We start from the raw sequence: 50,788 nt of genomic DNA on the forward strand, positions 1-50,788 counted from the left end.
TTCAGGGTGGAACGGGTTCAAAAATAAAGCAAGATTATTTTTCAATCACTTCGACACCCTTGTTTCAAACCAGTTCGATCATGCATTAGAAGAGACTAAGCCACGCATGACGAAACAAGCTTATTTCCATGATTTAGATGGGATTTTATGTGGAACGTTTACGATGGGAATTGCGCAATATTATTGCTTTCGATTGACTAATACGTCAGTACCCATTGGTACGATTTAAACTAAATCCGCCATGCTTATTGTTTCAACCGAAGAGCCCCTGAGACGTTTTGTCCATCGTCTAGGGCTAGAATTTCGGATGTTGGCCAATGCCGATTCTCCAAAAAGAAAAGCCGCACCCGAGGGTGCGGCTTTGATAGAAGCTGCGGAATGTGCAGTTCAGCGGATGGCTTGGCCATTGGCATCGAACCGATGCACCTTGCTGTCTTCAGGAGTAATGCAGACCACATCGCCTTCATTGTAGTGGTGTTCGCCGAAGAGCCGCACGGTTATCAGACCAGCGGCTTCGGTTTCCACATAAAGGATCGTATCAGCACCAAGATGTTCGGCATGGATGACCTTGCCTTTCCATTTGCCGCTGTCGCGGCTGACGGAAATATGCTCGGGACGAATACCAACCGTCTTCGCTCCGGTATCGCCGATGCGGGTGCCATCAACGAAATTCATCTGCGGCGAGCCGATAAAGCCCGCGACAAACAGATTGTCCGGCTTATTGTAGAGCTCCATCGGCGAACCGATCTGCTCGATGCGACCGGCATTCAGCACGACGATGCGGTCTGCAAGCGTCATGGCCTCGACCTGATCGTGCGTGACATAGATCATCGTTGCCTTCAGCTCGCGATGCAGCTTGGCGATCTCAAGCCGGGTCTGCACGCGAAGCGCCGCATCGAGGTTCGACAGCGGTTCATCGAACAGAAACAGTTCCGGTTCACGCACGAGTGCACGACCGATGGCGACGCGCTGGCGCTGGCCGCCCGACATTTCAGCGGGACGGCGACCCAGATAAGGATCCAGCCCCAGCATTGCTGAAGCCTTGGAGACACGTGTTTCGATTTCCGCCTTGGGCGTGCCTGCCTGCTTGAGGCCAAGTCCCATATTGTCCTTCACCGTCAAATGCGGGTAAAGCGCGTAGGACTGGAACACCATCGCGATGCCGCGCTTCGACGGCGGTGTGACGGTTACGTCCTCGCCATTGATCAGAACCTGACCGGAAGAGACATCCTCCAGTCCGGCGATGGAGCGCAGCAGCGTTGACTTACCGCAACCAGAAGGTCCGACGAAGATGATGAACTCACCGTCCTGCACTTCCAGATTGATATCTTTCAGAACTTCCTGAGCGCCGTAGCGCTTGTGTATCGATTTGAGTAGCAGCGATCCCACGTAACAAATTCCCTTAGAGCATTTCCAGCAAAAGTGCGAAGCGGTTTTGCGTAGGATAATGCGTGAAAACAAAGAGATAGAGCGGTTCCACGATTCCGTTTTAACTGGAACCGCTCTAAATCCTACCGGCTTACAGTTTGACAGGCTGGCCCGAGCGCACGCTTTCATCTGCCGCAAGGCAGATGCGCAGCGATTGCAGCGCGTCATCCATATGTCGGTTGAGATCGATATTCTCGCGAATTGCCTTCAGCATGTAGGCCTGCTCGCGTTCGCACAATTCCTGATGCCCCGGCTCGTCGGCCATCGAGAGGTCCGTGTCCGGCTTCAGGAACTTTCCATCCGACCCACGCTCGGCGCGGTGAACGCGAATGGTTGAAGTCTTGGTATGCGCATCCACATCGTCGGATTTGGTGACGGCTTCATTCATGACAATGGAAACGCAGCCATTCGGCGAAATCACATCCTTCACGAAGAAGGCCGTCTCCGACATCATCGGTCCCCAGCCCGCTTCGTACCAGCCGACCGTGCCGTCATCGAACAGCACCTGAAGGTGACCATAATTATACATATCCGGCTTAATCTCGTCGGAGAGCCGCAGCCCCATGCCGCGCACTTCCACCGGCTTGGCATCCGTGATCTGGCACATGACGTCTACATAATGTACGCCGCAATCAACGATGGGCGACGTGGTGTTCATCAGGTTCTTGTGCGTTTCCCAGGTTGCACCGCTGGACTGCTGGTTGAGATTCATGCGGAACACATAAGGTCCGCCAAGCTGGCGTGCTTCGGAGATAAGCCGCATCCATGAAGGATGGTGGCGCAGAATATAACCGATGACGAGCTTGCGCCCATTGGCCCGCGCGCAGTCAATCACCCGGCGCGCATCCTCAACTGTCGTTGCCAGCGGCTTTTCCACGAACACATGCGCGCCCTGCTCCATCGCTGCGACGGCATAATCGGCATGGCTTTCCGAATAGGTGGCGACGCAGGCGAGATCGGGCTTCAACTCCTTCAGCGCTTCATGGAAGGAGGGATGGATTTCATAACCTGCCAACTCATCCGGCACGGCAATCTTGGTGCGATTGACGAGGCCGATGACCTCAAAACCCGGATTGCGGTGATAGGCCAGTGCATGGCTGCGGCCCATATTGCCGAGGCCGGCAGAAAGAACACGGACAGGATTTTGCATTACAGAACTCATTTTACAGCTCCTGCGGTGATGCCGCGGATTAGCTGCCGCGAGAAGATGACATAAAGGACGAGGATCGGGAACATCGCCAGCGAAAGGGCCGAAAGAACGGCATTCCAGTTGGTGACGAACTGACCGATGAAGAGCTGCGAACCGAGCGTCACCGTCTTGGTGGCTTCACTTGGTGCAAGGATCAACGGGAACCAGAGATCGTTCCAGATCGGGATCATGGTGAAGACGGCAACCGTGGCCATGGCAGGCCGGATCAGCGGCAGCACAAGCTTGAAGAAGATGGCATATTCCGACATGCCGTCTATTCGCCCGGCATTCTTCAAATCATCGGACACGGTTCGCATGAACTCGGACAGGATGAAGATCGCAAGCGGCAGTCCTTGTGCAGTGTAGACGAGGATCAGCGCCGTCAGCGTATTCACCAGGCCAGCAGCCACCATGCCCTGCAGCAGCGCAACGGTGCCGAGCCGGATCGGGATCATGATGCCGATCGCGAGATAAAGCCCCATCAGCGTGTTGCCCTTGAAGCGATATTCGGCAAGCGCAAAGGCTGCCATCGCACCGAACAGGATCACGAGGAAAATGCTCGCCACGGTAACGATGGTGCTGTTCTGGAAATAGGTCAGGAATGAACCTTGTTTCAGAACGGTTTCATAACCGATGAGGCTGAAACTTTCCGGTGTCGGAAACTGGAGCGGCGTGCGGAAGATCGCGTTGCGATCCTTGAACGAATTGATCAGCGTCAGCGCCACGGGAAACACGGCGATCAACATGTAGAAGATCAGGGCCGCATGAACGAGAGTGGTGCGAATGGGCGATGTGCGTGCTTTCGACATGGTCTCGTCCTTCAGAACTGATAGCGGCGCATACGGCGCTGGATGCCGAACAGATAGAGCGACACGCCTGCCAGAATGATGAGGAACATCACGGCGGCGATGGTTGCGCCCATGGACGGATTGCCAAGCTGCAACTGGAAGCCGAAGAAGGTGCGATACAGGAACGTGCCCAGAATATCGGTCGACTTGTCCGGCCCGGCCAGCGCGCCCTGCATCGAGTAAACGAGGTCGAAGGCGTTGAAGTTGGCAACGAAGGTCATCACAGAGATCAGGCCGATGGATGGCAGGATCAGCGGAAGCTTGATCTTGAAGAACTGGCTCCAGCCGGTAATGCCGTCGCATTCGGCAGCTTCGACGATTTCATCGGGAATGTTCAAAAGCGCTGCATAAATCAGCATCATCGGAATGCCGACGAACTGCCAGACGGAGACAAGCGATACCGTTACCAGCGCTGACTCGGCTTTGCCCAGCCATGGTCCGAAAGCCCATTTCATCCCCACCAGATCCATCATCCACGGCGCGACGCCCCAGATTGGCGACAGGATCAGCTTCCAGATGAAGCCGACGATAACGAAGGACAACAGCGTCGGCAGAAAGATCGCGGTGCGGTAAAGCGCAGCAAACCGCAGCTTCGGCAGAGACAGCATGGCTGCCAGAAGAATGCCGATCGGGTTTTGAACAAGCATGTGAATACAAAAGAATATAACGTTGTTTTTCAACGCATTCCAGAAATCACGCGACCAGTTGGGGTCACCGAAAAGCACTTGGAAATTCGCGAACCCCACAAACGCGCGCTGTCCGTCGACGACATTGAAGAATGCCTGCCGCAATGTCTCGATCAGTGGCAACACCATCACTGCCGTGTAGATCAGGACGCAAGGCAGAAGAAATACAAGTATATGCCAACGCCGAGGGCGCTTGTGCACGATACCTGTCATGTCGGCAGATTGGCTCATATAGGCATTCGCTCTTCAAGAGCATTTCCGGCAAAGGTGTGAACCGTTTGCGTTCGGAAATGCGTAAAACCGATGGTTAACGTTCTCAATTGCGAGAATGCGTGCAAATCGGGAAATCCTGTTTCCCGTCCCTGCCCGCGCGCGTCACTTTTAAACTGACACGGAATACACCGATTGCAAAACAGCATGTCGATGCGACAGACGAAAAGATATGGGCGGCGCGCCCCCGCGATCGCCGCCCATATTGTCCCGCGTTTTTACTTCGCAGGCTTGTACCAGCTATCGAGACCTTCCTGGAGCTTCTTCGCAGCGTCTTCCGGCGTTACAGTGCCGTTGATGACGTTGGCCGACTGAACCCAGGTTTCATTTTCCAGGTTCGGCGTGCCGCGCGACAGGATCTGATAGGTCGAACGGATGGTCGGCTTGCACTTCTCACGCCAGGAAACGAATTCCTGAGCCAGCGGATCGCTCATCTTTACAGCCGTCGAATTCAGGCTGAAGAAGCCCGGCAGCGCATTGGCGTAGATTTCCGCGAATTCAGGCGATGAAACCCAGTTCAGGAACACCTTGGCCTGTTCGGCGTTCTTGCTGGAAGCATTGAGGCCAAGACCGATATCGTTGTGGTCGGAGATGTAGCAGGTATCGCCTGCATTCTTCACCGGCGGCGGAAAGGCGCCCATCTTGAACTGGGCCTGCGTGTTGAACAGACCGATTTCCCACGAACCTGCCGGATAGATGGCAGCACGACCGAGCGTGAACAGGTTCTGGCTGTCCGGATAGGTCTGTGCTTCGAAGCCGTCGCCCAGATAGTCCTTCCACTTGGCAAGCACTGCAAACGGCTCGACCCACTGCGGATCGGTCAGCTTTTCCGTGCCGGCGATCAGAGCCTTGCGGCCTTCTTCGCCCTTCCAGTAGGTCGGGCCGATATTCTGGTAGCCCATGGTTGCGGCTTCCCACATATCCTTCGTGCCCATGGCCATCGGGATGTAGTTGCCGTCAGCCTTGATCTTGTCGAGCATCGCAAAGAATTCGGCCTCGGTGGCCGGCGGCGTAATGCCAAGCTGGTCGAAGGCGTCCTTGTTGTAGATGAAGCCGTGAATAACCGAAGCCATCGGCACGCAGAAAGTCTTCGAACCGTCGTCGGTGGTCCATGCGGACTTGGCGACGTCCGAGAAGTTCTTCATGCCTTCGAGATCGGTAAGATCGGAGAGCTTGCCCTTGTTGAACAGTTCGAGCGAGGTGTCGAACGGACGGCACGAAATCAGGTCGCCGCCCGAACCAGCATCGAGCTTGGCGTTGAGAGCCGCATTATATTCAGTCGGCGCGCTTGGCGCGAAGTTGATCTTGATGCCAGGATTCTTGGCTTCAAAAGCCGGAATGATCTTTTCCTGCCAGATCTGCAGATCGTCGTTACGCCAGCTTTCGACCGTCAGCGTGACATCTTCGGCAAGCGCAGCCGATCCCGACGCCAGAAGCGTGGAACCCAGCAGCATGAGTTTCAACGTATTACGAACCATTTGACCTTCTCCCGTTTTTCTAGCGCGCCCGTTTTTTGGCGCGTATGCGCAAAAGAGGCGAAAGTACGCCAGACCGCCTTGGTAGGATCACTCCTCGCGTTACGGGAAAAGTACCGGCCCCCGCCGGTGGTCTCCATCCCAAATCCGCGTGATCCTCGCCCTCAGCGGCATTGCGCTCCCCTTCTGCTGAAATTAATGCCAAAAACGTACCAATTGTCCAGAGAAGTTTACGACTTTCGCGCAGAAAAATTGAAATCGGCCATTTTTCCCAAATTTTATCAACGAATTAATCAATTTTTTCACAAGCCGACAAATCTGCTTGGTTAATGGTATTTTTTTGGTATCTTCAGGCTGGAGGTATCTTCATGACTGAATTCTTCATTGGCGTTGATGGTGGCGGCACAGGATGCCGCGCCGTGGTCGCGAGTAGCGATGGTGCGATTCTGGGTTCGGGGCGCAGTGGCTCGGCCAATATCGTCACCGATCCGCAGACCTCGCTCACCAATGTGGTCGCGGCTATCGACAACGCTTTTGACAATGCCGGACTGGACAAGGCGCATTATGCGACCAGTCATGCGGTTCTTGGCCTGGCTGGTGGTAATGTCGAGGGCGCGGGTGTTCCGATAGAACGTGGCCTGCCCTTTGCGCATTCCAATGTAGAATTCGACGGCGTGATCGCCTTGCAGGGCGCACTTGGTGATAAGGACGGTATCGTCGCCATTCTTGGTACGGGCACGGCCTATATTACGCGCCAGAGCGGTCGTATTCGTTCAGTTGGCGGATGGGGATTTCCCTTGAGCGATCTCGGCAGCGGCGCACGGCTCGGCCAAAGCCTGCTGCAGGAGAGCCTGCTTGTCCACGACGGCATTCATGCGCGTACGCGCCTGACGACCGACCTCCTGAACGAGTTCGACAATAATCCGGACAATCTTGTCGAGTTCGCATGGACTGCAAAACCCGGTGATTTCGGCAAATATGCTCCCCGGATTTTCCAGTATGCGGCCGAGGGCGATGAAACGGCCCGCATGCTGCTGGAGCGCTCTGCGGGCTATGTCGGCGAAACACTCGACGTGCTGATCAGACAGGGCGCGGAACGCATCAGCCTGCTTGGCGGCATGGCACCGCTCTACGTGGAATGGCTACCGCCGCACCAGCAGAAACTTCTAGTCAAGCCTGCGGCTGATGCCTTGACCGGTGCCCTTCAGCTTGCCCTCAAGCGATATGGGCCGCAAAATGGAAAGGCGCGCGAATGAGCGGAAATTTCAGCGCTTTTCTGCCCAAGAACCTGCAGGGCTCCGCCCCCGCTTCCGGCGGCCCGCTCTATATGCAGCTACGTCAATCGCTGGAAACCGCGATCCGCGCGGGACAATTGGTTGACGGCGAAGCCCTTCCACCGGAACGCGACATAGCGGAATACGCCAATATCAGCCGTGTCACGGTGCGCAAGGCTGTAGATGATCTGGTGAAGGCTGGGCTTCTGGTGCGTCGCCACGGTTCAGGTACGTTCGTGGTGCGTCCGAGTGAACGCGTGCAGCAGTCACTCTCCATGCTGACCTCGTTTACAGAAGACATGGCGCGCCGCGGCATCACCACGCAATCCAGATGGCTGGAACGCGGCCTTTATTATCCTTCGCCTGAAGAGATGATGAAGCTGGGTGTCTCCTCGGAAACCCGCGTCGCCCGCCTCGGGCGTCTGCGTATAGCGAGCGACCTGCCGCTGGCGATCGAACGGGCGAGTCTCTCAAGTGAAATTCTGCCTGACCCGGATGCGGTGAAGGGCTCGCTTTATGCTGAACTGAGCCGTACAGGGTTTCGTCCCGTTCGCGCTGTCCAGCGTATAGCTGCCTGCAACATCAAGGATCCCGACGCACGCATTCTGGGCGTCAAGGAAGGCGATGCTGGGCTTTCGATCGAGCGGATCTCCTATCTGCCGTCCGGTCGCGTGGTTGAATTCACAAAGTCGCTCTATCGTGGCGACGCCTATGATTTCGTAGCGGAACTGACGATACCCCAGCCTTGAGCGACAGGTTCATCAAGGAAAACGGCCCGTGTCCGGGCCGTTTATTTTATATCAGTTTAGAGCATAATCTGACCGGAGTGAAACGAGGATCGATAAGATTATGCTTGAAATAGAAGAAGTTAGAGCACCGATCTGATTCAATCAGATCGAAACGCGCTCTAATGGTGTTTCGTGCCTTCGCGCGCCAGATCCGCCGTTGGATCGGCTGCAAGACGCTTGCGCGCCCGGTCGTCCATCAGCTCGTACCACATGGCGTTGAGCACGGCGAAAGCCGCAGCAAGCGGAAGCCCCAACAACCAGGAAAAATACCACATATCGCTTTCCTTTCTTCGGTTGGTTAGTAAGCGTGATTGCTGTCGTCTTCGATCATGTCCTTGTCGACCTTGCCCCACAGGACCTTATAGACCCAGGACGTGTAGATGACGATCAGCGGGAGGAAAATGAGCGTCACAACCAGCATGATGAACAGCGTCATATGGCTGGATGACGAATCCCATACCGTCAGGCTTGCACGAGGATCGATCGACGATGGCAGAATGAACGGGAACATCGACACGCCAACCGACGAAATGATGCCGAAGATCGACAGCTTTCCGAACAGCAGCGGCGCTAGTTCACGACGGCTACGCAGTGCGATGAAGACTGCGAGTGCTCCCAGAATGCCAAGCGCCGGAGCGATCAGCAGGACAGGATAGTTCACATAATTGGCGAACCATGCACCGTGATCCAGTTCGACGGTCTTGCGCAGCGGATTGGATGGCCCGTCGGTAACGATGGTGCTCGTAATCCGGTAGCCTGAAATCCAGAACCAGCTAACCACGCCGGCCAGAACATAGAGCGCGACCGTCAGAAGAGAGGCGATACTGCCATAGGACCGGGCGCGTGCCTGGATATCACCGGTCGTCTTCAGTACCAGCCAAGATGCGCCATGCATGCAGAGCATCGTTACCGAAAGCACCCCGCAAAGCAGTGCAAACGGATTGAGCAGACCGAAAAACGAACCTTCGTAGAAAATTTGCAGATCGTCGGCGAGACGGAAAGGAATGCCCTGCAAGACATTACCGACGGCAACGCCGAAGATGAGGGCAGGCACGAAACCGCCGATGAACAGCGCCCAGTCCCAGCCTCTCCTCCAGGCCACACTGTCACGCTTGGAGCGATATTTGAAACCGACCGGACGCAGGATGAGTGCGAACAGAATGAGAAACATCGCCAGATAGAAACCCGAGAAGGACACTGCATAGAGCGGCGGCCAGGCGGCGAAAATGGCGCCGCCGCCGAGAATCAGCCAGACCTGATTGCCTTCCCAGACCGGGCCGATCGTATTGATGATAATGCGTCGCTCGACATCGGTTTTGCCAACGGCGGGCATGAGTATGTCGACACCGAGATCGAAGCCGTCCATCGCGGCAAAGGCGATCAGCAATACACCGAGCAGTACCCACCAGATGATGCGCAGGGTTTCATAGTCCAACAAATCGCTGAGTATCATGATCCTTACTCCGCAGGTGCAATGCTGGCCGGGGCGAGTATTGCTTCCGGCTTGCTGTCAGGTTCAGGTCCAGCCTTGATAGCGCGGATCATCAGGCCCATCTCGATGATGAAGAGAACCGTATAGATCGCCACGAAACCAAGTATGGTCAGCAATACGGTGGATGCACCAAGATTGGAGACCCCGACCGCCGTCGGTAATATACCTTCGATGACCCAGGGCTGGCGGCCGAACTCCGCAACGATCCAGCCCATTTCCGCTGCGATCCACGGCAACGGTATCGCAAACACGGCGACCCGCAACAAGAACGGGTAACGGTCGAGTTTACGACGCGCAGACAGCACGAAGAACGTGCCCGTCAGCAGGATCAGGAAGAAGCCGATGCCGACCATGATGCGGAAGGCCCAGAACAGAGGCAGGACGCCAGGAACGGTATCGTTCGCCGCCTGCGTGATCTGTGCGTCTGTTGCCTGACGCGGATCGTCGACATAACGTTTCAGCAGAAGAGCATAGCCCATCCACTGGCTGTTATCGGCAAAAACGTCCTTGACCTCCTGCGGAACAGCATTCGTGTCGCCAGCCGCGCGGATTTTCTGCAAGGCGTCATAGGCGACGATACCGTTGCGGATATGGTTCTCGGCACTTTCAACAAGATCGTTGATGCCCTGGATAGGGGTTGTGAGAGAACGCGTACCGATGAGGCCCATGACCCATGGAATATGCACCGCGAAATGGGTTTCACGCGCTGCCTGGTCCGGGAAGCCGAATACGGTGAACGAAGCCGGAGCTGGTTCTGTTTCCCACATGGCTTCGATAGCAGCGATCTTCATCTTCTGGTGTTCATTGGCCAGATAGCCGCTTTCGTCACCAAGGACGACGACGGATAGCGAAGCGGCCAGACCGAAGGATGCCGCAATAGTCAGAGAGCGTTTGGCAAGCTCTACCGAACGGCCCTTGAGCAGATACCAGGCGGAAACACCGAGGACGAAAATGGATGCCGTGACATAACCGGCGGAAACCGTATGCACGAACTTAGCCTGTGCGACCGGGTTCATCAGCACGGCGAAGAAATCGGTGATTTCCATGCGCATGGTTTCAGGATTGAACGCTGATCCGACCGGGTTCTGCATCCAGCCATTGGCGATCAGAATCCACAGCGCCGAGAAATTGGAACCCGCCGCGACCGCGTAGGTCGCCATGAGGTGCCCAACTTTCGACAGGCGATCCCAGCCGAAAAAGAACAGACCTACGAAGGTCGCTTCAAGGAAAAACGCCATGAGGCCTTCAATGGCGAGCGGTGCGCCGAAGATGTCGCCGACATAATGGCTGTAATAGCTCCAGTTCATGCCGAACTGGAATTCCATCACGATCCCCGTTGCAACGCCCATGACAAAGTTGATGCCAAATAGCGTACCCCAAAATTTCGTCATCTGCCGCCAGATGAGTCGCCCCGTCATAACGTAAACGGTTTCCATGATGGCAAGCAGCACGGAAAGACCCAAGGTCAGAGGTACGAAGAGGAAGTGATAAAGTGCCGTGATTGCAAATTGCAATCGCGACAGGGAGACAATATCGAGTTCCATCTCTTTAAGCCGGTAACCCGGCCCTCCTGGTGTTATGAGCAGCGCTTCAACGCAGCCCCCTTTTGAACGCGGCGGCTTCTTGAAAACCGTACTCCGCCTCAATTTCAAATACCGGTCCAGATATGGACACAGACTTCAAATCATTCTCCATGTCCGCGCGGCTTATCTCATGGTCTCGAGGATTTCGCCAAAGCGCGGTGACACCCTACCTACGGACTCAACTAGAGCACCTTGATTTAAAACAATGATCCGTTCGCAAATTTGCGCTTCGCGACGGATATGCGTGGCAATCAGCAACGTGCGTGAATCTGCCTTGACCTTGAGGCGTTCAAGCACGTCCTGAGCTGTTGCGACGTCCAGACCTTCGGTCGGTTCATCCAGCAGCCAGAGCGGAACATCGGTCAGGAAAAGGCGCGCGAGGGCCAGACGACGCGCCTGCCCGCCCGACAACCCCAGGCCCCCCTCGCCCAGCATCGCGTCCAGCCCCGCAGGCAGCTCAGTGATAAATGCACCAAGGCCTGCGGCTTGCAACGCATCCATCAGTTCCTGATCGCTCGCGTCGGCTCGTGCCAGCCGGAGATTGTCGCGAAGACTATCCTGAAAAAGCTCTGTCCGTTGTGTGAGAAGACGTGCCGCTAGAACAGCCACATTGCCGTGGCCTGCTGGAATTTCTCCAGCAAGCAGATTGAACAGGGTCGATTTGCCAGCGCCGCTTGTTCCGACGATGGCAACCCGCTCGCCAACTGCAATATCGAGGTCGATGTTTTTCAATGCATCGTGATCAGCGCCATCGTGACGAACGCACACGTTTTCCAGATGAATTGCCGTTCCACTCAGAGGCGTTTGGGGTATCGCCAGTTCGGCATTATCCAGCAGTTGAGGTGCAACGCGCTTGGCGGCAAGTATCGTGCGCCCGAGCTCCATTGCACCACGCCGTAATGCCGAAAAAGGCTCCATCGCACCAAGAATGACGAGCATTCCGAGTGCTGCAACGGGCGCACCGATGGTGCCTGCCTGCATCAGCAATCCAACGGCGACAAGGCCGCCTGCAAGGAGTGCCGCGTGAACAATACCGAACCCGGCGCCTGTAACGATCTCGATGCGGTTCAACTTACGATCCGATGTGGCGACGTAGCCATCCGCGCGGGCGATTGCCAGTTGCTGGTTTTCGAGCCGCCCCGCCATAAGAAGTTCGGTTTGCCCGGCAACCAGATCGACCGTGCGGGCGCGTAGCGCTTCCGTACCTTTTGCGCGCTGGCGCATGGATTTTTCAGAACGTCTAGCCGCAGCCAGTGGAATGCCAAGCCCCGCAACAAGCAGGACAACCGCTACGAGCAGCCCGAAAAGCGGGCTCATCATACCGAGAGCGATACCGGCCACAAGCGCAGTGGCAAGCGCGGCACCGACAGGCACCACCACGCGCAGATAAAGAGAGTCGAGCGCATCTATATCTGCGGTCAGGCGAAACAGGAGACGCGCAGGGCGTTTCAGAAGTGTGTTTGCAGCGGTTGGGCGTGCCCAGCTACGGAACAGCTTTTCGCGGAGTGCCGCAAGGATGGCGAGCGTTGCATCATGGGTGACGAGCCGTTCGAGATAACGCGAGCCGGTGCGCAGGATAGCGAGCAGGCGAATACCGGCAGCGGGTGCAAATACATCAAATACAACTGCCGTTGCGATGCTCAAGCCCGCAATCGCGGTTGCCGTTATGAACCAGCCCGACAGGCCGACAAGCGCAATACCTGCAAGAACAGTTACGGTTGCTGTCGCGATACCGGCAAGTAGTGCCGTCCCCTTGGTCTGGAAGAAAAGCCGCAAAATCGGCTGCAATGACTGGAAACCGTTCATTCGGCTGCCCTCCTCTGCCAAACCGGATTGTTATCCACACTGCCATCCAGACGGACGATGCGATCCATTCTGCGGGCAAGGGTTTCGTCATGGGTTGCGACGATCAGAGTCTTGCCTTTGGCGAGCTTGAGAAGATTATCGGCAATGATCGTTGCCGTTTCCTGGTCAAGATGAGCAGTGGGTTCATCGGCCAGGATAATATCTGCATCCGGATCGACAGCCGCACGAGAAAGCGCCATCCGCAGGGCCTCGCCCCCCGAAATTCCGGCACCGTTCTCGCCAATCAAGCTGTTGCCGGTGACGCCGAGAACATGACCGAGCGCCATGTCATCGATGATAGCTGTTGTGATTTCCACCCCGGCTTGTCGACCAAGCGTGACGTTCTGCCGGGCCGAGCCGGCAAAAATGTGCGGCTTCTGGCCGATCCAGCTCATTCTTGTGCGAAGCGCGGCGGCCGTGTCATCGGTCAGCTCAACATCTCCTATTTCAATCTTGCCAGTTTGTGGAGCTGTCAGTCCGGCAATAAGCGCCAGAACAGTCGATTTGCCGTAGCCGCTTGGAGCCAGCAGCGCCACGTGTTCTCCCGCCGCGATATTGAGGCTGAAATTATTGAAAATCTTGGCTCCGGTCCCATAACCAAAGTTGATATTGCAAAGAGCAACTGTAGGAGCCCCGCCTTTTGTTGTTTGACTTCCCTCCTTCCCGATAACCGGCATCGAATGTTCAGCCAGTTTTTCGAGAGCATCAATGGAGGCTTCACCTGCTGCGCGGTCGTGCCAGACGGCTGAAAGATCGCGCAATGGTTCGAAGAATGCGGGAGACAGAAGCAGGACGAAAAGACCTTCCGCCAATGTCAGCTTGTGGCCCCATGCTCCGAAGTTGAGCTGCCCCAGCAGATGGAAGCCGATATAAACAGCGACCATGGCAACGCCGATGGCCGCGAAAAGCTCAAGCACTGCTGAAGATAGAAATGCGATGCGCAGTACAGACATCGTCTTTGAACGCAAGGTTTCCGCATTGTCGCGCAACCGGTTCGCCGTCGCGTCAACGGCATGGAATGTGCGGATGGTCGAAAGGCCACGTAGACGGTCGAGCAGAAAACCGTTCATGCCGCCAAGAGCGGTCAGTTGCTTTTCGCTGGCAGCCTTTGCACGCCAGCCGATCAGCGCCATGAAGATGGGTATCAACGGCGCAGCAACCATCAGGACAAGCGCCGCGGCCCACGAATACCAGAGAACAACCGCAAGTATTGCCATTGGCACCAGCATCAGGCGGATGCGCACCGGCACAAAGCGCGAAAGATAGGGAACGACCATCTCCGCCTGTTCGGCGAGAATGCTTGCGGCCTCGCCGGATGACGGGCGCGTCACGTCGAGCGGTGAACGTTGCGCAAGCGCTGAAACAGCATTGGTTCGAAGTCGGGAAAGTTCCTGTCGGGCAGCGTCGAAAGCTTTTGCCGCGCCCGCACTGTCAAGGAGGCTGCGCAGACAGCCGAGAGCGAATATGCCAGCCGCGCAGTAGTAGATAGAGCCATCAAAGCCGGTATCCGCCAGCCGTCCGATGGCGTAAGCGAGAATGCCCGCCTGCGGTAGCCAGAGGAGTGAGGCTAACGCCTGAAAATATGCCCCCCGCTTCAGCAAGGACGGAACAGGACGACGCTGCGAGCGGCGCGACTTTTGTTGATCGCCTACCGCTTCGCTGTCTTTTGCCGTCAATGTTTCCGTTCGGGGGACAACGGATGTCACTCTCGCTTAGGCTCCTTTTTGGCCGATGCTCGCCCGCGCCCGAGCGCCACGATCCTGTCCGTGGTTTCAAGGAAGCGGGTCACTTTGGCGCCCAGCGCCAGAAGACTGGTCAAACGGTCGGTATCGAGCCGCTTGACGTCGTCGTACCAGTTGGTCAGCCTTTCGATCAGGCCGTACATATCCTTCATGCGATCCTGCGCATAAAGATCGCTATCGCCTTCCGGTTGCTCCATCAGAATTTCGCGCAGAACGGTAAGCGTAGGATCGATCTCGCGCTTCTTGCGCTCCTCGGCGAGCGTACGCAGAATCTGCCACACGTCGTCGGGAGTCGTGAAAAAATCACGGCGATCGCCGGGAATGTGTTTCAGCAGCACCAGATTCCAGCCCTGCAATTCGCGAATACCCATGGATACGTTCGAACGCGAAACACCGAGCGCATCGACGATTTGGTCGGCGCAAAGAGGCTCGGGCGATATATAAAGCAGCGCATATATCTGTCCCACGGTGCGGTTGATGCCCCAACGGCTACCCATTTCGCCGAAGTGGAGCACGAACGACTGAACGATTGGCGACAATTCCAAAATTCTCTCTCCCGTAAATTCTGAATTTTCAGAAATTACTGAAATTCAGATAATTCAATTGGCCTCATCCTTCAATCCGCATGTCCCAGGCGAAAGCCCGAATGGACAATTGGCCGCAGCCCTTGGACACTCCTCCAAATGCCCGAAAACAAGACAGGCCGCCGCTTCCACTCCGCAGTCGGTGGGCAGTCAGGCCAGGGATTCGGCAAATGGCAGATAGTGTTTCCGATCGGCAGGATAGCCGGTCTTGAAGCGAACTCCAAAACAGGACTCCGGGCAGACCGGACGCGACAGCCGCCACTTCCATTACGGAGTGACGAATTTCCCCATTTGGTGCGACGGAAAGTGTAAGTTTTCCGCCCTCTCCGCACCCTCAAGCATGATACCTACAGACCTATAGCGGGTCGGAAGATGAAGGCAGCTCCTTGCTGTCCTGCGTTCTGTCGCGATGGATCACGGCGCGGCTGAGCAGCATGAGCGTTACCGGCGTTGTGACAACCACAAAGACGGTAATGAGCACTTCATGCAGAATCGGCTTCGATTGCAAGATGGAGAAAAATATGATCGATGCGATCAAGATTCCACCGGCCCCAAACGATGAGCCAAGCGTGGGGGCATGAACGCGTTCGTAAAAGCTTTTGAAGCGGACAAGCCCGATGCATCCGACGAGCGTGAGGAAAGCGCCGGCGACTAGAAAAAAAGCAATGACAATAGCTGCCCATACGGGAAGTTCGCCAGCGTTGTTCATTCGATCACCTCCCCGCGCATGAGGAATTTGGACAGCGCCACGGTGGCGACGAAACCCAGAAGAGCGATAATCAGCGCCGCTTCAAAATAGATGATGCTGCCTGTGCGTATGCCGAACGTGATCAGAAGCAGGAGTGCGTTGAGATAAAGCGCATCGGTTGCGAGAATCCGATCCTGCGCGCGCGGACCGATTAGAAGCCTGTAGACTGCGCAACCCATGGCGCCGAGAAGCATCAGTTGAGCGGCAAGCAGGGACCAGAAGATGATGACTGCGCTCATGCGGATTTCTCCTCTTCCACGATATCTGCGGCTCCGAATATCTTGATCAGCGGCTGCTCATATCTTTCCTTGATCGTATCGCGCCACGCCTGCGCGTCATCCAGATCGAGCACATGGATGGTCAGTTCATGCCTGGCAGCATTGTAATCTACCCAGGCCGTACCTGGCGTCGCGGTGATTATACAGGCCAGGACAGCAAGCGCAGTCCGGTTCTCGAGATCGAGTTGAATAACGACAAAGCCCGGACGCCGCTTGCGTTTGCGTGACAGAATGATGCTCGCAACCGTGATATTCGATTGCAGGATGTCGTAGCTCATGGTTGCAAATAGCTTGAGCATCGTGGGAATTGAGCGAATATGGTTCTTCTGCGGTTGCAGGGCCGTCATGATCAGACATGCAATGAGAGCGATAATTGCGCCAAGCAGGAGTTGCGCCGGCGTAAAGCCATTCAAAAGCAGCCAGAACATGAGTAGCGAGACGAAAAGAAGCGGATAAGGCAGGATTCTCTTCACTGTGCCCCCTCCGTTTCGGTGCCTGCTCGTGGCGCGTTGAGTACGCTGCTGATATAGGACGCCGGATTGTGCAGCGACCGCGCCGTTTCATCCATATAACGCATCGCCGGACCAGCCGCGATCGTCAAGGCCAGACAAATCGCCAGAAGACCTGCAATCGGCACCACTTCCCGCACCAGAACACGCGGCACGTTACCTTCGAGCGAAGCCCAGAATGTGCGAATGCCAGTACGCGTCATCGCGATCAGCGCGGAAAGACCGGACAGGAGAAGAAGCGCGACCAATGCCCAGCTTGCCGGGCTGACAGGCATTGCAAGCTGCGGCGTCGGGCCGTCGCCGTTGAAAACGGCTGCAAGGATCAGGAACTTGGCAATGAAACCTGAAAATGGCGGCAAACCTATCAGCAATATCGCACAAATGGCGAAACATGTGCCCAGGACCGCAAGGGTCGCGGGTAGCACCGCGCCGATCTCGTCTTCTTCCTCTTCCTCCTCATCGTCACCATAAGCTTCCATGGTAACAGCAAGAACGTTGGCAGCCGCGTCCTGACCACGTTCGATCAATTCGATCAACAGGAAAAACGCCGCGATGGTGAGCGTCGAGCTGACCATATAAAAGAGTGCAGCACCGGTCATGGCGATATTGCCGCTGCCGATGGCAGCCAGCAGAGTGCCGGACGACACAAGAATACTGTAACTTGCCAACCGTCCCATCGCCTGCGAGGCCACGACCCCGATCAGACCGAAACCCAGCGTGACCATTCCGCCGAAATAGAGCCAGTCATTGCCGAAGCCATAGGAAGAGCCGGCACCGATCCCAAACATCAGCGGAGACAGGCGCAGCAAGACATAGATGCCGACCTTGCTCATGATGGCGAATATCGCCGCCACTGGTGCCGCCGCCGCCGTATAGGTCGGCGCGAGCCAGAAATTGAGAGGCCACATACCTGCCTTGACAAGGAATGCGACGCCCAGAACCGCCGCCCCTGCTTCAAGCAGCATACGGTCCTCGGGTGCTACCTGTGAAATCTTCTGCGCAAGATCAGCCATATTGAGCGTGCCGGTTACGCCATAGATCAAGCTGACACCGATCAGGAACAGCGACGAAGCGACCAGATTGACGGCGATGTAGTGCATGCCAGCCTTCACGCGTGCAGGACCGGAACCATGCAGCGCCAGGCCGTAGGATGCCGCCAGCATGACTTCGAAGAAAACGAAAAGATTGAACAAGTCACCAGTCAGAAATGCGCCGTTCAACCCCATCAGCAAAAGCTGGAAAATCGTGTGGAAATGCGGACTGGCCTTGTGCCAGTGCGCGAGTGCGAAGCTGAGCGAAGCCATACCAAGCAGGCTGGTCAGCATAAGCATAAGAGCCGCAAGACGATCCAGAACCAGCACGATACCGAACGGTGCGGGCCAATTGCCAATCAGGTAAACAAGAGCGTCGGGTGCCTTGTCGCTCGCCATGCCCGCAAGCGTGATTGCAATCCCGATTAACCCCAGGGTCGAGATGGAGTTGATGGCCATCTTCAGTTTGCGATTACGCTCATCGAACAGCAGCAGAATTGCTGCCGTCACGAGCGGCAGAACAATCGGAGCGACAATGAGGTGCGTTTTCCAATCCAACATCAGTTCTCCTTGCCGTCCACGTGGTCCGTACGCGTCAACCCGCGCGAGGCGAGCAGCACGACAAGGAAAAGTGCGGTCATTGCAAAACCGATGACGATGGCAGTCAAAACGAGCGCCTGTGGCACCGGATCGGTATATTGTGCGGCCTGAACGTCAACACCGCTATCAAGTACCGGAGCCGCATTCGTGCGCAGGCGCCCCATGGAAAAGATGAAGAGATTGACAGCGTAGGAAATCAGCGAAAGGCCGATTGCCACCTGGAAGGTACGCGGGCGAAGAATGAGCCACACACCGGATGCCATCACTACGCCGATTGCCAGAGCAAGAACGAGTTCCATCAGTTCTCCTCCTTCGTAGCGGCGAGCTTCTCGACACGGTGTTTACGGAGCGATTGGTGCGCGAGAGCGATCAACACCAGGACGGTCGCACCGACCACGAGGGTGAACACGCCGAGGTCGAATAACAGCGCGCTGGCTGTCGGCATTTTCCCGATATACGGTATTTCCGTGTACTGGAAAAAGGTGGTGAGGAACGGATAGCCGAAGAACCACGAACCCGCACCCGTTGCGGCTGCGAACAGCAGGCCGAGCCCGATCCAGCGCAACGGCAGAATACGCAAGCGGTCTTCGACCAGGCGCGCGCCTGACGCCAGATATTGCAGCAGGAATGCAATTGCGAGCGTGATACCGGCCGCGAACCCGCCGCCCGGCAGATCATGACCGCGCAGGAACAGATGCACCGCCAGCACGATGATGACCGGGAAAAGCCACTGCATGATGACCGAAGGCACAGCCAGATAATCGGCCAGCGTTTCACCCGCCTTGCGGTCGGGCGCCGCCTCGTCATAGGCATCCTGAATCTTCTGCTGTGCTGTCGAACCTGTGGTATCGGATGCGGGACGGAAACGACGCAGGAGCGCAAAGACCGTCAGGCCCACAATGCCGAGAACAGCGATTTCGCCAAAAGTGTCGAAAGCGCGGAAGTCGACCAGAATGACATTCACGACATTCTTGCCGCCGCCGCCAGAATAGGCGTTTTCGAGGAAATAATCGCCAATGCTGCTGGGCGATATGCGTGTCATTACGGCATAGGCGATGACGGCCACCCCTGCCCCACTGCCGATTGCGAGCAGTAAGTCCCGATAGCGGCGGATACGTGGGCCGATTTGCACCGGAATCGGGTCGGGATCTTCCCAACGCTTCGGCAGCCAGCGAAGCCCGAGAAGCAGCAGAACGGTCGTCACGATCTCGACCAGCAACTGCGTCACAGCAAGATCGGGTGCGGAAAGCCAGACGAAGGTAATGCAGGTGATAAGCCCGGCACCACCAAGAAGGATCAGCGCCGCCAGTCGATGATACTTGGCCTGATACGCCGCGCCGATGGCACAGGCACCGCCAAGTATCCAAAGTCCGGCAAAGATCGGGTCCACCGGCTGGGCACCGAGCGAGCCGGGCCGCAGGCCGGAAACGAAAACTGGCCAGGCGGCGGCAAGGACAGCCACCACAACCACGATACGGAGCTGTGGCTGCAGACGGCGTGTGCTGAGGAAGGTTTCGGCCTTGCGCGCCCAGTTCCATGACAAGGTCACCAGAACACGCTCGAAAATGCGCTGTCCCTGCAAATGCCGGAAGAATGGCGGGCCATCTTCACTGGTCGCAAGATAGTTCTTCAGCATCCAGTGCAGAAGAATACCGCCGATCATGGCCACGATACTCATCATCAGAGGCAGGTTGAAGCCGTGCCAGACCGAGAGACTATATTCAGGCGTGGCTGTGCCCAGCACCGACAGAACAGCCGAATGCAGGAACGGCCCGATGGAGAGGCCCGGAATAATACCGATCAACAGGCAAAGCAGAACCAACAGCTCGATAGGACGGCGCATCCAGTGCGGCGGCTCGTGCGGCTCATGCGGCAGGTCGTGTGGCGGAGGTCCAAAGAACGTCGAGTAGATAAAGCGCACGGAATAGGCGACCGTAAAGATACTGGCAATCGTGGCCACATAAGGCGTGATCGTGTCGAGCCACGAGGCCATGTGCGTTTCCACCGCTTCGGCAAAGAACATTTCCTTGGAAATGAAGCCGTTGAGCAGCGGCACGCCCGCCATGGCCGCACTCGCGACCATGGCGAGCGTTGCCGTATAGGGCATGGGACGCAACAGTCCGCTCAGCTTGCGCATGTCACGTGTGCCGGTCTCATGATCGATAATACCGGCAGCCATGAACAGCGATGCCTTGAAAATCGCATGGTTGACCATGTGGAAGATCGCCGCGACGGCGGCAAGCGGACTGCCAAGACTAAGCAGAACGGTAATCAGTCCAAGGTTACTGATCGTGGAATAGGCGAGCAGTCCTTTGAGGTCCTGCTGGAAAACCGCGAAGAAACTGGCGATCAGGAGCGTGATCAGACCGGCCGAACCGACGATCCAGAACCACTCTTCGGTTCCACTGAGAACCGGCCAGAGTCGGGCCAGCAGGAAGACGCCTGCTTTCACCATGGTTGCCGAGTGCAGATAGGCCGATACAGGCGTGGGAGCCGCCATGGCATTCGGAAGCCAGAAGTGGAACGGAAACTGCGCGCTCTTGGTGAAGGCGCCAAGCAGGATCAAAATGAGCGCCACACTGTAGAGCGGATGTGTCCGAACGATGTTTCCTGCCGCCAGAACCTTGTCGAGATCGTAGCTGCCGACGATATGGCCGAGGATCAGAACGCCTGCCAGCAGACAGAATCCACCTATGCCGGTCACCGTAAGCGCCATGCGCGCGCCGTCGCGGGCGCTTGCATTGTGATACCAATAACCGATCAACAGGAACGAGAAGATGCTGGTCAGTTCCCAGAACACGGCGAGCAATATCAGATTGCCTGACAGAACCACACCGAGCATCGATCCCATGAAGGACAGAAGGAATGAGAAGAACCTCGGGACGGGATCCTCGGGCGACATGTAATAACGCGCATAAATGACGACCAGCAGGCCGATGCCCGTGATGAGCATCGCGAAAAGCCAGGCAAAGCCATCCATGCGGAAGGTGACATTGAGGCCGTAGGCAGGAAGCCATTCTATGGTGCCGCGAAGCACCTTGCCGTCTGACACGATGGGATAAAGGCTGGCGGTGACGATAAAGGCGACGAGCGCGATTGCTGCCGTAAACCAGGCCGAACCGCTACGATCCGCCCCCCTGAATAATCCGGTTATGGCGCTGCCTAGAAAAGGTAGAAGGACAAGCAGGAAAAGCATTCTGCCGTCCATCGTCATGCGCCACAGGCCTCCTAGCCGAAATCAAGGTTGATCCGAAGCAGGCACCGCTCAAGAAAACAGCAACAGAATCGCTCCGGCAAGTTGTAGAGAGGAATCATATATTCCGATGGCCTTATTATGACCGGCCACGGAACATTATGGCAATAGCTTTCAATGGCTTATCGCGTAGATTTGAATCATTTTATCGTTCCTCGCACCGGAAAATCTATAATTTATCGGCCGCTTCGAACCGCGATACCTGACTCTCGGCCATATTAGCCCTAAAATCTTTCGGCCAGATGACACACGCACTTCATTTTGAAGCGTTCACAAACGCGGCTCTAACCTTCAAGCAAAATTGCCGACAGTCGTTCGGCTTGAACGCGAATATCCGGCACCGCAGTAACTTCCCAGAATGCGCCTTTCGTAACCGGTCCGATAGCGAAAAAGGGGCCTGAAGGCTCTCCTCGCGCATTAAGTAGCCGGAGGTCACGCGTGACATCGAAACCGAGATCCAGTGCATCCGGTCGCGCCAGGCCATGCTCCATAAGGCCGATCAACGCGGTATTGCGGGTCGTCGAAAATCGGGGGTTGCCACCGCGACAATCGATAACGGTTGCCACATGCAATTTTTCGACCTGTTCGCTACGTCGCGGGCGATAGAGGATTTCCATTCCTTCGCCTTCGTCGCGCACGGAAACCAGATGACCTGCCGAGACTTTAAGTTGCCTATCGTTTACGGCAGCTTCGATACGATCCGCGACAGCCGGTGCCATGCGATGCCGATGCACGTCCCACCATGGTCGCAGATGGCGGAGGAAACCGCAGTGCTGCGACATCGGCAGCCCCGCCCAGATATGCTGCGTATGCGGACGCAGACCGTCCATCACACCACGCCAGCCGGAACCAGCCTTTTCCGCTTCCACCATCATGGCGCGCACGCGCTTCATGAGCTGCGACAGGCCGATCGATACGGGCAGATCGTCTGCCTCTATCGAGTAGGCTTGTGTCGGAGAATGGCGCGCGGGCAGAAGCCCACGGCGCGAAATCGCGTAGATTTCGGCACGGTGCCCGTTGTCGAGCAGAGACAATACACTATCGATCATCGACAAGCCGGTGCCGAATATCGCGACAGGAGCATCTGTAGGCACATCGAAATAGCCGTTGCTTGACCAGTATTCCGTAACGTGTTTACCGGATTTTGCGATGGCAGCCTCATTACCCGTAGCAAGAATAATGGCATCGGCAACGAAGGCGTCTCCGTTTTCGGTAGTAACGGTCGGCCTGCCATCCTTCAGCGCCACATCGACGATTCCAGTCTTTTCAACTGTCAAACGTGTAGCGTCTTCGCAAAGGTAAGGGGCGATCAGATGCTCCAGATAGGAGCGGTAGAGCTTACGTGGCGCAAAACTATGCGGTTCCCACGAATGGCCTGGAGCGGCAATGTCGTTCGACCGCAGCCAATTTACGAAATGATCCGGCTGATCGGGAAATGCGCTCATATTGCTGGCGCGGACATTGAGGAGATGGCTCGGATTTTCTGTCGCGTAGGCGATCCCTGCCCCTAATTGGCCTGAACGCTCGAAAATTCTCACGGTTGAGCCAGGCGAATGGCGAAGCAACTGTGCGGTCAGAATGATGCCGCTTGCACCGGCGCCAATGATGATAAATGACTTCAAACTATCGTGACCTCGTCCCGTTTCACGACAACGACATGAGAAGCGCGTCATCAGATTATTGTTTTGAATCCCACTATTTTAGTTAGGTTCCAACAAACAAACCCTCTTGTAAACCCCCATAAAACCGGGATGGCCCCAGTATCGGGGGACGTTTTTGACGTCTGTTCATCTGGAGTGTGTGATCGAAAAGTAAACAGTGAAACGCGGTGAACCACAGATCGTTGACAGTGTGTTTCAGAAACATGGGCTGGCTTCTGAGGTCAGAATAACAATATTTCTCTCAACATCATTCATGAGGCTGCCTTGATAATCCCAAGCCAGACAGCCCCGCCCGACCGCTGAAACACAGGACACAGTAATGAACAATTCCCTGCTGAATTCCATCAAGAAGCGCCGTACACAGTATGCTCTGGGCAAGTCCCTTCCGTTTTCGAACGAAGACACCGCCGAGCTGATCCGCGAAGCGGTTAAGCACACGCCTTCCTCCTTCAACTCGCAGAGCTCCCGCGCTGTAATCCTGTTTGGCGACGAGAGCGACAAGCTGTGGAACATAGCGAAGGAAGCGCTTCGCCAGATCGTTCCTGCCGACGCTTTTGCGCAGACGGAAGCCAAGATCGACAGCTTCGCCGCCGGTGCCGGTACGGTTCTGTTCTTTGAAGATCAGAACGTTGTTAAGGGTCTTCAGGAGAATTTTCCGCTTTACGCCGACAATTTTCCGATCTGGTCCGAACAGTCGGGTGGCATGGCGCAGCATTCGGTCTGGAGCGCCCTCGCCGATGCAGGAATCGGTGCAAGCCTTCAGCACTACAACCCGCTGATCGATCAGGAAGTCGCCAAGGCCTGGAATATTCCGTCATCCTGGAAACTTCGTGCACAAATGCCATTCGGCTCGAATGAACAGCCTTTTGCTGAAAAAACCTTCATGGACGATGCCGAACGCTTCAAAGTGTTCGCTTGATCGCTTGATTGCTTAGCATGAATCGAGCCGGAGGAATTTTCCTCCGGCTTTGTTCGTAAGCAGGTTTCGTACGAGATCATTCCCCGTCGAAACTGAACGGTGGCAATTGCTCGAGCGCGGATTTCAGTGCCTCAGACCAGCTTTCCGATACAGTCTGATAATAAGGATCGGTAGCCTCAAACCGTTTGCGGGCACCCGTTTTGAAGCTGTCTGCTTCATAGATCTGCATATCGAGCGGCAACCCCACCGAAAGATTGGCTTTCAGCGTAGAGTCGAAGGAGACAAGCAGCAGCTTCACCCCTTCCTCGAAACTCATCTGCTCCTGATAGGCGCGTACAAGGATGGGCTTGCCGTATTTGTTCTCGCCAATCTGGAAGAACGGCGTATCGGCTGAACTCTCAATGAAGTTGCCCTCGGGATAGATATAGAAAAGACGCGGCTGCCCGCCTCTGATCTGTCCGCCGAGAATGAATGAGGCGCCGAAAGCGTCAGCACTCTGCCCGCCGGTGGCAGAATTCTGGATCACTTCCTTGACGGTATCGCCAACGAGACGTGCAACCTGAAACATCGAAGGCGCATCGAAAACGGACGGATGTCTGTCTGCCGGAGCCTTCATGCGTTCTTCCAGAAGGCTTGCGACGGCTTGCGTCGTCGCAAGATTTCCAGCCGAAAGCAAAACAATCACGCGCTCACCGGGCTCAGACCAGCTCCGCATCTTCGTAAAGATAGAAATATTGTCTAGCCCGGCATTTGTCCGTGTATCGGACATGAACACAAGGCCACGATCGATTTTCATTCCAACGCAATAAGTCATAAGCAATATCCGGCAGGCAACTCACTATCCAGAAGGATCACTGCCCTACATTGATGTGAACCGCAAGACTTTCCACCGTGCCGCCCAGACGAACTCCGGAAATAGGCGCCGCATCGCGATAATCGAGCCCGGTTGCAATCCGCACATAGCGGTCGTTCGGGCAAATATTGTTGGCGGCATCGAAACCGACCCAGCCCAGACCGTCAATATGAGCTTCGGCCCATGCATGACTTGCGGTCTGCTCTTCCACGCCTTCCATCATCAGATATCCCGATACGTAACGGGCTGGAATACCGATGAGCCTGGCCGTCGAAAGGAAAATATGCGTGTGATCCTGACAAACACCTTTCCCGGTTTCCAATGCGCTTTCGGCATCCGTTGAAACGCTCGTCGTTCCCGGCATATAGGCGATCGCCTTATGTATGGTATTCATCAACTCGTGCATCAGGGCAAGCCGCTCCAGTCCGGACGGGAGATCGCCCGCCAGAGTCCTGATGCGCTCACCCGGTGACGTCAGCGGCGTTTCGCGTTCGAAGAGCCAGAGCGGCGCATAACCATAGACAGGCCCCAATATGCCAACCCTATCTTCCACATCGATGCTACCATTGGCAGTTATGATGATTTCTTGGATATTGCGAGCATGTTGGACCAGATCTGTCTTGTTGCCGAAGCCGTCGATATAGGAAACCTCCGGCTCTCCACCTTCGATTTTCAGTTCCCAGTGCCTGACTACCTGACCCGGAACGGTTGGCGGACGCAGCCGCAACCTTTGCACCGCATAAGGAACCGGATGCTCATAGCGATAATGTGAAACGTGCCGGATGTTGAGCAGCAAGCGAAGACCTCAATAGAAATTATAGGTTTCAGCGATCTCGTTGCCGAGCCGGTTATTGCGGTTGATGAATTCAGTCAGGAATTCATGCAAGCCCACATCGAAAATCGCGGATATGTCCTGATTTTGCAGGCTTGCATAAATTTTGTCCGCTGTCTCGTGGCAGGCGGCGCGATGGTCGTAATCTTTTGACAGATAATCCAGATGTTCGGCGATGCTGCGATAGCAGTAATGGAGCGAGCGCGGCATACGACCATTCAGGATCAGATAGTCCGCGACCTGCGCCGGACGGTAATCACCATCATAAACCCAACGATAGGAGCGATGCGCTGATACGGAGCGCAGGATCGATTCCCATTGATAATTGTCCAGCGTCGTTCCGACATAGGATATCGCGGGCAGCAGGACATAGTATTTCACATCGAGAATACGGGCCGTGTTGTCGGCGCGTTCGATGAATGTACCGAGGCTTGCAAAATCGAAGATTTCATTGCGCAGCATAGTGCCATGAAATGAGCCGCGAATGAGCGCTGTCTCGCGCTTGATCTGATCGAGAAGCTGAGGCAGGTCGCTTTCTTTCAATGGCTTGCACAGCGATTTTTTTAGAACCATCCATGCTTCATTAAGGCTTTCCCATGCTTCTCGCGTCAGCGCCGTACGCACCATGCGGGCATTGGATCGGGCGGTTTCGAAGCATGTCATCACGCTCGACGGATTATCGGCGTCGCGCAGCAGGAAATCGGCGACATTGGCGGCGTTATAGACATCGTATTTTGCAGAGAAACCCTGACTTGCGCCCGCAGAAACCGCGACCGAAGACCACTCCTCCGGTGCGTCAGACGTCTTCGTCAATGCCATGCGAAGCCCCGCATCAACGAGGCGTGCCATGTTCTCCGCGCGCTCAATATAGCGGAACATCCAGTAAAGTCCGTTTGCCGTACGGCCAAGAAGCATAAATCATTCCCCTTTTCGCGCTCTGATCTTGTCGTCAGTTGCAGCACTTCAATCCAATTGTTTCAGTCGTCGAGTACCCACGTATCCTTGGTTCCTCCGCCCTGGCTGGAATTCACGACAAGCGATCCCTCTTTCAATGCCACCCGTGTGAGCCCGCCGGGCGTTATGCGGATACGGTCGGAAACCAGAACAAAGGGGCGGAGATCGACGTGGCGTGGTGCCAGCCCACTTTCCGTGAAGATGGGTGTCGTTGACAGCGCGAGCGTTGGCTGAGCGATATAATTGCGCGGCCTTGCTTTCAGTTTTTCCGTGAAAGCATCCCGTTCAGCCTTGGTCGACGCCGGTCCAACCAGCATTCCATAGCCACCAGAACCATGCACTTCCTTGACGACAAGCTCGGCCAGATTGTCGAGCACATAAGCGAGGCTGTCGGGCTCGGAACAGCGCCATGTCGGCACATTTTCCAGAATGGCTTTGCGGCCCGTGTAAAACTCTATGATTTCCGGCATATAGGAATAGATCGCCTTGTCATCAGCGATGCCGGTTCCGGGCGCATTGGCAATGGTGATATTCCCGGCCCTATAGACATCCATGATGCCGGGAACACCAAGTGTGGAATCTGGTCTGAAAGTGAGCGGATCAAGAAACGCATCATCAACACGCCGATAAAGTACGTCGATGGCGCGGTATCCTTGCGTGGTTCGCATTGCAACACGCCCATCAACGACGCGCAGGTCGCTTCCTTCCACCAGTTCGACACCCATCTGGTCGGCAAGGAATGCATGTTCGAAATAGGCTGAATTATAGATGCCGGGCGTCAGTACTGCGACGGTCGGCACATCCTGCGTACCCGGAGGCGCAAGGCTTGCCAGCGACTGGCGCAGCAATTGCGGATAGTTCTCGACCGGTCGGACCTTGACGTTCTGAAACAGTTCGGGAAAGAGCTGCATCATCGTCTCGCGGTTTTCCAGCATATAGGAAACGCCGGACGGCGTACGAGCATTATCCTCCAGCACATAGAACTGGTTTTCGGCGGTTCGTACGATATCGACGCCGATAATATGGGTGTAGACGTTGCCCGGAGGACGAAAACCGATCATTTCAGGCAAGAAGGCTTCATTCCTGAAAATCAGCTCTTTCGGAATGCGCCCTGCCCGGACGATTTCCTGACGATGATAAATATCGTCGAGAAAGGCGTTGAGCGCCATGACGCGCTGTTCAATGCCCTGCGACAGACGCCGCCATTCCTGACCTGAAATGATGCGCGGAATGATGTCGAAGGGAATGAGGCGCTCGCCCGCCTCCTGATCGCCATAGACGGCGAAGGTGATGCCCGTCTTGCGGAACACGCTTTCGGCGTCATCGCTTTTTTGCAGAAGTTTGTGCGGGTCTTGGCTGTCGAGCCACTGCTTGAGAAATTCATAAGGCTGGCGGACATTCCCGCCATGGTTGAGCATCTCGTCGAATGGCTTCACTGAATTCCCCTTCTTTTCCTTATTATTCAGTCCGGAATTAGGGAAAAGCAAGCATGGAAATCATGCAAAAGCGCAAAGCTGGGTTGCGCAGTTTCTTCGTGACAGATGATCTCAGGCGCGCTCTAATTCGCCCGCCAATGCAATTTCAATGATAGTTCAGCCTGGCCGGTGGGCCTTTACGACCGTCGGATCGGTATCGATACGTCCGGCCCCGATCAGGTCAAGACAATAAGGCACCGCTGGAAAAATCGCCTGCAAAGTCATGGCAATCGAAGCAGGTTTGCCGGGAAGATTGAGGATGAAGCTCTTGCCGCGGCTGCCCGCCGTCTGGCGTGACAGAATGGCGGTCGGAGTCTGCTCAAGACTGACGCGGCGCATCAGTTCACCGAAGCCGGGCAGTTCCTTATGCAGGACGGCCTGCATGGCTTCAGGTGTTTCGTCCCGCGGGCTCGGTCCGGTGCCGCCTGTTGTCAGGATCAGGTCGCAGGCTTCCTTGTCGCAAAGATCGATAAGCGTGTCGCGCACCGATTCCATGCCATCGGGAATGACGCGCCGGATCGTTTCATAAGGCGTAACGACGGCGCTTTTCAGCCATGATTCCATGGCCGGACCGCTCAGATCTTCGTATTCGCCGCGACTTGCGCGGTCGGAAACAGTCACGAAACCGATCTTTACCATTAAATCCTCACAGTAAGGTTTGGCTCTCAGCAAACTTTTGGTGATCTTATAGGCGCTCGCCAGTTTGATGTGAAGGTTTGCAGTTCCCGATTGAAAACGCCGCCCGTAGGCGGCGCTTCGCATATGATGACTATTGGAAATTACGGCGTAACGTCGAAGCCGAACCACTTTTCCGAAAGACGCTTGATCGTGCCGTCAGCCTTTGCAGCTTCAATGGCTTCGTCGAACATCTTCTTCAGTTCGGTATCGTCTTTGCGCAAGCCTACAGCAACACCACGGCCCAGAATACCGCCCTTGAAGAACGGACCGGTCATGACAATGTCTTCATTGCCCGGCTTCTTGGCAGCGTCCGTGAGGTAAGCGAGCGAAGCCACGATCAAATCGACGCGTCCGGCCTTCAGGTCGAGATCGTGCTGTTCCGTGGTCTTGTATTCACGGATGTCGATATTGTCCTTGAAATATTTGTCGAGGAGGGTCAGGCCAAGCGAAGCGGTCTGGACGCCAACGGTACGACCCTTGATTTCAGCCGAAACTTCGTCAATCGCCTTCTGCGCAGCCGCTTCATCCTTGGCGAGATAAAGAGTCTCGCCGGTGTGCGGCAGCTTGGCGTAAGGGCTGTCCTTCAGCGTTGCGAAAGTCTGCGGCGTCAGACCATAGGAAATCGAGAAGCTGATGGTTTCTTCGCGCTTCGGCGTTGCAGTAAGGCCAGCCATGATGGCATCGAACTTGCCAGCGTTGAGCGCCGGAATGATGCTGTCGAAAGGCTGGGCGACCATCGTGCACTCGACCTTCATGCGAGCGCAGAGGTCCTTGTAGAGATCGACTTCATAGCCATCCAGCGAGCCATCGGGCTTGGTGAAGTTGTAAGGACGGAAAGCGCCTTCCGTGGCGATGGTGATCTTCGTCCACTTCTTTTCCTCGGCATGGGCCGAGATGCTCGTCAGAGCAAGAGCGGAAATGAACACGGCTTTGAAAAGTCCGATGGTCTTCATTGCAGTCATCCTGTTGCGGTTGTTTCTGTCCGGCTGTCGCCGGAACATAGAATTTCGATGATTAAGCAGCGTTCTCGTGGCTGATGAACTTGCGGAAACGTTCGGATTTCGAGTTACCGAACACATCTTCCGGCGCACCGTCTTCTTCCACCAGTCCCTGATGGAAAAATACCACGCGGTTGGAAACGTCGCGCGCGAAACCCATTTCGTGGGTCACGACCAGCATGGTGCGGCCTTCTTCCGCCAGGCTGCGCATGACGCGCAGCACTTCGCCGACCAGCTCCGGATCGAGCGCCGAGGTCGGCTCGTCAAAAAGCATGACTTTCGGCTTCATCGCCAGCCCGCGGGCAATCGCTGCGCGCTGCTGCTGTCCACCCGAAAGGTGAGCCGGATAGAAATCACGCTTGTCGGCAATACCGACCTTCGCCAGCAAGGCTTCTGCCTCGGCGATGCATTCTGCACGCGGACGTCCCTGCACGTAGATTGGTGCTTCGATGATGTTTTCCAGAATGGTCTTGTGGGACCACAGATTGAAGCTCTGGAACACCATGCCCAGTTCCGAACGAATGCGCGAAACCTGCTTCTTGTCCGTCGGGTAGGCTTCACCCTTCGAATTTTTCGCCATACGGATGGTTTCACCAGAAACCGTCACAGTGCCCGACGTGGGAATTTCCAGAAGATTGATGCAGCGCAGGAAAGTCGACTTGCCGGAACCCGACGAACCGAGGATCGAAATGACCTCGCCCTCGCGTGCTTCGAGCGAAATGCCTTTCAGCACTTCATTCGCACCGAAGCTCTTGCGCAGGTTCTCGACTTTCAGCGCCACCGGTGCGTTGGGGGAAACGATTTTGCTCACGATGTTTGTCCTTCGGAGGAAAGCTTAACGACCGGCTGGCGCAGATAAGGGGTCAGCTTATATTCTGCAAACATCAGCGCACGCGTCAGAACGAAGTTGATGGCGAGGTAGATCGCACCGGCGATCACGAAGATTTCTATGGCTCGATAGCTCTCGGCGATCAGCTTTGCCGCGATGCCGGTCACTTCCATGAGCGTGATGATGGAAGCAAGCGAGGTTGCCTTGATCATCGATATCATCTCGTTGCCGTAACCCGGCAGTGCCTGACGGATCGCCAGCGGCATGACGATGCGCCGGAAGCAAGTAAAGGACGACATGCCACAGGCTTTTGCGGCTTCGATCTGGCCGTGCGGGACTGACAGCAGGCCGCCACGGATGATTTCGCTCGCATAGGCCGCATTGTTCAGTGTCAGCGCGATGATTGCACACCAGTAAGGCTCGCGCAAAACCGGCCACAGGAACGAGTAGCGGATGGCCGGAAACTGGCTGAGACCGTAATAGATGATGAATATCTGCACCAGAAGCGGTGTTCCGCGGAACACAAAGACGTAAAGGCGCGCAATCCAGTCCAGCACCTTGACGCCCGACAGTCGCATCATGGCAAAAAGCAAGGCCAGTATGGCGCCAAACACGATGGAGCTTACCGCAAGCTTTAGAGTTAGCGGAACCCCGCCCAGCATCTGGAAGAATGCATCGGAATAGAATTCAAGGTTCATTTTGCCCTCCTGACGCCGCGTGAGAAGTGGCGCTCGGCCATCTGCAGAAGTCCACCGGAAACCGACGAAATCAGCAGATAGAGCGCACCGGCAATGAGGAAGAAGTTGAAGGGCAGACCCGTTGAGCCCGCTCCGATTTGGGCTTGGCGGAGAAGCTCAACGACCCCGGCAACGGACACCAGTGCAGATTCCTTGAGTGAGACCTGCCAGACATTGCCGAGGCCCGGCAGAGCATGCCGCAGAGCAAGTGGCGCGATGATGCGACGAAATTTCAGCATCTGGCCCATGCCGCAAGCGGTTGCAGCTTCAATCTCTCCCTTGGAGACAGCCCTGAATGCACCTCGGAACACTTCCGTGTGGTGCGCACCGCAGGAAATGGCGATTGCCAGGACACCTGCCAGAAAGCCGGGAAAACCGATGAAGCCTTCCGCACCGAAATATTTACCGAGGGCAGTCACTGCCGCACTGCCGCCGAAATAGAACAGATAGATGACGAGAAGATCTGGAATACCGCGAATGATCGTGGTGTAGCCGTCGGCGACAGCGCGAAGCGTGCGCCCGCCGGAGATCTTCGCCCAGGCGGCGAAAACGCCAATGGCAGCGCCGAGAAGGAAGCCCAGAACGGCGAGCGCCACACTCACCAGTGCACCCATCATCAGCACATAGCCCCAGCCGTCCGGCCCGAAGCTCAAAATATCGAGAAAGCCCATCTGCTTCATGATGCGTCAGGCCCTGTTGGAATTGGGAGATTGAATGTCATTTCAATTTTCGAAATCTGCTTGCCCGACCACATCATTTTGCGGTTTTGGGCAGAGCGGGTTGAACGCTGTCCGGAATCGGATTGACGAAAACGGTTCCATTGAGCCGTTTTTCATGATCCTGCTTTGCTTTCTCGATCTGTCCCGGATTACGGAACAACTCGATGGCTGTGCTGCCCATGATCTTGGCAGCATGGGCCATACCCTTATGCGCTGCCGGCAGCTTGCCCTGTGCCACCATTTGCCACGAATGAAGCGGCGTGCCGATTGCGCAGGTCGCGCCGCGCATCTGCACGGTAGGGACAACCCAGCTCACGCTTCCGACATCGGTGGAACCGACAAGGGTGTTATCGCCTTTATAGGGCGTATAGATATCTTCGCAAAGTGCCAGACCTTCTTTGGGCTCCACACCGAAACGGCGGAAGGCATCGGAAATGTCCTCTCTGGAAAGCGTCCTCTGGAAGCGGCTTGCGGTTTCGCGATCCTGCTCGTCAAAGTCCGGAGGCCCGAGACGTTCGAGCTGCAGATGCATCATCTGTTCCAATGGCGTGTTGCCGATCAGATCGGCATCCCCGCTGACGATTTCGCTGCGGACCGTCGTTTCAGTCATCAGCGCAGCGCCTTCAGCGATCTTCTTGACGCGCTCCAGAAGGGTCTGCATTTCCGGCAGACTGCGCGCCCGGACGAGATAACGAACTGTTGCCTTGGCCTGAACGACATTCGGCGCAAAACCACCCGTATCGGTCACAGCGTAATGAATGCGCGCCGTGGATGGCATATGCTCGCGCATATAGTTCACACCGACATTCATAAGTTCGACCGCGTCCAGCGCACTGCGTCCCAGATGCGGTGCAGATGAAGCGTGAGCCGCGCGACCGCTGAAGTGGAAATTGATTTCGTTGCAGGCGAGCGAAACCGGATCGTTGACCCCAGCAAACGGTGCAGGGTGCCAGCAAAACGCGATATCCACATCGTCGAAAAGCCCTTCGCGGACCATGAACCCCTTGGCCGAACCGCCCTCTTCCGCCGGGCAACCATAATAGCGCACCCGGCCCTTGATGCCCTTTTCGGCAAGACAATCCTTCACCGCCGCAGCAGCGAGCAGAGAACCTGCCCCCAACAGGTTATGGCCGCAACCATGTCCGTGACCACCTGCTTCGATCGGCTGTTCTTCATCCAGTCCTGATATCTGGCTCAGGCCCGGCAATGCATCGAACTCACCAAGAATAGCGATGACCGGCCCTTCGTCGCCAGCCTCGCCCATCACAGCCGTCGGCAGGCCCGCAATACCACGCTCGACGCGAAACCCTTCGGCTTCCAGCATCGCTGCATGAGCATCGCTCGATTTATATTCTTCGTAGTTTGTTTCAGGATTATCCCAAACTGTATCGCTCAGTTCGAAATATGCGGCGCTCTTGGCGTCGACGATATCCCAGATATCGTGATGGTTTTTCAACTCGGCTCCATCGCTCATTTCACCGTCACCATACATGATGGCGGCGGGCATCAGGACGTCCCAACAGTCAAACTGTCGAAACCTTCCTCAGACTACAATTTTTGATGATGCTGATAGAACTCGGGCCTTGCTCTCGCAAGGGCAGATCGGAGAGTTGACGCAAAATTGCTTGTTTTCAGGCATTTTTTTGCCCTCAATCCGCATTTCGCTTCTGTTCTTCCGATTGAAGTTGGCTGCTGGCCTCCCACACGCCTCAATATTCCTCGCACCTGTACCCAGCAGTACCCGAGACAAATGGCGGGGAGTAGCCGTGATATTGGTCAAATTTAACGGATGTTTTCCCAATATGAAAAGTTCCGCCTGACAAATTGCCAACAAGTTCGTGAAGCGGTGTGGTTACCGCCTCCATTCCCCTTGAGTACCCGTGGTCGACACGATAGTTCATTGAGTGAATTGAACCCCCAGGGCAATGGTCATGGTACAGGCGGCACAGCAGGCGAATTTCATCATACGTCCACTCCAAAGAAGCGAAGTGACTGACATCTGGCAGATCGACCGCAGCGAGATCATTGAGGAAATGTATCGTCTGGAAGGAGAAAAGCTTCTGCTGGAGTCACGGTTCTATGATGTGCGGGGCTGGCCTGAAGGCGAAGCGGAGATCTATACACCTATCCTGCTCGACTGTTACGACCATGAAGGCGTGTTTCTCGGTGCCTATCTTGATGAAACCCTGGTGGCCGTCGCGGCCACGGATGTGCGTCCTGTCGGCGCATATCCTGACCTACACCAGCTTGGTTTCATGCATGTCAGCAATGCCGCCCGGGGAATGGGGCTTGCAGGCGAACTCTATCGACGCAGCATAGCCATGGCGAAGGAAACCGGAGCGGAAGGCTTTTATATTTCTGCGACGCCCACACGGCGGACCATCGATTTTTATCTGAGGCAGGGCGCGAAAGTCACAACGATGCCCGATCCGTTGCTGTTCAACCGCGAGCCGGAAGATATTCACCTCATCCATCGATTCAACGGCCAAGGTTCTTGACGCGGGACTGAAACCGTTATCATCGTCAGTCATGCGTATCCTGCTCGTCGAAGACAATCTCACCCTCGCAAACTGGCTGGCAAAAAGCCTGCAACAGTCGAGCTATAGCGTCGATACGGTGCACGACGCAGCCGATGCCGAACAGGCGCTCGCCTTCACGGAATACGATCTGGTAATCCTTGATCTAGGCTTGCCCGACAAGACCGGGCTTGACGTGCTGAAACATATCCGTGGCGGAGGCAATGAGGTTCCCGTCATCATTCTGACAGCCAATGCGAGCCTTGACGGACGTATTCGCGGTCTCGACGCCGGTGCCGACGATTATCTGGCAAAACCTTTCGAACTCAGCGAACTTGAGGCACGCATTCGCGCCCACCTTCGCAGGTCAAGCCAGCGGACCGCGCCAGTCGTAACCTGCGGCCTGCTGCGTTTCGACACCAACACTCGATTATTCTCTCTCGGAAATGATCCGCTGTCGCTTGCGCCCAAGGAACATGCGGTTCTGGAACAGCTTCTGCGACGTATCGGAACGACTGTCAGCAAGACCACGCTTGTTCAAGGCATCTACAATTTCGACAGCGAGACCGACGAAAATGCCATCGAGATCTACATTCATCGCCTGCGCAAAAAACTGGAAGGCACCAAGGCTGAAATCGTAACCTTGCGCGGCCTCGGCTATCTGCTGCGCGAAGCGAATTGAGATGAAACGGCTGCTCCACCGCCTTTCCCAGAGCCTGCGCGCGCAACTCGTTTCGTGGATCGTGATCCCGCTGATTGTCGTTGCCGGGATCAATCTGTGGACCGCGTGGCGCGCGTCGGAAAACATGGCCGGCATTGTGTCTGACCGCATGTTGACGGCATCAGCACGCGCCATCGGCGAAGCAACTGCCGCCTCGCATAATGCCATCGACGCCGTTATTCCTCCCGTCGCACTGGAGATGTTTTCGACAGGATATGGCGACCGGGTCTATTATCGCGTCGAGACGTCGGATGGGCGTCTGCTGGCAGGGTTTCCCGATTTGCCGAAACCAGATGAAATCGCAAACTACGACCCATTTCATTATGAGAGCATCTATCGCGACCATCCCTTGCGTCTGGTCGTCTTGCGCCATCCCGTCGCAGCGCCGCCCAATCTGCCACAAACAGTCGATGTGGTGGTGGGCGTCACCCTTGCGGGATATACCGCCATGCAACGGGAATTATGGTTGAACTCCGTGCTGGAACAGTCACTGCTCATCATTGTCGCCGGAGCCCTTTCGCTATTGGGCTTGCGCTTCGTGTTGCGCCCGCTGATCCGGCTTCGCAACGAAGTCCGCAATCGCACATCCGAGCTGGAACCGTTCGATCCGCAGACAGTCCAGACCGAACTCCGACCGCTGGTCACGGCGCTCAACCAATATATGGAACGCGTGCGCAAACAAATGTCGGCACAGCACCGTTTCATCCAGAACGCTGCGCATCAGTTGCGCACTCCGCTTGCGACGCTATCCACACAGGCCAGTTTTGCTGAACGGGCAACCAGTGACAGTGACCGCAGCGATGTTTTGGCAGGTATCAAGAAAACTGCCATGCAACTGTCGAGACTGGCAGGTCAGTTGCTGACACTTTCGCGTGCCGAACCGGGCAGCCGGCGCCCGCGCACCGACCGCGTGGACCTCGCGGAAGCAGGACAGCAAATTCTGGAAAGCCTCGCGGGTAAGGCGCTTGATCGCAAGATTGATCTCGGATTCGAGCTTAAAGCAGCCAAACCGATCATTTCAGGCGACGGCACCATGCTGCGCGAGATGATTGTCAATCTGGTCGACAACGCCCTCACCTACACGCCTGAAGGCGGCACAGTAACACTTGCGATCGATCAGGATGGGCGAAAAATTAATATCAGGGTCGAAGACAACGGACCCGGCATCCCGGCCAGCGAATATGAACACGTTTTTGAGCGTTTCTATCGTGTTCCGGGCACAGTTGTGGAAGGAAGCGGACTGGGCCTTGCCATCGTGCGCGAAGTTGCCGACACGGCGGGAGGCCATGTAGAGCTTTCCCAAACGAAAGGCGGCGGGCTTACGGTGACTGTCACCCTGCCCGCCGCCTGACGCATTCGACCTATCCGACTATCAGCTTCCCTGTTCGGAAAGCGCCTGCGGACGCCATTTCACCAGATGGTTTTCGACCAGTGTGATGATGAACTCCACGACGAGCGCCAGAACCGCCAGAATAACCATGGCAGCAAAGACGCCATTGGCATTGAACGTGCCCTGTGCCGTCGAAATCATCAGGCCGACGCCCTTCTTGGCACCGAGAAACTCACCGACAACCGCACCAACAAGCGCAAAACCGAAGCTGACGTGAAGGCTAGCCAGAATCCAGCTCATGGCTGACGGCACGATGACGGTGCGCGTGATCTGTGAACGAGACGCACCCAGAATCTGCGCATTGGCGATCAGCGCGCGGTCCGCTTCACGCACGCCCTGAAATGCATTGGCAAACACCACGAAGAACACCATAACGACGGCCAGCGCCACCTTGGACGCCATACCAAGGCCAAGTGCGATGATGAAAATCGAGCCCAGTACGACGCGGGGGATGGAATTGGCGATCTTGATATAGATCGAGAACACATCGGCGAGGAACTTGTTGCGGCCCAGTAGGATACCGCAAATGACGCCGCCAACTGCGCCGATCAGGAAGCCGAGTGCGGTTTCCTCCAGCGTCACGATGATCTGTTCTGAAAGCGGCCCCTGCGAAGTGCCTTCCGTGATCCATATCCATATCTGGTCGGCAATACCAGACGGACTTGCGAAGAAGAATGGATCGATCAGGCCGGTGCGCGCACCGAGTTCCCAACCGCCCAGAACGGCAACAAGAATGGCAAGACGTACAAGGATAACCACCGCGCGGCGGCGGCGCATGTCGGCGCGAAATTTCGCTTCGGTGCGGGCAAGTTCATCGGCACTTGCATTGGGATGCAGGTTTGCGGATGCGGAGAGAGCTTGTGTTGTCATATCATTTTCTCCGATTAGTTTCCGTTAGCCAGCGCGCGCTTCTGGCCGATCTGCACTTCCTCACGCAAATCGTCCCAGATCACCTTGGCGATATCGACGAACTGGCTGTCATAGCGGATATCTTCCATGACGCGCGGACGCGGGATGTCGATGTCATAGACGCTCTTCACGGTAGCGGGACCGGCGGTCAGCACATAGACCTTGTCGGCAAGCGCAATCGCTTCTTCGAGGTCATGCGTGACGAAGATGACCGATGCGCCGGATTGCTGCCAGAGATCGAGCAATTCGCCCTGCATCAATGTGCGTGTCTGCACATCAAGCGCGCTGAAAGGTTCATCCATGAGCAGAATTTTCGGCTCGTTGATGAAGGTCTGCGCCAGTGCCACGCGCTTGCGCATACCGCCCGAGAGCTGGTGCGGATAATGCTTTTCAAAACGGGCGAGGCCGACGCGTGCGATCCAGCTTTGCGCTTTCTCATAGGCTTCTTCCTTGCCCATGCCGCGATAGCGTGGACCCGCGCTCACATTGTCGATGACATTGAGCCAGGGAAAAAGTGCGTCTGCCTGAAACACGAAACCGATTTCGGGGCTGATGCCTTCGATGGGTTGGCCCATCAGGCGAACTTCGCCAGCACTTGGCTTGGCAAGGCCTGTCACGAGATTAAGCGTCGTCGACTTGCCGCAGCCGGTTGGGCCTACGACACAGGCAAATTCACCCTGCGCAACATTCATGGTGAAGTCGCGCAACGCAGTCATCATCTTGCCGTCCGGGGTGACGAAACGGCGGGTTACATTGTTGAGCGCGATTGCAGGCACGCTATTGCCAGCTTTCTCACGCGCAATGGTTCTGGGGGCTTCCATCAGCATGGGTTCCTCGCGGGTATGCGGCACCGCTCGCGCGTAATAATTTTGTTATCAAGCATTTCCGAACGCAAAACCGGTTTACACTTTTGGCTCGAAAATACTCTGTCGCGCGCCTGCAATGCGGTTGAATCTGTTGAGAACAACGAGACTGACGTTCATGCCTGAACGTCAGTCGAAGGCTGCTTACTTCGCAGCGTCGAGCGTTGCGTTGGCCTTATCCACGAACTCGGTCGTGAAGGTTTTCGAAAGATCGACCTGCTTTTCCTGTAGCGGCTTCTTGAAGGTTGCAAGAACCTTGAGAACAGTTTCAGGACCGTCCTTCGGCATGCGGCCATCCGGCGTGTATTCCGCCTTGCCTTCGGCAAGTCCTTTCACATAAAGGTCCTTGTCGCCGACGTAATAGTCCTTGGGCATCTGGTCGGCGATTTCTTCGGCGCTGTGCGAGGCGATGTAGCGCATAGTCTTGACCAGAGCGTTGGCAAGTTTCTGCGCATCTTCCTTGTGGGTTTCAAGCCAGGCCGTCTGCACATAGAAGGAAGCGGCTGGATAGGGTCCGCCGAGAGCTTCTGTGGTCTTCTCCGGTGTGCGCATATCGACCAGCACCTTGGCGTCGCCGCTCTTCAGCATATTGGCGACCGTCGGTTCCGTGGTCATGCCCGCCTGAACGGCATCCTGCTTGAAGGCCGCAATGAATGTATTGCCTGCACCGACCGGCAGCAGCGTATAGTCGCCCTGCTTCAAGCCATTACGCATGGCAAGATACTGGGTCAGAAAGTCCGTGGAAGAGCCGAGGCCTGTAACGCCCAGCGTATGGCTCTTGAAGTCGGCAGGCGACTTGATCTGATCGGCATATTTGCTGGATACCAGCTCTACCTCACCCGGTGCCTGGCTGAACTGGACGATGGACTGGATGAACTTGCCCTTCGATTGCAGGTCGATCGTATGATCGTAAAACCCGACAACGGCCTGGGCGGCACCGGCCAGCAGTTCGTTTTCCGCATCCACACCCGCACGGCTGTTGATCAGCTCGACATCAAGACCTTCATCCTTGAAGTAGCCAAGCTTTTCCGTCAGCACTGCGGGGAGATAAATCTGCTTTTCCATGCCGCCGACGATCACCGTCAGCTTTTCGGCATGGGCCGCGCCAGCGCCAACTATCATCGCGCCGCCAATGACGGTCGCGCCAAACAGATGACGGCATGAATCGATAGAAATTTTCATCTATGCTCCTCCGAGAGCTCCTGTTGGCCCGGCAAAGCCAGACCCCTCCTGATATGCAGCCGATTCCTCAATCGGTTCGGAATAGTTACCGCAGGCAAGCTTTCAACCAGCTTTCAACAAACTTGCAGCGGGTTCTCAAACCCGGAGAACTAAGGACCGGAGATTATCCCTATCTGCACTCGAAAAAACCGGATTACCAAAAAAACTGTCGTGATACGTTTGATATCGCTGTCATAAAACGATCTGTTGCTTTCCCTCTGAATTAGGGGTTCAATCAATCAAACGGGGGAGGCAACCATGCCATTTCGCGGCAACAAATATCAGGGAACATACGCGCCAAACGACCTTCAGCTTCTTCAGGCTGCCTATAATCGTTGCTGTGTATTGCTGGATCGGTGTCCGACAACACACGAAAGCAAAGAGGCGCTCGCCCGCGCAATCATAAGGACATATGAATCCGGCGAACAAGACCCGGATGAGATCGCCAAAATCGTAGCCAAGCTGGAACTTGCCCGCGCCTAGCATCCGCCTGTGTTGCGGCAGACACTCTAGTAGAAAACAGCTAAGCAATTCTTCTGGATTTGCTGCTGACTGACTATTTTACATAAAGTAAACAATTCTCAGTTATATTGCTTTGCAATTGGCTATCTTTTAGTGTAGCGGATCGCACGGATTTATAGGCTTTCGGATGGGATGATCTGTCCGTCAGCCATCTGCGGAATGCATAGAATGCCATTTTCGAGAGATTACTACTTCGGGCGTTTCAAACCCATTGAGTTGGATGAGCTGCAAGCGGCTTATGTGAAGTCGTGCGAAGCTATGAATCGCTGCCCGATAACCTCTCCTCACAAAGACGAAATGGCCCGCGAAATCATCCAGATTTATGAATGCGGTGTTTTCGATGCGGAAAAAATCGCGGAGCTCATGGTGCAGATCGAAGCGGTCAAACCCCGCCCAATGAGCGAACAATTGTTCGACAGTGTAAAGACAATCGAGCCCAAGATCGCCTGATCCTAGACCAGTTCAAATTGAAGAACCCGGACGCGCGAAGCGCATCCGGGTGTTTTCTGATCAGCGCTGCGCAACTGGACGGACAAGCGGGGTCACGCGACGGATGGTGACGCGACGGTTTTCCTGCTCCGCTGCTTGCGTGCGGATTTTGAGGAAACGCTCGCCATAACCCTGTGTGACAAGATTTTCCGCTGGAATGTCATAGACTTCCGTCAGAAGGCTCGCCACCGATTCAGCGCGCTTGTCGGACAGGACCAGGTTCGAACGATCCGAACCGACGGCATCCGTGTGTCCCTCGATAAAGAACGTCTCGCCAGGGTCTTTGGCCAGTACTTTCTGCATGGCGGTCGCAACCTTGCGAAGCGTCTTGGCTTGTGAAAGCGAAACCTCGGCACTTCCGGTTGCGAAGTGGATCGTATCCAGATCGATACGACGCACCTTGTCACGCAGACGGGCAGAATGACGGACCTCGTCTATCGTATAGACGCGTTCCACACGCTCCACCGGCGGCATGGCAAGGAAGTCATAGAAATCGCGATCCGGATCATCCGCGACGTCGATGATATAGTCCCTCACCGGAATGGTCAGACGCATCGGGGGCAGTTCATAACCCACATCGATAATCGAAGCGCGCGGATTGTCGTCATATTCCGGCGCATAGATCATCAGATACTCATTACCGTCCCGGTCGATACGGGAACGCTGAAGAATGTCACCATAACGATCATAAACCGTGACGATCTGGTTTCCGCCCGGGCGAACGATGGTTTCACGCGTGCGTCCCCGTGGCAGTTCATCGTAATAGGTTTCCTCCGCATCGCGGCGCAATCTCGGACGATCATCGCCACGCACGAAAATACGGTCACCCACGTCGAGAATGACGCGATTATCCACTTCCTCAATCACTTTGACGTTCGTGACATTGTTGCTCACGTTATTGACCGTCGTATTGTTGATAACCGTATTGTTCACCACAGTGTTGTTGATGATATTAGTGGTTTCCGGCACGGCAAAAACCGGTGCGCCCTTGATACGGGTGCCTTCTTCCTTGAGGTTGGCTTCGATCTTCTGCGGCAATGCAGCCTTCACTTCCTCCGGGATCGCAACCTGTGCCGCTGCATCGTTTGCGGGTGGCGGAGTGTTTTCCTCAGATGAACGTTGCTGTTCGCGCTGCTTGCGGCGTTCTTCCCGCGATTGGCTGCCACCGGAATTGTCGGCATCCTTGTCGCTATCTAGAATTGCAGCGCCATTATCGACCGGCAAGACGACCGTATCGTCTGTCTTGGCAGGGTCTTTCGCAATCTCCTGCTTTTCGTCGTTCGAGCGCTGATCGACAATCTCTGGTGCTGGCTCCGGTGCTGCTTCCGGTGCCGGCTCAACCGCTGGCATTTGCTGGCCTTCGGTTGATTGCGGTTGTTCAACCGACGGCATTGGCTGAGCCTCATTCTGCGGCTCTTCCTTAGCTTCAGGTTCTTGCGGTGGAGCTTCTTCGGGATGCTCAACAATGGATTCTTCCGCAGGTCCTTTCTGCGGAGGTGTTACCGGGGATGCCTCTGCCGGTTGCTCGGCTGGCTTTTCCGCATCCTGCGCCGGAGTCTCCTTGACAGGTTGCTCGGCCTGTTTGGTCGGCTCTTCCGTCGCGGGCTGCTCAGGCTTTGTTTCTGGTTCCTGTACGGGAGCCTCCTTCACCGAATTCTTAGCTGGCGCGGACTGCTCCTCATCTCCATTGGCCTTGCGAGCCGCCTCTTCATCGACCTTCTTCTGTTCTTCGGCGCGACGCTGGGCTTCTCCTTCAGCCGCCTTTTGCTGCTGTTCGCTCTGGCGCTGCGCCTCTTCCTCAGCCTTTTTCTGTTCGGCAGCCTGCTTTGCCTGTTCTTCGGCCTGCTTCTGCGCTTCGTGCTCGGCAGCCTTCTGTTGCTCTTCAGCCTGACGCCGAGCTTCCTCCTGAGCGGCTTTCTGCTGCTCTTCAGCCTGTCGGCGGTTTTCTTCCTCGGCAGCGCGCTGTTGTTCTTCAGCTCGACGCGCTTCTTCTGCTGCTGCCTTTTCCTGTTCTTCGGCCTCGCGCTGTTGCTGCAGCAACTGCTCGTCGGAAGGCTGGTCTCCACTTTCCTGCACCAGCAGAATTGGAGCCGTCAACGTATCCGCCATTACAGGTTGCGCGAGAATGGAGGCCGACAAAACCGGCACGGCAACCGTGGCAAGAAGCTTCGAACGAATAGACATAAATCCTTCTCCTTCTGGAAGGCAGAATTGATATGCATCTCACCCACAGAATCGGGGGCAATGACGCCGTAGAGCCGCCATCGATATCCATCGAATTGGGACAAATTCCGGCGACTTCACAAATCCGTTATCGTAATCCACATGAACACAGTCTGAACCCGACCGTTCCCAAATTACGAGATTTGCCGCATTCGCCTGGCCAGAAGTTCAATACCTTCCGCGATGCGATTGAGCGGAATGGATGAATAAGCAATGCGAAAATATCGGCATGGCCGGTCGTCGTTCCAGAAGAATGGCGATCCCGATTCGATCAACACCCCATCCTCGCGCAGATCGCGCGCAAGCTTGTCTGCATCCATACCTTCCGGCCCTTCGATCCAGAATGCCGTGCCGCCAAAACCCGACTTGCCAGCGATTTTCAATCCTTCTCGATCGAGAGCCTCAATCATGACGATGTGACGCTTGTGATATTCAATCCGCATACGGTGAATGACCGCGTCGTAATGGCCAAGCGCCAGAAAATAAGCAGCCGTTCGCTGCAGATGACCAGGTGGGTGGCGCAGCATGAGCGCGCGCAGCGCCCTCGCCTCGCGGATGACAGGCGCTGGTGCAACGAGATAACCGAGCCGAAGCCCCGGAAACAGCGACTTCGAAAAACTGCCCACATAAAGAACGCGGCCATACTGGTCGAGCGATTTTAGCGCTGGTGTCGGTGGCTGGAGAAAGCTCATCTCGAATTCGTAATCATCCTCTACAATCACGAAATCGCGTTCTGCAGCGGCCTCCAAAAGCGCAATACGCCGGGCACGTGGCATGGTGGCGGCTGTCGGCGATTGATGGCTGGGTGTCACGAATACCGCATCGATACCGTCCGGCAGCAATTCCGGTGGCAGGCCGCCCTGATCGACGTCCAGTGCCGTTACGCGGGCTCCTGTCAGATGGAGCGTGGCGCTGATATCGGGATGTCCCGGGTTCTCGCACACGACATGCGAACGCCGTGTCAGAAGCAGATGGCTGATGATCCAAAGCGCATTCTGTGCGCCAACCGTAACCAGTATTTCATCCGGCTCGGCCCGTATGCCACGGCTCGGCAGCGTGCGCGAACGGATATAATTGACGAGCTCCACGTCGTCAGCAGCGGCGAAATCGCCCGCCATGAGGATGAAATCTTCCCGTGCCAGCGCCCGCCGGGCGCAATCGCGCCATGCGGCGAGATCGAACAAAGTCTGGTCCATCTGGCCATAGAGGAAGGGATAGCGATATCGTCGCCAGTCCAAAGGCTTTCGAATGGTTTTCGCAATGTTGAAACCAAGCCGTAGTTTCGACGACCAGTCGACCGCGGTATCAGGTGTTTGCAAGAAGTCCTTGTCGGGCCGACTGATGGGAGGTGTTGCAGCCACGTGATAAGCACTGCGCGAATGCACCTCCAAATAGCCTTGAGATACAAGTTCCTGATAGGCCAGCGTCACAGTGAGCCGGGATAGTTTCAGGTATTCCGCCAGCTTCCGTGTCGAGGGCATGCGGGCGCCCGGTAAAACAGCACCAGAAAGAATGGCCGATACGGTTGTTTCACGGATCTGCGACTGCAAGCCCGTGTTTCGCCCGCCATCTATAAAGAAAATCGTCGGCGAAACCGCATCCAATGCCAAACTCCATTAGTAAATCTGCAAATACACTCAAGTTAGTGTCAGTTTTTCCGCTTCGGGCTCCACTTAGCAATAGTGTTTCTTCTTTCTGCGTCTCCCCATGGAATAATTCCGGTGGCAAGATGTGTGCATGCCCGGCTCGCGGGCAGTGCCATCTCGATCGCCAAACTGGACTTATTGACTATTCCAACTGGATATAAGGCAAAACTGATGAGATGGCTATCGTTTGTAACTGGAACTGAAGATTGGCGAAAAACGCCAGCAGTCGTGACCAAGTCAGGCATGGTTCGTAAATGGAAGGGGAACTCCATGAACTATTTCAATAGCATAAAACGGGTGGTGTTATTTTCGGCTGTAGCAGCGTTCTCAACGACTGCAGCCTATGCCGAAACCACGGTTGTGGTCGGCTATCAGCAGATCGTCGGTCCCTTTCTGACCGCGATCACAGATGGTAAGTTCGATGCGGCAGCCGAGAAAGCCGGATACAAGATCGACTGGCGCCAGTTCGCCTCGGGTGGAGATATCTCGACCGCACTCGCCTCGGGCAATGTCCCCATTGGTGTGATCGGCTCGACAGGTATCGCAGCAGCCGCCACGCGCGGTGTCGAACTTCAACTCTTCTGGATCCTCGACAACATCGGCAAATCAGAAGCCTTGGTGGCGCGCGAGGGTTCCGGCATTGAGAAGCCGGAAGACCTCAAGGGCAAGAAGATCGGTGTGCCGTTCGTTTCCACCTCCCACTTCCATCTTCTCGTTGGCATGGACGACATCTGGAAGATCAATCCGCGTGACGCGGAAATCCTCAACATGACGCCGCCACAAATCGTTGCCGCCTGGCAGCGCGGCGATATCGACGCGGCCTATGTCTGGCCACCAGCACTTTCCGAGATCCTCAAGACAGGCAAAGAAATTGCCAATTCGGAAGAAATCGGTGCGAAAAGCGTTCCGACCTTCGACGGACTTGTTGTGGACAAGAGCTTCGCCAGCGAAAATCCGGAATTCATGACCGCCTTCACAACGGTGCTGAAGGACGCCTATGCCGATTACAAAGCCAATGGCAGCCAATGGACAGCCGATTCCGAACAGGTCAAAGGCATGGTCAAGCTGATCGGCGGCAATGCTGCTGACATACCCGGCGCACTCGCGCTGTTGTCCTTCCCCACAGCGGAAGAACAGGCCTCGCCGACATGGCTTGGCGGCGGTAAGGACAGCGGGGCACTTAAATCCGTTACCCAGAGCGCGAAATTCCTTGTCAGTCAGAAACAGTTGGATCAGGCTCTGGATGATTATAGCGGCAATGTAAACGGCAGTTTTGCCGAAGCTGCAGCGAAGTAATTACGTGAAGTAATTCAAGCGCCTCCGCCAGCGGCTGGCTTTCGGGCAAGCCGCTGAACCGAGACGGTTCCTGTATTATTGTGAAATCTGGTTATACCGGAACCGCTCCTTCGTTCCCGAAAGGTGACGTCATGGAAACCTTGAACGTATCGAATGTCAGCCTGACCTATCCTGGTCTTTATGTGGAAGAAGCCGTGATTGCGCTAAAGGGTGTCAATCTGCGGATCGACAGCGGGGATTTCGTAGTGGCGCTCGGTGCGTCAGGCTGCGGAAAAACCACGCTTCTCAACCTCATGGCGGGGTTCATGATCCCGTCAGCAGGGGAAATAACGCTTGGCGGAAGGCAAGTGCGTGGTCCCGGCGCCGATAGAGGTGTCGTCTTCCAGAAGCACGCTCTTCTTCCCTGGCTGAATGTCGTCGACAACACCGAGTTCGGCCTCAAGCTTCAGGGTGTACCGAAAGCTGAGCGGCGCCAACGCGCTGCCAAGAACCTCGCACTGGTAGGCTTGCAGGACTTTCACAATCACAAGATCTATCAGCTTTCCGGTGGTATGCAGCAGCGTGTCGGCATTGCCCGCGCATTGACTTGCGACCCTGCTATGCTGCTCATGGATGAGCCCATGGCAGCGCTCGATGCCCTTACTCGCGAAACGATCCAGGAATTGCTTCTGCGGGTCTGGCAAGTGACTAACAAAATGTTCTTCTTCATCACTCACAGCGTCGAAGAGGCCTTGTTTCTCGGTTCGCGGTTGATCGTCATGTCGCCACGTCCCGGACGGATCACCCATACATATGATCTGGATTTCAACCGACGCTTTCTGGAATGCGGTGACGCGCGCGCCGTCAAGTCCAGTCCCGACTTCATCAAGATGCGTGAGACAATTCTGGGGATTATCTATGGCGATGAACGTGCATCAGGAAACCCGGAACTGGTCCATGCTTGAGTTTTTTACTCGGGCGCGGCCAGTCAAGCCCGGTAAGATCTACGGCGCTCCCGGCGATGGTAACAGCGGCTTCATCAGTCTTTTCACTGCGCTCGCCCTGCTGGGACTATGGTTTCTCGTGACGGGAATGGGTTGGGTCAAGCCGCTTTTTCTCCCCTCTCCCTTTGCAGTCTATGGCAAGTTCGTGGTCGCCATGACAGATGGCGTGGCAAACTCCACTCTGGCCGAACATACGCTCGCCAGCCTTGGACGTGTATTAGGCGCCTTCGCAATTGCCTGTATCACGGCGATCCCTATCGGCATCATGATGGGCATGAGCAATGTCGTTCGTGGCGTACTGGACCCGATTATCGAGTTTTACCGACCGCTGCCGCCCCTTGCCTATCTCCCATTGATCATCATCTGGCTTGGTATCGGTGAATTCCCGAAGGTGTTCCTTATTTTCCTGGCAATCTTCGCTCCGATGGCGATCGCGGCCAGAGCCGGCGTTCGCTCCGTGTCCACAGAACAGATCCATGCGGCCTATGCGATGGGCGCATCCCGGACGCAGGTGATAACCCAAGTCATCATGAAAGCGGCTATGCCGGAAATCTTCACTGGCATGCGTATCGGAATTGGTGTGGGTTGGACAACACTTGTGGCGGCAGAAATGGTGGCAGCCCACCGTGGTCTTGGCTTCATGGTGCTCAACGCGGCACAGTTTCTGGCCAGCGACACCGTCATCATGGGCATCATCGTCATCGGCGTGTTCGCTTTCGCCTTCGACCTTCTGATCCGTTACATGGAAAAGGTCCTCATCCCGTGGAAGGGCAAAGTCTGATGGCGATACAACCAGTTTAACAGCCCGACCGAAATCCCATTCACAACATCAATCGCGCGGCAATTCTGCCGCGCCACAGGGAAGCTTTGCCCGAAACCAGGGCAGATTTCAGACGCATCAAGGAGCATTCGAATGTCCGCCGGACAACTCACAGAGAAGCATTTTTCCGACCTCTTCGACGCCTTCAACCGGCACGACATCGACGCGATCATGGCCTTTTTCTCCGATGACTGCGTGTTCTACACCATCGGCGGCGAGGAAGTTTACGGCACCCGTCTCGAAGGCAAGGATGCCATCGCCAAGGCGTTCTCTAGCGTCTGGGCTGCTATGCCCGATGTGAAATGGGATGGGCACAGGCACTTCGTGAGCGGCGACCGTGCCGTGTCCGAATGGACCTTTCGCGGAACGGACGCCACCGGCGCGCGCGTCGAGGCCGAGGGCTGCGATCTCTTCACACAGCGTGACGGCAAGATCGTCCGCAAACAGGCATTCCGCAAGAACCGGCCTTTGCTGAAGGCGTAAGCCCCAACAATGTCCGTCGGTGATTTGGAGGACCGGCATATGGATACCCACACACTCAACAGTTTCTCCGCCACCCAGCCATTCGATCCCGCCTATGATCCGGTGGTTTCGAAGACGCCCGGACAAGGCCGCGACTATGCACCGACATACTGGATCGGTACTGCCGGACCGGCGCCGGAGGATGACGGCCCTATTCGTGGAGACGTTGATGCCGATGTCGTCATCGTCGGTTCAGGTTATACGGGCCTCTCGGCAGCGATCCATCTCGCCCGGGATCACGGCGTCAAAGCCATGGTACTGGAAGCGAATGGCGTTGCATGGGGATGCAGCACCCGCAACGGCGGCCAAGCGCAGATTTCAGCCGGGCGGCTCAAGCGTTCGCAATGGATCGAGCGTTGGGGCGTCGATGTCGCCCGGAAATTGCATAAGGAAATTGCTGAAGGTTTCGACCTCTTTCGCGCACTCATTGCCGAACCGGAAATAGATTGTGATCCGCAGGATGGCGGTCATCTTTACATTGCCCATCGCGACAAGGTCCTTCCATCGCTGGAGAAGGAGTCCCGTCTGCTGAATGAGGTGTTCGGCTATCGGACGCGCATGGTTGGTCGCGATGAGATTCACCGCGACTTCATCCGCGATCAGGAGGCGCACGGGGCTATGTACGAGCCGGACGGCATAGGCATTCACGCCGCAAAACTCGCCTTTGGCTATCTTCGGCTTGCCCGTAAGCTGGGTGCAAAGGTGCATACCGCAAGTCCGGTCCTTAGCTGCCGGAAGAACGGTAATGTCTTTCATCTCAACACGCCGAACGGTACGGTCAAGGCGCGACAGGTATGTTTTGCGACAGCGGGATACACCTCGCCCGGCCTTCACCCGTTAACGCGATATCGGCTGATGCCGGTGCTGTCGAACTCCATCGTGACGCGACCGCTGACGCCGGATGAGATAGAAGCTTGCGGTCCCAAGACCGGCATTCCGCTGACCGACACGCGGACGCTTCGCCACTATTATCGTTTTCTGCCGGACGGGCGGATGCAGATTGGCAGCCGCAGCGCCATTACGGGAGCCGATGCGCCAAACCGGAAATATTACGATCTGTTGCTTTCGGGGCTTTACCGGAAGTTCCCGGCGCTGACCGGCATCAAGATCGATTATTCCTGGTGGGGATGGGTCGATGTCAGCCATGACATGATGCCCCGCATCTATCGTCCCGATCCGACGCAGGAAATCTACTATGCCATGGGCTACGGTGGCAACGGCGTGATGTATTCCGCACAGGCCGGACGCCGGGTCGCCCAATTGATGACAGGCCAAGGACAAGGGCTGGACCTGCCGATCTTCACCTCCGAACTGCCGAGCTACGGCATGCTGACGCCATTTCGGCGCATAGGCCAACGCGCGATGTATCGCTGGTATGCGCTGAAAGACGAAGTTCTCTGAATTGCAAGGAAAGGTACTCGCCATGAAAATGACGACGGAAGAAGCGTTTGTTAAGGTTCTGCAGATGCATGGGATAGAGCATGCATTTGGGATCATCGGTTCGGCGATGATGCCGGTTTCGGATCTGTTTCCGAAGGCAGGCATTACGTTCTGGGATTGTGCGCATGAGACGAATGCGGCGCTGATCTGCGACGGCTATACGCGTGTGACCGGCAAGATGGGCATGGCGATTGCCCAGAACGGTCCGGGTGTGACCGGCTTCGTGACCGCCATCAAGACGGCCTACTGGAACCACACGCCGATGCTGCTGGTCACGCCGCAGGCTGCCAACAAGACCATTGGGCAGGGCGGCTTTCAGGAAGTGGAACAGATGGCGCTGTTCGAGGAGATGGTCTGCTATCAGGAAGAAGTGCGCGATGCGACCCGCATTCCCGAAGTGCTGAACCGGGTGATCGAGAAGGCGTGGCGCGGTTGCGCACCGGCGCAGATCAACGTTCCGCGCGATTTCTGGACGCAGGTGATTGATGTCGACCTGCCGCAGATCGTGCGACTGGAGCGTCCGAGCGGCGGGCGCGACGCCATTGCCGAGGCTGCAAAGCTTCTGACCGAAGCAAAATTCCCGGTCATTCTCAACGGTGCCGGTGTCGTCATCGGCGGCGCAATCCCGGAATCCATCGCGCTTGCCGAAAGGCTCGATGCGCCGGTCTGCTGCGGCTACCAGCATAATGATGCCTTCCCCGGCAGCCATCCGCTTGCTGCAGGCCCGCTCGGCTATAACGGCTCCAAGGCCGCGATGGAACTGATCGCCAGGGCCGATGTGGTTCTGGCGCTCGGCACCCGCCTCAATCCGTTCTCGACGCTGCCCGGCTATGGCATCGACTATTGGCCGAAGGACGCCAAGATCATCCAGATCGACATCAACCCGGATCGCATCGGCCTCACCAAGAAGATCACGGTCGGCATTTGCGGCGATGCCAAGCAGGTCGCG

The 50,788-nt window shown here is 56.0% G+C and carries 47 protein-coding genes; 14 read left to right on the plus strand and 33 right to left on the minus strand.

The annotated features are described in order from the left end of the window. Positions 1 to 387: 387 nt before the first annotated feature. The 5 genes from FIB18_RS02910 to FIB18_RS02930 all read right to left on the minus strand — a co-directional run bounded on the left by FIB18_RS02910 (position 388) and on the right by FIB18_RS02930 (position 5,899). The gene (locus FIB18_RS02910; protein ID WP_140019330.1) at positions 388 to 1,389 is read right to left on the minus strand and encodes an ABC transporter ATP-binding protein; all 1,002 of its coding nucleotides are present in this window, start codon (positions 1,387 to 1,389) and stop codon (positions 388 to 390) included. A gap of 130 nt (positions 1,390 to 1,519) precedes the next feature. After that, positions 1,520 to 2,590, minus strand: a complete 1,071-nt coding sequence (locus tag FIB18_RS02915) for a Gfo/Idh/MocA family protein (protein WP_140019331.1) — start codon at positions 2,588 to 2,590, stop codon at positions 1,520 to 1,522. After that, a complete protein-coding gene (locus tag FIB18_RS02920) occupies positions 2,587 to 3,426 on the minus strand; it encodes a carbohydrate ABC transporter permease (RefSeq protein WP_140019332.1) in 840 nt (279 codons plus the stop codon). The genes FIB18_RS02915 and FIB18_RS02920 overlap by 4 nt, the downstream gene beginning before the upstream one ends. An 11-nt stretch (positions 3,427 to 3,437) precedes the next feature. Continuing rightward, positions 3,438 to 4,382 (minus strand): carbohydrate ABC transporter permease, encoded by a 945-nt coding sequence (locus FIB18_RS02925; RefSeq protein WP_140019333.1) that lies wholly within the window; start codon positions 4,380 to 4,382, stop codon positions 3,438 to 3,440. Positions 4,383 to 4,639: 257 nt separating this feature from the next. Then, positions 4,640 to 5,899, minus strand: coding sequence for an ABC transporter substrate-binding protein (locus FIB18_RS02930; RefSeq protein ID WP_140019334.1), 1,260 nt, complete (start codon positions 5,897 to 5,899; stop codon positions 4,640 to 4,642). Between the two features lie 365 nt (positions 5,900 to 6,264). Here FIB18_RS02930 and FIB18_RS02935 point away from each other — a divergent pair, with 365 nt between their 5' ends. Together FIB18_RS02935 and FIB18_RS02940 are read left to right on the plus strand one after the other, a co-directional pair. Then, positions 6,265 to 7,152, plus strand: a complete 888-nt coding sequence (locus FIB18_RS02935) for an N-acetylglucosamine kinase (RefSeq protein ID WP_140019335.1) — start codon at positions 6,265 to 6,267, stop codon at positions 7,150 to 7,152. After that, on the plus strand, positions 7,149 to 7,919 hold the full coding sequence (locus FIB18_RS02940; protein WP_140019336.1) for a GntR family transcriptional regulator: 771 nt from the start codon (positions 7,149 to 7,151) through the stop codon (positions 7,917 to 7,919). Before FIB18_RS02935 ends, FIB18_RS02940 begins: the two co-directional genes overlap by 4 nt. 158 nt (positions 7,920 to 8,077) lie before the next feature. Here the strand turns inward: FIB18_RS02940 and cydX are convergent, their stop codons facing one another. The 13 genes from cydX to FIB18_RS03005 all read right to left on the minus strand — a co-directional run bounded on the left by cydX (position 8,078) and on the right by FIB18_RS03005 (position 23,245). Continuing rightward, entirely contained in the window at positions 8,078 to 8,233 is a 156-nt protein-coding gene (gene cydX / locus FIB18_RS02945) for a cytochrome bd-I oxidase subunit CydX (RefSeq protein WP_140019337.1), read from the minus strand. A 23-nt stretch (positions 8,234 to 8,256) separates the two neighbouring features. Next, the gene (gene cydB / locus FIB18_RS02950; RefSeq protein ID WP_140019338.1) at positions 8,257 to 9,411 is read right to left on the minus strand and encodes a cytochrome d ubiquinol oxidase subunit II; all 1,155 of its coding nucleotides are present in this window, start codon (positions 9,409 to 9,411) and stop codon (positions 8,257 to 8,259) included. Positions 9,412 to 9,416: 5 nt separating this feature from the next. Next, the gene (locus FIB18_RS02955) at positions 9,417 to 10,994 is read right to left on the minus strand and encodes a cytochrome ubiquinol oxidase subunit I (RefSeq protein ID WP_140019339.1); all 1,578 of its coding nucleotides are present in this window, start codon (positions 10,992 to 10,994) and stop codon (positions 9,417 to 9,419) included. A gap of 162 nt (positions 10,995 to 11,156) precedes the next feature. Next, on the minus strand, positions 11,157 to 12,839 hold the full coding sequence (gene cydC, locus FIB18_RS02960) for a thiol reductant ABC exporter subunit CydC (RefSeq protein WP_140019340.1): 1,683 nt from the start codon (positions 12,837 to 12,839) through the stop codon (positions 11,157 to 11,159). Then, the gene (gene cydD / locus FIB18_RS02965) at positions 12,836 to 14,584 is read right to left on the minus strand and encodes a thiol reductant ABC exporter subunit CydD (protein WP_140019341.1); all 1,749 of its coding nucleotides are present in this window, start codon (positions 14,582 to 14,584) and stop codon (positions 12,836 to 12,838) included. The genes cydC and cydD overlap by 4 nt, the downstream gene beginning before the upstream one ends. Then, a complete protein-coding gene (locus FIB18_RS02970) occupies positions 14,581 to 15,165 on the minus strand; it encodes a GbsR/MarR family transcriptional regulator (protein WP_174977381.1) in 585 nt (194 codons plus the stop codon). Before FIB18_RS02970 ends, cydD begins: the two co-directional genes overlap by 4 nt. 394 nt (positions 15,166 to 15,559) lie before the next feature. Continuing rightward, complete coding sequence (mnhG, locus tag FIB18_RS02975; protein WP_140019342.1) at positions 15,560 to 15,913, minus strand: monovalent cation/H(+) antiporter subunit G; 354 nt, start codon at positions 15,911 to 15,913, stop codon at positions 15,560 to 15,562. Further along, a complete protein-coding gene (locus FIB18_RS02980) occupies positions 15,910 to 16,191 on the minus strand; it encodes a K+/H+ antiporter subunit F (protein ID WP_140019343.1) in 282 nt (93 codons plus the stop codon). Before FIB18_RS02980 ends, mnhG begins: the two co-directional genes overlap by 4 nt. Next, positions 16,188 to 16,703: a Na+/H+ antiporter subunit E gene (locus FIB18_RS02985; RefSeq protein ID WP_140019344.1), complete on the minus strand. Its 516-nt coding sequence runs from the start codon at positions 16,701 to 16,703 to the stop codon at positions 16,188 to 16,190. The genes FIB18_RS02980 and FIB18_RS02985 overlap by 4 nt, the downstream gene beginning before the upstream one ends. After that, complete coding sequence (locus FIB18_RS02990) at positions 16,700 to 18,328, minus strand: monovalent cation/H+ antiporter subunit D (protein ID WP_140019404.1); 1,629 nt, start codon at positions 18,326 to 18,328, stop codon at positions 16,700 to 16,702. Before FIB18_RS02990 ends, FIB18_RS02985 begins: the two co-directional genes overlap by 4 nt. 2 nt (positions 18,329 to 18,330) lie before the next feature. After that, positions 18,331 to 18,669: a Na+/H+ antiporter subunit C gene (locus tag FIB18_RS02995; RefSeq protein WP_140019345.1), complete on the minus strand. Its 339-nt coding sequence runs from the start codon at positions 18,667 to 18,669 to the stop codon at positions 18,331 to 18,333. Next, the gene (locus FIB18_RS03000; protein ID WP_140019346.1) at positions 18,669 to 21,584 is read right to left on the minus strand and encodes a monovalent cation/H+ antiporter subunit A; all 2,916 of its coding nucleotides are present in this window, start codon (positions 21,582 to 21,584) and stop codon (positions 18,669 to 18,671) included. Before FIB18_RS03000 ends, FIB18_RS02995 begins: the two co-directional genes overlap by 1 nt. 323 nt (positions 21,585 to 21,907) lie before the next feature. Beyond that, positions 21,908 to 23,245, minus strand: a complete 1,338-nt coding sequence (locus FIB18_RS03005; protein ID WP_140019347.1) for an FAD/NAD(P)-binding protein — start codon at positions 23,243 to 23,245, stop codon at positions 21,908 to 21,910. Between the two features lie 358 nt (positions 23,246 to 23,603). Between FIB18_RS03005 and FIB18_RS03010 the strand changes: the two genes are divergently transcribed. Then, complete coding sequence (locus tag FIB18_RS03010) at positions 23,604 to 24,203, plus strand: nitroreductase family protein (protein WP_140019348.1); 600 nt, start codon at positions 23,604 to 23,606, stop codon at positions 24,201 to 24,203. Between the two features lie 76 nt (positions 24,204 to 24,279). Here FIB18_RS03010 and FIB18_RS03015 read toward each other — a convergent pair whose 3' ends face one another. The 10 genes from FIB18_RS03015 to FIB18_RS03060 all read right to left on the minus strand — a co-directional run bounded on the left by FIB18_RS03015 (position 24,280) and on the right by FIB18_RS03060 (position 33,785). Further along, on the minus strand, positions 24,280 to 25,017 hold the full coding sequence (locus FIB18_RS03015) for a proteasome-type protease (protein ID WP_140019349.1): 738 nt from the start codon (positions 25,015 to 25,017) through the stop codon (positions 24,280 to 24,282). Positions 25,018 to 25,054: 37 nt separating this feature from the next. Continuing rightward, complete coding sequence (locus tag FIB18_RS03020; RefSeq protein WP_140019350.1) at positions 25,055 to 25,852, minus strand: transglutaminase family protein; 798 nt, start codon at positions 25,850 to 25,852, stop codon at positions 25,055 to 25,057. 9 nt (positions 25,853 to 25,861) lie between these two features. Continuing rightward, positions 25,862 to 26,803 (minus strand): alpha-E domain-containing protein, encoded by a 942-nt coding sequence (locus FIB18_RS03025; RefSeq protein ID WP_140019351.1) that lies wholly within the window; start codon positions 26,801 to 26,803, stop codon positions 25,862 to 25,864. A gap of 62 nt (positions 26,804 to 26,865) precedes the next feature. Then, the gene (locus FIB18_RS03030; protein ID WP_140019352.1) at positions 26,866 to 28,278 is read right to left on the minus strand and encodes a circularly permuted type 2 ATP-grasp protein; all 1,413 of its coding nucleotides are present in this window, start codon (positions 28,276 to 28,278) and stop codon (positions 26,866 to 26,868) included. Between the two features lie 156 nt (positions 28,279 to 28,434). Next, positions 28,435 to 28,956, minus strand: a complete 522-nt coding sequence (mog, locus tag FIB18_RS03035; RefSeq protein ID WP_140019353.1) for a molybdopterin adenylyltransferase — start codon at positions 28,954 to 28,956, stop codon at positions 28,435 to 28,437. A gap of 140 nt (positions 28,957 to 29,096) precedes the next feature. Then, positions 29,097 to 29,948: a transporter substrate-binding domain-containing protein gene (locus FIB18_RS03040; RefSeq protein ID WP_140019354.1), complete on the minus strand. Its 852-nt coding sequence runs from the start codon at positions 29,946 to 29,948 to the stop codon at positions 29,097 to 29,099. A 61-nt stretch (positions 29,949 to 30,009) separates the two neighbouring features. Continuing rightward, positions 30,010 to 30,804: an ABC transporter ATP-binding protein gene (locus FIB18_RS03045; RefSeq protein ID WP_109988779.1), complete on the minus strand. Its 795-nt coding sequence runs from the start codon at positions 30,802 to 30,804 to the stop codon at positions 30,010 to 30,012. Further along, on the minus strand, positions 30,801 to 31,520 hold the full coding sequence (locus tag FIB18_RS03050) for an ABC transporter permease (RefSeq protein ID WP_140019355.1): 720 nt from the start codon (positions 31,518 to 31,520) through the stop codon (positions 30,801 to 30,803). The genes FIB18_RS03045 and FIB18_RS03050 overlap by 4 nt, the downstream gene beginning before the upstream one ends. Further along, positions 31,517 to 32,239 carry an ABC transporter permease gene (locus tag FIB18_RS03055; protein WP_105544458.1) on the minus strand — a complete coding sequence of 241 codons (723 nt, stop codon included), beginning with the start codon at positions 32,237 to 32,239 and terminating at the stop codon, positions 31,517 to 31,519. Before FIB18_RS03055 ends, FIB18_RS03050 begins: the two co-directional genes overlap by 4 nt. Positions 32,240 to 32,312: 73 nt before the next feature. Continuing rightward, a complete protein-coding gene (locus tag FIB18_RS03060) occupies positions 32,313 to 33,785 on the minus strand; it encodes a M20 family metallopeptidase (protein WP_140019356.1) in 1,473 nt (490 codons plus the stop codon). A 424-nt stretch (positions 33,786 to 34,209) separates the two neighbouring features. Here FIB18_RS03060 and FIB18_RS03065 point away from each other — a divergent pair, with 424 nt between their 5' ends. The 3 genes from FIB18_RS03065 to FIB18_RS03075 are packed head-to-tail and all read left to right on the plus strand — an operon-like array spanning position 34,210 to position 36,866. Continuing rightward, entirely contained in the window at positions 34,210 to 34,776 is a 567-nt protein-coding gene (locus FIB18_RS03065; RefSeq protein ID WP_140019357.1) for a GNAT family N-acetyltransferase, read from the plus strand. Between the two features lie 31 nt (positions 34,777 to 34,807). Beyond that, positions 34,808 to 35,476, plus strand: coding sequence for a response regulator (locus tag FIB18_RS03070; protein WP_140019358.1), 669 nt, complete (start codon positions 34,808 to 34,810; stop codon positions 35,474 to 35,476). Position 35,477: 1 nt separating this feature from the next. Continuing rightward, the gene (locus FIB18_RS03075) at positions 35,478 to 36,866 is read left to right on the plus strand and encodes a sensor histidine kinase (RefSeq protein WP_140019359.1); all 1,389 of its coding nucleotides are present in this window, start codon (positions 35,478 to 35,480) and stop codon (positions 36,864 to 36,866) included. Positions 36,867 to 36,887: 21 nt separating this feature from the next. Here the strand turns inward: FIB18_RS03075 and FIB18_RS03080 are convergent, their stop codons facing one another. The 3 genes from FIB18_RS03080 to FIB18_RS03090 all read right to left on the minus strand — a co-directional run bounded on the left by FIB18_RS03080 (position 36,888) and on the right by FIB18_RS03090 (position 39,859). Next, a complete protein-coding gene (locus FIB18_RS03080; RefSeq protein WP_140019360.1) occupies positions 36,888 to 37,775 on the minus strand; it encodes an ABC transporter permease in 888 nt (295 codons plus the stop codon). Positions 37,776 to 37,789: 14 nt separating this feature from the next. Continuing rightward, positions 37,790 to 38,641 (minus strand): ABC transporter ATP-binding protein, encoded by an 852-nt coding sequence (locus tag FIB18_RS03085; RefSeq protein ID WP_174977382.1) that lies wholly within the window; start codon positions 38,639 to 38,641, stop codon positions 37,790 to 37,792. 180 nt (positions 38,642 to 38,821) lie between these two features. After that, complete coding sequence (locus FIB18_RS03090) at positions 38,822 to 39,859, minus strand: ABC transporter substrate-binding protein (protein ID WP_140019362.1); 1,038 nt, start codon at positions 39,857 to 39,859, stop codon at positions 38,822 to 38,824. A gap of 297 nt (positions 39,860 to 40,156) precedes the next feature. On the opposite strand from FIB18_RS03090, the gene FIB18_RS03095 reads away from it, so the two are divergent. Then, positions 40,157 to 40,381, plus strand: coding sequence for a hypothetical protein (locus tag FIB18_RS03095; RefSeq protein WP_140019363.1), 225 nt, complete (start codon positions 40,157 to 40,159; stop codon positions 40,379 to 40,381). Positions 40,382 to 40,588: 207 nt separating this feature from the next. After that, entirely contained in the window at positions 40,589 to 40,870 is a 282-nt protein-coding gene (locus tag FIB18_RS03100; RefSeq protein WP_140019364.1) for a hypothetical protein, read from the plus strand. A gap of 60 nt (positions 40,871 to 40,930) precedes the next feature. On the opposite strand, the gene FIB18_RS03105 is transcribed toward FIB18_RS03100, so the two are convergent. Further along, entirely contained in the window at positions 40,931 to 43,093 is a 2,163-nt protein-coding gene (locus FIB18_RS03105; protein WP_140019365.1) for an OmpA family protein, read from the minus strand. A gap of 173 nt (positions 43,094 to 43,266) precedes the next feature. Next, the gene (pdxR, locus tag FIB18_RS03110) at positions 43,267 to 44,742 is read right to left on the minus strand and encodes a MocR-like pyridoxine biosynthesis transcription factor PdxR (RefSeq protein ID WP_174977383.1); all 1,476 of its coding nucleotides are present in this window, start codon (positions 44,740 to 44,742) and stop codon (positions 43,267 to 43,269) included. 306 nt (positions 44,743 to 45,048) lie between these two features. Here pdxR and tauA point away from each other — a divergent pair, with 306 nt between their 5' ends. The 6 genes from tauA to FIB18_RS03140 form a co-directional block, all read left to right on the plus strand. After that, on the plus strand, positions 45,049 to 46,074 hold the full coding sequence (gene tauA, locus FIB18_RS03115) for a taurine ABC transporter substrate-binding protein (protein WP_140019367.1): 1,026 nt from the start codon (positions 45,049 to 45,051) through the stop codon (positions 46,072 to 46,074). A 131-nt stretch (positions 46,075 to 46,205) separates the two neighbouring features. Next, the gene (locus tag FIB18_RS03120; RefSeq protein ID WP_140019368.1) at positions 46,206 to 47,018 is read left to right on the plus strand and encodes a taurine ABC transporter ATP-binding protein; all 813 of its coding nucleotides are present in this window, start codon (positions 46,206 to 46,208) and stop codon (positions 47,016 to 47,018) included. Beyond that, a complete protein-coding gene (locus FIB18_RS03125) occupies positions 47,011 to 47,838 on the plus strand; it encodes an ABC transporter permease subunit (RefSeq protein WP_140019369.1) in 828 nt (275 codons plus the stop codon). Before FIB18_RS03120 ends, FIB18_RS03125 begins: the two co-directional genes overlap by 8 nt. A 132-nt stretch (positions 47,839 to 47,970) precedes the next feature. Then, the gene (locus FIB18_RS03130) at positions 47,971 to 48,360 is read left to right on the plus strand and encodes a nuclear transport factor 2 family protein (RefSeq protein ID WP_140019370.1); all 390 of its coding nucleotides are present in this window, start codon (positions 47,971 to 47,973) and stop codon (positions 48,358 to 48,360) included. A gap of 39 nt (positions 48,361 to 48,399) precedes the next feature. Further along, positions 48,400 to 49,800, plus strand: coding sequence for an NAD(P)/FAD-dependent oxidoreductase (locus tag FIB18_RS03135; RefSeq protein ID WP_140019371.1), 1,401 nt, complete (start codon positions 48,400 to 48,402; stop codon positions 49,798 to 49,800). 22 nt (positions 49,801 to 49,822) lie between these two features. Further along, positions 49,823 to 50,788 (plus strand): thiamine pyrophosphate-binding protein (locus FIB18_RS03140; protein ID WP_268898971.1); only part of this gene is annotated, 966 nt, incomplete at its 3' end.

It is taken from the genome of Brucella pecoris, from assembly GCF_006376675.1.
Taxonomy (GTDB): Bacteria; Pseudomonadota; Alphaproteobacteria; order Rhizobiales; family Rhizobiaceae; genus Brucella; species Brucella pecoris.

What these genes read in the sequence shown, in the direction of transcription:
- FIB18_RS02915 (WP_140019331.1), bottom strand. Translation starts at nt 2,590, where the DNA reads ATGAGTTCTGTAATGCAAAATCCTGTCCGTGTTCTTTCTGCCGGCCTC.
- FIB18_RS02920 (WP_140019332.1), bottom strand. Translation starts at nt 3,426, where the DNA reads ATGTCGAAAGCACGCACATCGCCCATTCGCACCACTCTCGTTCATGCG.
- FIB18_RS02925 (WP_140019333.1), bottom strand. Translation starts at nt 4,382, where the DNA reads ATGAGCCAATCTGCCGACATGACAGGTATCGTGCACAAGCGCCCTCGG.
- FIB18_RS02930 (WP_140019334.1), bottom strand. Translation starts at nt 5,899, where the DNA reads ATGGTTCGTAATACGTTGAAACTCATGCTGCTGGGTTCCACGCTTCTG.
- FIB18_RS02935 (WP_140019335.1), top strand. Translation starts at nt 6,265, where the DNA reads ATGACTGAATTCTTCATTGGCGTTGATGGTGGCGGCACAGGATGCCGC.
- FIB18_RS02940 (WP_140019336.1), top strand. Translation starts at nt 7,149, where the DNA reads ATGAGCGGAAATTTCAGCGCTTTTCTGCCCAAGAACCTGCAGGGCTCC.
- cydX (WP_140019337.1), bottom strand. Translation starts at nt 8,233, where the DNA reads ATGTGGTATTTTTCCTGGTTGTTGGGGCTTCCGCTTGCTGCGGCTTTC.
- cydB (WP_140019338.1), bottom strand. Translation starts at nt 9,411, where the DNA reads ATGATACTCAGCGATTTGTTGGACTATGAAACCCTGCGCATCATCTGG.
- FIB18_RS02955 (WP_140019339.1), bottom strand. Translation starts at nt 10,994, where the DNA reads ATGGAACTCGATATTGTCTCCCTGTCGCGATTGCAATTTGCAATCACG.
- cydC (WP_140019340.1), bottom strand. Translation starts at nt 12,839, where the DNA reads ATGAACGGTTTCCAGTCATTGCAGCCGATTTTGCGGCTTTTCTTCCAG.
- mnhG (WP_140019342.1), bottom strand. Translation starts at nt 15,913, where the DNA reads ATGAACAACGCTGGCGAACTTCCCGTATGGGCAGCTATTGTCATTGCT.
- FIB18_RS02980 (WP_140019343.1), bottom strand. Translation starts at nt 16,191, where the DNA reads ATGAGCGCAGTCATCATCTTCTGGTCCCTGCTTGCCGCTCAACTGATG.
- FIB18_RS02995 (WP_140019345.1), bottom strand. Translation starts at nt 18,669, where the DNA reads ATGGAACTCGTTCTTGCTCTGGCAATCGGCGTAGTGATGGCATCCGGT.
- FIB18_RS03000 (WP_140019346.1), bottom strand. Translation starts at nt 21,584, where the DNA reads ATGACGATGGACGGCAGAATGCTTTTCCTGCTTGTCCTTCTACCTTTT.
- FIB18_RS03010 (WP_140019348.1), top strand. Translation starts at nt 23,604, where the DNA reads ATGAACAATTCCCTGCTGAATTCCATCAAGAAGCGCCGTACACAGTAT.
- FIB18_RS03015 (WP_140019349.1), bottom strand. Translation starts at nt 25,017, where the DNA reads ATGACTTATTGCGTTGGAATGAAAATCGATCGTGGCCTTGTGTTCATG.
- FIB18_RS03025 (WP_140019351.1), bottom strand. Translation starts at nt 26,803, where the DNA reads ATGCTTCTTGGCCGTACGGCAAACGGACTTTACTGGATGTTCCGCTAT.
- mog (WP_140019353.1), bottom strand. Translation starts at nt 28,956, where the DNA reads ATGGTAAAGATCGGTTTCGTGACTGTTTCCGACCGCGCAAGTCGCGGC.
- FIB18_RS03040 (WP_140019354.1), bottom strand. Translation starts at nt 29,948, where the DNA reads ATGAAGACCATCGGACTTTTCAAAGCCGTGTTCATTTCCGCTCTTGCT.
- FIB18_RS03050 (WP_140019355.1), bottom strand. Translation starts at nt 31,520, where the DNA reads ATGAACCTTGAATTCTATTCCGATGCATTCTTCCAGATGCTGGGCGGG.
- FIB18_RS03055 (WP_105544458.1), bottom strand. Translation starts at nt 32,239, where the DNA reads ATGAAGCAGATGGGCTTTCTCGATATTTTGAGCTTCGGGCCGGACGGC.
- FIB18_RS03060 (WP_140019356.1), bottom strand. Translation starts at nt 33,785, where the DNA reads ATGCCCGCCGCCATCATGTATGGTGACGGTGAAATGAGCGATGGAGCC.
- FIB18_RS03065 (WP_140019357.1), top strand. Translation starts at nt 34,210, where the DNA reads ATGGTACAGGCGGCACAGCAGGCGAATTTCATCATACGTCCACTCCAA.
- FIB18_RS03070 (WP_140019358.1), top strand. Translation starts at nt 34,808, where the DNA reads ATGCGTATCCTGCTCGTCGAAGACAATCTCACCCTCGCAAACTGGCTG.
- FIB18_RS03075 (WP_140019359.1), top strand. Translation starts at nt 35,478, where the DNA reads ATGAAACGGCTGCTCCACCGCCTTTCCCAGAGCCTGCGCGCGCAACTC.
- FIB18_RS03080 (WP_140019360.1), bottom strand. Translation starts at nt 37,775, where the DNA reads ATGACAACACAAGCTCTCTCCGCATCCGCAAACCTGCATCCCAATGCA.
- FIB18_RS03085 (WP_174977382.1), bottom strand. Translation starts at nt 38,641, where the DNA reads ATGCTGATGGAAGCCCCCAGAACCATTGCGCGTGAGAAAGCTGGCAAT.
- FIB18_RS03090 (WP_140019362.1), bottom strand. Translation starts at nt 39,859, where the DNA reads ATGAAAATTTCTATCGATTCATGCCGTCATCTGTTTGGCGCGACCGTC.
- FIB18_RS03095 (WP_140019363.1), top strand. Translation starts at nt 40,157, where the DNA reads ATGCCATTTCGCGGCAACAAATATCAGGGAACATACGCGCCAAACGAC.
- FIB18_RS03100 (WP_140019364.1), top strand. Translation starts at nt 40,589, where the DNA reads ATGCCATTTTCGAGAGATTACTACTTCGGGCGTTTCAAACCCATTGAG.
- FIB18_RS03105 (WP_140019365.1), bottom strand. Translation starts at nt 43,093, where the DNA reads ATGTCTATTCGTTCGAAGCTTCTTGCCACGGTTGCCGTGCCGGTTTTG.
- tauA (WP_140019367.1), top strand. Translation starts at nt 45,049, where the DNA reads ATGAACTATTTCAATAGCATAAAACGGGTGGTGTTATTTTCGGCTGTA.
- FIB18_RS03120 (WP_140019368.1), top strand. Translation starts at nt 46,206, where the DNA reads ATGGAAACCTTGAACGTATCGAATGTCAGCCTGACCTATCCTGGTCTT.
- FIB18_RS03125 (WP_140019369.1), top strand. Translation starts at nt 47,011, where the DNA reads ATGCTTGAGTTTTTTACTCGGGCGCGGCCAGTCAAGCCCGGTAAGATC.
- FIB18_RS03130 (WP_140019370.1), top strand. Translation starts at nt 47,971, where the DNA reads ATGTCCGCCGGACAACTCACAGAGAAGCATTTTTCCGACCTCTTCGAC.
- FIB18_RS03135 (WP_140019371.1), top strand. Translation starts at nt 48,400, where the DNA reads ATGGATACCCACACACTCAACAGTTTCTCCGCCACCCAGCCATTCGAT.